At 44.3% G+C, this 57,671-nt stretch carries 52 protein-coding genes (1 of these 52 running past the window's edge); 20 read left to right on the forward strand and 32 right to left on the reverse strand.

Annotated elements, in window-relative coordinates:
- Positions 1–818: 818 nt before the first annotated feature.
- Complete coding sequence (locus tag CBX98_RS22140) at positions 819–1,175, reverse strand: hypothetical protein (RefSeq protein ID WP_048625052.1); 357 nt, start codon at positions 1,173–1,175, stop codon at positions 819–821.
- 81 nt (positions 1,176–1,256) lie between these two features.
- On the opposite strand from CBX98_RS22140, the gene CBX98_RS22145 reads away from it, so the two are divergent.
- Both CBX98_RS22145 and CBX98_RS22150 read left to right on the forward strand, forming a co-directional pair.
- Positions 1,257–2,096: a LysR family transcriptional regulator gene (locus CBX98_RS22145; protein WP_109170283.1), complete on the forward strand. Its 840-nt coding sequence runs from the start codon at positions 1,257–1,259 to the stop codon at positions 2,094–2,096.
- 306 nt (positions 2,097–2,402) lie between these two features.
- Positions 2,403–2,615, forward strand: a complete 213-nt coding sequence (locus tag CBX98_RS22150) for a hypothetical protein (RefSeq protein WP_012842272.1) — start codon at positions 2,403–2,405, stop codon at positions 2,613–2,615.
- Positions 2,616–2,717: 102 nt separating this feature from the next.
- Here the strand turns inward: CBX98_RS22150 and CBX98_RS22155 are convergent, their stop codons facing one another.
- The 10 genes from CBX98_RS22155 to CBX98_RS22200 all read right to left on the reverse strand — a co-directional run bounded on the left by CBX98_RS22155 (position 2,718) and on the right by CBX98_RS22200 (position 12,631).
- Positions 2,718–3,107 carry a universal stress protein gene (locus tag CBX98_RS22155; RefSeq protein WP_046875460.1) on the reverse strand — a complete coding sequence of 130 codons (390 nt, stop codon included), beginning with the start codon at positions 3,105–3,107 and terminating at the stop codon, positions 2,718–2,720.
- A 934-nt stretch (positions 3,108–4,041) separates the two neighbouring features.
- Positions 4,042–4,203, reverse strand: a complete 162-nt coding sequence (locus tag CBX98_RS22160; protein ID WP_109170284.1) for a YoaH family protein — start codon at positions 4,201–4,203, stop codon at positions 4,042–4,044.
- A 42-nt stretch (positions 4,204–4,245) separates the two neighbouring features.
- Positions 4,246–5,367 carry a conjugal transfer protein TraF gene (locus tag CBX98_RS22165; RefSeq protein ID WP_109170285.1) on the reverse strand — a complete coding sequence of 374 codons (1,122 nt, stop codon included), beginning with the start codon at positions 5,365–5,367 and terminating at the stop codon, positions 4,246–4,248.
- Between the two features lie 60 nt (positions 5,368–5,427).
- Complete coding sequence (locus CBX98_RS22170) at positions 5,428–6,309, reverse strand: DUF2861 family protein (RefSeq protein WP_005394478.1); 882 nt, start codon at positions 6,307–6,309, stop codon at positions 5,428–5,430.
- Positions 6,310–6,315: 6 nt separating this feature from the next.
- Positions 6,316–6,978 carry a response regulator transcription factor VxrB gene (vxrB, locus tag CBX98_RS22175; protein ID WP_005394480.1) on the reverse strand — a complete coding sequence of 221 codons (663 nt, stop codon included), beginning with the start codon at positions 6,976–6,978 and terminating at the stop codon, positions 6,316–6,318.
- Complete coding sequence (gene vxrA, locus CBX98_RS22180) at positions 6,953–8,407, reverse strand: sensor histidine kinase VxrA (RefSeq protein ID WP_005394482.1); 1,455 nt, start codon at positions 8,405–8,407, stop codon at positions 6,953–6,955. Before vxrA ends, vxrB begins: the two co-directional genes overlap by 26 nt.
- Positions 8,408–8,562: 155 nt before the next feature.
- Positions 8,563–9,939 (reverse strand): Re/Si-specific NAD(P)(+) transhydrogenase subunit beta, encoded by a 1,377-nt coding sequence (pntB, locus tag CBX98_RS22185; protein ID WP_109170286.1) that lies wholly within the window; start codon positions 9,937–9,939, stop codon positions 8,563–8,565.
- 8 nt (positions 9,940–9,947) lie between these two features.
- Positions 9,948–11,504, reverse strand: coding sequence for a Re/Si-specific NAD(P)(+) transhydrogenase subunit alpha (locus CBX98_RS22190; protein WP_005394487.1), 1,557 nt, complete (start codon positions 11,502–11,504; stop codon positions 9,948–9,950).
- Positions 11,505–11,939: 435 nt separating this feature from the next.
- Complete coding sequence (locus tag CBX98_RS22195) at positions 11,940–12,221, reverse strand: HlyU family transcriptional regulator (RefSeq protein ID WP_005394488.1); 282 nt, start codon at positions 12,219–12,221, stop codon at positions 11,940–11,942.
- A gap of 41 nt (positions 12,222–12,262) precedes the next feature.
- Positions 12,263–12,631, reverse strand: a complete 369-nt coding sequence (locus CBX98_RS22200; protein WP_048625058.1) for a late competence development ComFB family protein — start codon at positions 12,629–12,631, stop codon at positions 12,263–12,265.
- Positions 12,632–12,885: 254 nt separating this feature from the next.
- Here CBX98_RS22200 and CBX98_RS22205 point away from each other — a divergent pair, with 254 nt between their 5' ends.
- Positions 12,886–14,124, forward strand: coding sequence for a GGDEF domain-containing protein (locus tag CBX98_RS22205; protein ID WP_109170287.1), 1,239 nt, complete (start codon positions 12,886–12,888; stop codon positions 14,122–14,124).
- Positions 14,125–14,148: 24 nt separating this feature from the next.
- Here CBX98_RS22205 and CBX98_RS22210 read toward each other — a convergent pair whose 3' ends face one another.
- Both CBX98_RS22210 and CBX98_RS22215 read right to left on the reverse strand, forming a co-directional pair.
- Complete coding sequence (locus CBX98_RS22210; RefSeq protein ID WP_109170288.1) at positions 14,149–15,141, reverse strand: Solitary outer membrane autotransporter beta-barrel domain; 993 nt, start codon at positions 15,139–15,141, stop codon at positions 14,149–14,151.
- Positions 15,138–16,097 carry a diguanylate cyclase gene (locus tag CBX98_RS22215; protein ID WP_012842266.1) on the reverse strand — a complete coding sequence of 320 codons (960 nt, stop codon included), beginning with the start codon at positions 16,095–16,097 and terminating at the stop codon, positions 15,138–15,140. Before CBX98_RS22215 ends, CBX98_RS22210 begins: the two co-directional genes overlap by 4 nt.
- Positions 16,098–16,370: 273 nt before the next feature.
- Between CBX98_RS22215 and CBX98_RS22220 the strand changes: the two genes are divergently transcribed.
- On the forward strand, positions 16,371–16,808 hold the full coding sequence (locus CBX98_RS22220; RefSeq protein WP_005394495.1) for a DUF3069 domain-containing protein: 438 nt from the start codon (positions 16,371–16,373) through the stop codon (positions 16,806–16,808).
- 71 nt (positions 16,809–16,879) lie between these two features.
- Here CBX98_RS22220 and modC read toward each other — a convergent pair whose 3' ends face one another.
- The 4 genes from modC to CBX98_RS22240 all read right to left on the reverse strand — a co-directional run bounded on the left by modC (position 16,880) and on the right by CBX98_RS22240 (position 20,976).
- The gene (gene modC / locus CBX98_RS22225; protein WP_109170289.1) at positions 16,880–17,986 is read right to left on the reverse strand and encodes a molybdenum ABC transporter ATP-binding protein ModC; all 1,107 of its coding nucleotides are present in this window, start codon (positions 17,984–17,986) and stop codon (positions 16,880–16,882) included.
- Positions 17,986–18,672 (reverse strand): molybdate ABC transporter permease subunit, encoded by a 687-nt coding sequence (gene modB / locus CBX98_RS22230; RefSeq protein ID WP_046875453.1) that lies wholly within the window; start codon positions 18,670–18,672, stop codon positions 17,986–17,988. Before modB ends, modC begins: the two co-directional genes overlap by 1 nt.
- Before the next feature lie 27 nt (positions 18,673–18,699).
- Complete coding sequence (modA, locus tag CBX98_RS22235) at positions 18,700–19,455, reverse strand: molybdate ABC transporter substrate-binding protein (protein ID WP_085343792.1); 756 nt, start codon at positions 19,453–19,455, stop codon at positions 18,700–18,702.
- Positions 19,456–19,524: 69 nt separating this feature from the next.
- Positions 19,525–20,976 carry a cobyric acid synthase gene (locus CBX98_RS22240; RefSeq protein WP_046875486.1) on the reverse strand — a complete coding sequence of 484 codons (1,452 nt, stop codon included), beginning with the start codon at positions 20,974–20,976 and terminating at the stop codon, positions 19,525–19,527.
- 155 nt (positions 20,977–21,131) lie between these two features.
- Here CBX98_RS22240 and CBX98_RS22245 point away from each other — a divergent pair, with 155 nt between their 5' ends.
- Positions 21,132–21,506 carry a NirD/YgiW/YdeI family stress tolerance protein gene (locus CBX98_RS22245; RefSeq protein ID WP_005394506.1) on the forward strand — a complete coding sequence of 125 codons (375 nt, stop codon included), beginning with the start codon at positions 21,132–21,134 and terminating at the stop codon, positions 21,504–21,506.
- Between the two features lie 153 nt (positions 21,507–21,659).
- Positions 21,660–22,196: a hypothetical protein gene (locus CBX98_RS22250; RefSeq protein WP_005394515.1), complete on the forward strand. Its 537-nt coding sequence runs from the start codon at positions 21,660–21,662 to the stop codon at positions 22,194–22,196.
- A 113-nt stretch (positions 22,197–22,309) separates the two neighbouring features.
- Here CBX98_RS22250 and CBX98_RS22255 read toward each other — a convergent pair whose 3' ends face one another.
- From CBX98_RS22255 to CBX98_RS22265, 3 genes are all read right to left on the reverse strand, one after another.
- Positions 22,310–22,993 (reverse strand): ATP-dependent zinc protease, encoded by a 684-nt coding sequence (locus CBX98_RS22255; RefSeq protein WP_109170290.1) that lies wholly within the window; start codon positions 22,991–22,993, stop codon positions 22,310–22,312.
- An 11-nt stretch (positions 22,994–23,004) separates the two neighbouring features.
- Positions 23,005–24,192 carry an amino acid aminotransferase gene (locus CBX98_RS22260; protein WP_048625063.1) on the reverse strand — a complete coding sequence of 396 codons (1,188 nt, stop codon included), beginning with the start codon at positions 24,190–24,192 and terminating at the stop codon, positions 23,005–23,007.
- Between the two features lie 155 nt (positions 24,193–24,347).
- Entirely contained in the window at positions 24,348–25,205 is an 858-nt protein-coding gene (locus tag CBX98_RS22265; protein ID WP_109170291.1) for an AraC family transcriptional regulator, read from the reverse strand.
- Positions 25,206–25,325: 120 nt separating this feature from the next.
- On the opposite strand from CBX98_RS22265, the gene CBX98_RS22270 reads away from it, so the two are divergent.
- On the forward strand, positions 25,326–26,711 hold the full coding sequence (locus tag CBX98_RS22270; RefSeq protein ID WP_109170292.1) for an MATE family efflux transporter: 1,386 nt from the start codon (positions 25,326–25,328) through the stop codon (positions 26,709–26,711).
- A gap of 84 nt (positions 26,712–26,795) precedes the next feature.
- Here CBX98_RS22270 and nrdG read toward each other — a convergent pair whose 3' ends face one another.
- Positions 26,796–27,266, reverse strand: a complete 471-nt coding sequence (nrdG, locus tag CBX98_RS22275) for an anaerobic ribonucleoside-triphosphate reductase-activating protein (protein ID WP_005394529.1) — start codon at positions 27,264–27,266, stop codon at positions 26,796–26,798.
- Positions 27,267–27,350: 84 nt separating this feature from the next.
- A complete protein-coding gene (gene nrdD / locus CBX98_RS22280; protein WP_104972616.1) occupies positions 27,351–29,471 on the reverse strand; it encodes an anaerobic ribonucleoside-triphosphate reductase in 2,121 nt (706 codons plus the stop codon).
- Positions 29,472–29,780: 309 nt separating this feature from the next.
- Between nrdD and CBX98_RS22285 the strand changes: the two genes are divergently transcribed.
- Positions 29,781–30,647 (forward strand): endonuclease/exonuclease/phosphatase family protein, encoded by an 867-nt coding sequence (locus CBX98_RS22285; protein ID WP_172606016.1) that lies wholly within the window; start codon positions 29,781–29,783, stop codon positions 30,645–30,647.
- Between the two features lie 88 nt (positions 30,648–30,735).
- Here the strand turns inward: CBX98_RS22285 and CBX98_RS22290 are convergent, their stop codons facing one another.
- Genes CBX98_RS22290 through CBX98_RS22310 form a run of 5 tightly spaced genes read right to left on the reverse strand, consistent with a single transcriptional unit; the run spans position 30,736 to position 36,350 of the window.
- Positions 30,736–31,791 (reverse strand): efflux RND transporter periplasmic adaptor subunit, encoded by a 1,056-nt coding sequence (locus CBX98_RS22290; protein ID WP_005460933.1) that lies wholly within the window; start codon positions 31,789–31,791, stop codon positions 30,736–30,738.
- The gene (locus CBX98_RS22295) at positions 31,788–35,096 is read right to left on the reverse strand and encodes an efflux RND transporter permease subunit (RefSeq protein WP_109170294.1); all 3,309 of its coding nucleotides are present in this window, start codon (positions 35,094–35,096) and stop codon (positions 31,788–31,790) included. Before CBX98_RS22295 ends, CBX98_RS22290 begins: the two co-directional genes overlap by 4 nt.
- Before the next feature lie 28 nt (positions 35,097–35,124).
- Positions 35,125–35,583, reverse strand: coding sequence for a YeeE/YedE family protein (locus CBX98_RS22300; RefSeq protein ID WP_012842252.1), 459 nt, complete (start codon positions 35,581–35,583; stop codon positions 35,125–35,127).
- Positions 35,584–35,593: 10 nt separating this feature from the next.
- On the reverse strand, positions 35,594–36,013 hold the full coding sequence (locus tag CBX98_RS22305; RefSeq protein WP_048625069.1) for a YeeE/YedE family protein: 420 nt from the start codon (positions 36,011–36,013) through the stop codon (positions 35,594–35,596).
- Between the two features lie 28 nt (positions 36,014–36,041).
- Complete coding sequence (locus tag CBX98_RS22310) at positions 36,042–36,350, reverse strand: metalloregulator ArsR/SmtB family transcription factor (protein ID WP_012842251.1); 309 nt, start codon at positions 36,348–36,350, stop codon at positions 36,042–36,044.
- 178 nt (positions 36,351–36,528) lie between these two features.
- Here CBX98_RS22310 and CBX98_RS22315 point away from each other — a divergent pair, with 178 nt between their 5' ends.
- Positions 36,529–36,714 (forward strand): DUF2892 domain-containing protein, encoded by a 186-nt coding sequence (locus CBX98_RS22315; protein WP_012842250.1) that lies wholly within the window; start codon positions 36,529–36,531, stop codon positions 36,712–36,714.
- 71 nt (positions 36,715–36,785) lie between these two features.
- Positions 36,786–38,489, forward strand: a complete 1,704-nt coding sequence (locus tag CBX98_RS22320) for an FAD-dependent oxidoreductase (RefSeq protein WP_109170296.1) — start codon at positions 36,786–36,788, stop codon at positions 38,487–38,489.
- 76 nt (positions 38,490–38,565) lie between these two features.
- Here CBX98_RS22320 and CBX98_RS22325 read toward each other — a convergent pair whose 3' ends face one another.
- From CBX98_RS22325 to CBX98_RS22340, 4 genes are all read right to left on the reverse strand, one after another.
- Positions 38,566–39,261 carry an aspartate/glutamate racemase family protein gene (locus tag CBX98_RS22325; protein ID WP_047009206.1) on the reverse strand — a complete coding sequence of 232 codons (696 nt, stop codon included), beginning with the start codon at positions 39,259–39,261 and terminating at the stop codon, positions 38,566–38,568.
- A gap of 144 nt (positions 39,262–39,405) precedes the next feature.
- A complete protein-coding gene (locus tag CBX98_RS22330) occupies positions 39,406–40,206 on the reverse strand; it encodes a PhzF family phenazine biosynthesis protein (protein ID WP_109170297.1) in 801 nt (266 codons plus the stop codon).
- A 141-nt stretch (positions 40,207–40,347) separates the two neighbouring features.
- Positions 40,348–40,824 carry a DM13 domain-containing protein gene (locus CBX98_RS22335; protein ID WP_109170298.1) on the reverse strand — a complete coding sequence of 159 codons (477 nt, stop codon included), beginning with the start codon at positions 40,822–40,824 and terminating at the stop codon, positions 40,348–40,350.
- Between the two features lie 297 nt (positions 40,825–41,121).
- Complete coding sequence (locus CBX98_RS22340) at positions 41,122–43,446, reverse strand: FdhF/YdeP family oxidoreductase (protein ID WP_109170299.1); 2,325 nt, start codon at positions 43,444–43,446, stop codon at positions 41,122–41,124.
- A 667-nt stretch (positions 43,447–44,113) separates the two neighbouring features.
- Between CBX98_RS22340 and CBX98_RS22350 the strand changes: the two genes are divergently transcribed.
- The 10 genes from CBX98_RS22350 (at position 44,114) to CBX98_RS22395 (ending at position 57,562) form a co-directional block, all read left to right on the forward strand.
- Positions 44,114–44,998 (forward strand): LysR family transcriptional regulator, encoded by an 885-nt coding sequence (locus CBX98_RS22350; RefSeq protein ID WP_046875405.1) that lies wholly within the window; start codon positions 44,114–44,116, stop codon positions 44,996–44,998.
- Positions 44,999–45,051: 53 nt separating this feature from the next.
- A complete protein-coding gene (fdhD, locus tag CBX98_RS22355; RefSeq protein ID WP_109170300.1) occupies positions 45,052–45,882 on the forward strand; it encodes a formate dehydrogenase accessory sulfurtransferase FdhD in 831 nt (276 codons plus the stop codon).
- Between the two features lie 406 nt (positions 45,883–46,288).
- Positions 46,289–47,683 (forward strand): hexose-6-phosphate:phosphate antiporter, encoded by a 1,395-nt coding sequence (uhpT, locus tag CBX98_RS22360; RefSeq protein ID WP_021707729.1) that lies wholly within the window; start codon positions 46,289–46,291, stop codon positions 47,681–47,683.
- Between the two features lie 138 nt (positions 47,684–47,821).
- Complete coding sequence (gene uhpA / locus CBX98_RS22365) at positions 47,822–48,430, forward strand: transcriptional regulator UhpA (protein WP_109170301.1); 609 nt, start codon at positions 47,822–47,824, stop codon at positions 48,428–48,430.
- A complete protein-coding gene (gene uhpB / locus CBX98_RS22370) occupies positions 48,430–49,932 on the forward strand; it encodes a signal transduction histidine-protein kinase/phosphatase UhpB (protein WP_109170302.1) in 1,503 nt (500 codons plus the stop codon). Before uhpA ends, uhpB begins: the two co-directional genes overlap by 1 nt.
- Before the next feature lie 6 nt (positions 49,933–49,938).
- Positions 49,939–51,279, forward strand: coding sequence for an MFS transporter (locus tag CBX98_RS22375; protein ID WP_005480243.1), 1,341 nt, complete (start codon positions 49,939–49,941; stop codon positions 51,277–51,279).
- A gap of 124 nt (positions 51,280–51,403) precedes the next feature.
- On the forward strand, positions 51,404–52,639 hold the full coding sequence (gene manA, locus CBX98_RS22380) for a mannose-6-phosphate isomerase, class I (protein WP_109170303.1): 1,236 nt from the start codon (positions 51,404–51,406) through the stop codon (positions 52,637–52,639).
- 350 nt (positions 52,640–52,989) lie between these two features.
- Positions 52,990–54,252, forward strand: a complete 1,263-nt coding sequence (locus CBX98_RS22385) for a hydroxymethylglutaryl-CoA reductase (protein WP_109170304.1) — start codon at positions 52,990–52,992, stop codon at positions 54,250–54,252.
- A gap of 406 nt (positions 54,253–54,658) precedes the next feature.
- Positions 54,659–56,227 carry a DUF1800 domain-containing protein gene (locus tag CBX98_RS22390; RefSeq protein WP_109170305.1) on the forward strand — a complete coding sequence of 523 codons (1,569 nt, stop codon included), beginning with the start codon at positions 54,659–54,661 and terminating at the stop codon, positions 56,225–56,227.
- Positions 56,228–56,236: 9 nt separating this feature from the next.
- A complete protein-coding gene (locus CBX98_RS22395; protein WP_109170306.1) occupies positions 56,237–57,562 on the forward strand; it encodes a DUF1501 domain-containing protein in 1,326 nt (441 codons plus the stop codon).
- An 86-nt stretch (positions 57,563–57,648) separates the two neighbouring features.
- Here CBX98_RS22395 and CBX98_RS22400 read toward each other — a convergent pair whose 3' ends face one another.
- A protein-coding gene (locus tag CBX98_RS22400) for a ketoacyl-ACP synthase III (protein WP_109170307.1) crosses the window boundary here: on the reverse strand, positions 57,649–57,671 show its end. It continues 1,072 nt past the right edge of the window; only the last 23 of its 1,095 coding nucleotides appear in the window; its start codon lies beyond the right edge, outside the window; its stop codon occupies positions 57,649–57,651.

Consider the following 57,671-nt stretch of genomic DNA (forward strand, 5'->3'; position numbering starts at 1 on the left):
TTCAAAGCGATTCTCTCTCCTAGCCATCACGGCAAGCCGGATTTGGTCAAGTCGCACCGCCCACCCTTTGCGCACTCTAGGCTTTCAGCAAACCCTCAACATAATTCATAACCATAATACGCACTTTAGAGTTAGAAGATTAGCAGTGGCGATGTCAGCTTAGTTACACCGAATTTGGCTTTTGCTGTATGGGCCATGAACTTCGATTTCACCGCAGCGGCCACTTGATAAGAACCAGTCATCAACCCTAAAACCGTGTAGCTGATTAAGTTCCTGCACTGTGTCTTAGGTTACGTTCGACACCATGCACGTTGGCTCTGCATCTTGCTCATTCAAGTAACCGAACAACTGGATCGGATATTCCATTATTTCTCTCCAACTTTCTGAGTTAACAAGATCTTTTGCTGGCGTTCTTGAAGTTCTGATACTAACTCTGCTGGGCATGAGCTAGTGTTTAAGTTATATCAGATAAGCAACCTAACGATTGCTTAAAGCCTTTGTCTTCAAATCTCATTATATCCTTTCGATAACTTATGTTTTAAGTTATCGAAAGGACGAGAAAATTCAATGTTCTCACTTATGGCCACATATTGTTCATCCCAAAAGTGTAAGTATTACATTAGCTTTATAGGAACAAGGCATCCATTAGATGTAAACTCTCTACTTTTCAATCTATACCTAGATCTTTCTTCATATGTTCACTCAACTCGCTAGTGGTTCTTACATTAATTCTATGTTTGCAATGATGGATTCTCAACTCTTCACCAAATAATTTCACTACTGATTTTGTATACAAAGCACTAATATTATTTATTAATCTATACAATGTACCTTTCTGATAAACAGATCTTTTCGAATTTTGTATTGCAGTCTTCATATTTAAATATTCTCACATTTTTAACTTTATAATTTAAAGAATTATTTTCAAGTTCGATCTTTATTATTACTTTTGTCGATATTGAATGAGTCATTATCACTGATGCACAATCGACAATTAAATTACCTGAATCCAACTTAGTAATTTCACGAGAGATAACTTTTATTTTTAATTTTTCCTTTTCATTATTTAAGTCGATTGAGTTAATTTCTTCAGGATATTTGTTTAACTTAATATCCAATATGGTTTTATTAAGATAGTAGTCTGCCATTATTTCATGACGGCTTTTAAATATCATTGTCCCCCTCCGTTGATGCAAGTTATACTTTCCCTCCCGTTAAAAGACAACGTGACTCAGAGTTGCAAAAAGGTAACAATCATGGAATTGATGAACAATGAGCTGGTCTGCTTTGCAGCCATTTGTAAACACCTCTCTCTTACAGAGGCATCAAAAGAACTTGGAAAGTCGAAAGCTCAAGTCAGCAGGCAGTTAGCGGCATTAGAAAAACAACTTGGTGTAACACTCGTCCACAGGACAACAAGAAAACTCGTTTTAACTGATCATGGTGAAAGCATTAGAGAGCTTGCCATCAAAACGTTAGAGAGCTTGCAGGAGTTAAATTACAGAGCTAGCTCGTTGAGTGAATGCATTAATGGAAAGTTTAAAATTACAATGCCCAACTCTATAGCCTTTTCTATTTTTGGCTCTGTTCTTAAAGGCTTACAAGAACGATATCCAGCAGTGAACTTTGAAATATCATCAAGTAACAATGTTGAGAATTTATTAGAAAGCAGTGTAGATTTAGCGATTAGGCTTAATAACATTATTGATGACACTCTGATTGCACATAAAATCGGTGATTATAACGATGTTTTAATATCTACAGTTAACAATACCAATAACAACACGCTATTAATCTACAAGAATCACTCTAATAAGGAATCAATTAAAAAGCAGTATACTGACGTTATCGAAGTTGATAACACCTCTATTTTAATAAACTTTGTCTCTGAGGGGGTTGGGGTTGGCGTCATCCCAAATTATCTTGTAAAAGGTAACCATATAGACAACAATATCCAAATTTCACAAAATTTTGATATAGAACGCTCCATGTATATCGCCTACCCTTATCAAAACCCTTTACCAAGAAAGCTAGCTGAAATATCTACTTTTATTAGGTCTGAGTTATCAAAAATATTGAAAAATGAATCACTTTAGGATGGCTTTTCAGATTTATAATTTTCCTTTGATAACTCATGAGGTCTAGCGAGAAGCTTTGTAACGTATTGTTTCAAAGAGCCTCGTTAGGCATTTATGAAAATCCCCAACTTTATGCTTGTTATCACAACATGAGATGCTATACCGTTTCATTATCAAGGCTTTGCGTGGAATAAATCACGTGGGTTAAACGATAGATTGACTTACATTAAAAATTTAATCGAAAGCATCTTTATATTAAATTGATTTCATACCGTTCTGCGTGTATCTTCTACCCATATCCCCACAATAACCAAGGAGAATGCCATGGATAAGCTACTCGCGTCTGCACTAGAAATTAAGCAGCGAACTATGGTGACTGGCTTTTTTGCTAGAAATGGATTCAAAATCGCTATGACCGATTTTGATGATGTCACTTTTGAGCGAGAAGGTGTGCAAGTTAACGTGCATTTTGATTTGCAGTCAAACGCAGAGTCTGCATCTATTTTATCCCAAGAGGCTTCTGCCATTCCTGGTTAATTATTTTGTCGTCAATCATACGTAAAGCCGAACACAAACGTTCGGCTTTTTAATGTACGAAAAACGGGATTACAGAAGATGTGGCACAAACCTGCGTTACTGTTACTCATCCAAGTAAACAATCAATAAATCCGCTTCAACCTCATTCGCTACCTTTGGTACCGATGAAAAGAAACGGCTCAATAAATTATGATGATGACCGCAGACTACGAGGTCTATTCCCTCTTTTTTTACGATTCCCGACAATTTGATATGCAGGTCGCCGATAACTGCCATCGTCTCGTGTACTGGATATAGGCATTTATCAGCGAGTTCTTGTAGCTCCTTTTGCAACTTTTGTTCTTCTTTCGGCTCCATGATCACACGATCAACATCCACATAAACGAATGAAAGTTTGGCGTTCGAGTTCTTTGCTTGAGTTATTGCTTTTTCGATAACGACTTGGCTAGATTGAGATAAATCAACAGCGACTAAAACGTGCTTGTAACTCATTCTTTCCCTCCTAGTTAGTTTTCATGTGCTTATAGTAAGTCTAGTTCACTAAGAGCGAATGCAATGTCTAAACTCATATTTCATGAAAATATGGGAGTTTGATATAAGAATGTGGAAACAGCCGAGCGGTCAACTATCTAATAGCCATTGAAGGCTCGTGAAGTCAACTAGTGACTTAGGAACTAGTTATTGATATGTGGCCCATTTTGTTCTCCCTCCTTAAGATGTACATAACTATGTAACTAACGCAAACAAACCCACGTTACGCCGTCACGACGCTTCTAAACCCTGCCAATTTCTATTGCAGCTTGTTTTATATTCCTAATTACAACGTCGCCTAGTTTAGTAAAACCACTTGGCAATAAGTAATTTCTTCGTGTAATCCATCGATCAAGATTAAGAATTATTTTCATAGACAACACTGAATTAAAGACAAGATTTAGAGTTAAAACAGAGTCCAACACTCCTATGTTCAACCTAAGACCGACATACGTCTGCGAGCACTTACTGTCTATATAACGTCAACTATATAACTATATTCAGATTTTATTTCTCTGTTACAACGTGTCTTTTTTATCTTTACAGCATAATCCTCTACTTGAAAGTATACCCAATCATCATCTTGTAATTTAATTACACAAAAAGATATTCGAAACATAACCATAAGACAAAAAACCAACACAAGTTACTGAATTTATTAATTTTAATTTAAAAAATAGCATTTCACCCCATATTCGTTCAAGCCAGAACGCATCAGGGTTAACTTAAATAAGTAAAATTTTACCAATTGCTTAGTACAGAATAGAGGAAGTTGAATAAATTGAAAGGTATAGAGATAGCGTTACGACGTAACTACGTAACTACGTTAAGGTGTGAAAATATTTGAGGATAATGAGACTAAAAAAAAAAGGGCCAAAGCCCTGATATGAATTAATTAGTTTTGTTGCTGTTGTTTTTCTGTGTACTCAGATCGAATCTGTTCGGCAACAATTTTGATGGCTTCTGCTGTACTTGTGCCCTTCGCCATCAATTCTTGAATTTTCTCTACAGCTTGTTGTTGCTCTTGGTGAGATAGAGGGGGTAAATCGTCAAACATAAAAAAGCTCCTCATTTTGAGGAGCAGACTATAACGATTCAATTAATAGGTCGCAAGGAAATTAATGGATGCCCCCATTGCGTTCTCGTTCGTGTACTGAGCAGCAATATCTAATTCGATCAACTTAAGTGGAGACAGTCCAATACCTGCAGTAATGGTACCTTCGTCGCTACTTCGAGCTAAGTTTTTCATATAACCCGCTCGCAATGCCAGTTGACGCAAGATATCAAATTCAATACCAGCTCGAATCATTTGCGTATTATCATCGAAGGATGAAAAACGTTTTTCTTCATTAAGATCGTAGTCGACACTCATAGTAAAGTAATCGGCAACAACCCCTGCCCCGACCGTATATACGGGACGCATGCTGTACTCGTATGATTTTATCGTATCACTGCCATACATGAACGATTTTGTTTTAACGTCTCTTCCGATCAAGTTTTTTGCTGAAATACCGACACGATATGGGCCAAAGAACCAAAGCGCGCCCGCATCCAAGTTAAACATCGTTTCCGCTGTCTCATGTTCACGTAAGTCTTTGGTATCGAAATTCTGAAAACTCGTGGCGTAAGAGTACGTATAAATACGCTGAAGTTTAGGCGTAACACCAAATGAAAGGTGTTGATTCATAAAGTTGGTGTATTTAGCAAGTGATACACCTGCTTCAGCAACACCAATAGAAACACCTTGTACGTAGCTATCGTCTAACGGATTAGTACCTGACGTATCTACTTTTGGTTGTACGAATGATTCAGTGTATAACTTACCGTATGCAGTTGCAGATAAAAATTTATTAGGAATACCTATAGCGACAACGCCACCAAGATCAAAGTCAGTTTTTTTTCCATCTATGGCATTCATCGATTTTTTGATTTCATCGACATCGGTCAATTTGCTGATGCGTTCGATTTCATCGACAAGATCATATTGATCATCGTAGTTGCCACCAAAACTTGGCACGATCATTCCTGCATCATCGTTTCGGCGATAAATTGCAGTAAGTGCGGGGTTGAAAAAAGGAGCAGTCAGATAAGTTGCTGATACCGTACCAACGCCACCCATCGCATCGCTACGAGCTTCTATCGCATAAGTGGCAGCCGAAGCAACGTTTGCGAAAAGTGTGGTGGCAACAGAGGTGGCTAGAATTTTATATTTGGTTTTCATACTACACTTGTGATTTTGGTTCTTCCTGAACCTTTATCGGCACAAATGGTATTTCTTTAACTATTCTTCTTGGGAAAGATCATAGGTTCGGCTAATAGTTTGAGCTTGCTCAACAATTATATCGCCCTGCCAACGACGACTGTTGATACTCACTGCTAGCACGTATCTATCATTTGGGACACCCGCAAGCTCTAGTGAATTGGGATAGTTAGACTCGTAAGTCTTTTTCCACATTTGCTCGTATTGACCATCAATGTAGTCATATAAACCAACTTCAAGTTGCGGTAATGGACAATGGGGATTACGAAGTGCGCTCTTTTCTACTTTCCAATTCTCTTTAGATGTCCAACGAACATATTGCGAAGAATTGGAATCTCCTAATATTACCCAAGTTCGATACTCTTGTTTATCTTTAGAAACAATAGTTAAGTGATACAAGCCTGCTTCAAGCTTACCCGTGAGGTTATAGCGTTTCGAATAACTACGCTCATTGGCTAATTCCGTACCGCTCGGCTGTTCTTCATAACTGAATGAACTGTCTGCGGATATAGAATCATCCACCCATCGATTAAATGAAATATTTTCGATGTCAGTTGTAGCTCTTAGCTTGATCACTAACCTAAATGTATCTCGCCCAGGGCTTTGGATGGTCTGACGAATAACGTTCACGCCACTTATCCATTCAGGCAGCGTTACACCAGTGAGAGACTTGCCACAGTTTTTAGATAGTGACTGACCAAGAAGGTCATTGAGATGAGGAGTCAAATCTTTACTTGGTTCCGTTTGCCACAGTTCAACAAGAGAGTTGAACATACCGGCAAGATCATCTTCAAGTAAGTGTTGATGTGCCTGCGTTAAAGGCGTGTTAGTTTGAAACCAGTCCATTGCATGGACTGGTTTCACTAACGCTAATGAGAGAACTACGGGGAGTAGTGTTTTCATTATGACTTATGCTTTCATCTTGTAGCCAACACCGCGAAGTGTTTCAATTTCCAGTCCTGGCAGTTTTTGACGAAGCTGCAATACGTGCGTATCCACAGTACGTGTCGTTGGGAAGTGATTGTAACCCCAAACGTGGTCAAGTAGCTCATCACGAGTAAACACGCGACCTAAGTTCGACGCTAAAAATAGCAGTAGATCAAACTCTGTACGAGTTAACGTAATTAGCTCATCTTTATAGGTAACTTCACGAGTTGAACGATCAATTTCTAAGTCTTTTGTGATCACTTTATCAGCGCTGCTTTGCTCTGCTGAATCCGGTGCTCGTAGCTGTGCACGGATTCTCGCAAAGAGTTCCGCTTCAGCAAAAGGCTTCGTTAAGTAGTCGTTCGCGCCGGAATCAAGGCCTGCAACTTTATCTTTTACGGTAACAAGTGCCGTTAGCAAGATAACTGGTACGTCTTTAATCTGTTTCCATTCTGGGAGACATTGTACAGAGTCACCATCTGGGAGTTGGCGATCGAGAATAACCAAGTCAGCTTTTTTCCATTGTGGTTCTACGTCTGCAATACGTTCCACATGTAAACACTCATATCCTGCTTGTTCCAGGCTTACTAACAGGCCATCAGCCAAGTTTTTATCGTCCTCAACGAGAAGCAGTGTCTGTTTCACAAGGTATCTCCAATATAAAAGTTGTAGGTGGTCCCATCAGGGACATTTTTCCGCCCATGCGGCCTACCATAGATTCAACGATTGTTAACCCAAGTCCTAACCCGCTCTTACTGACGAACGGTTTCTTCAAATTTGCCCAATCTTTAGCCGTTAGGCCACCAGCATCTCGGACTTGGAATACTATTTTTTCTTCACTAGTTGAAACATCCAATTCAACTGGTGCAATACCGTACTTAAGCGCATTACGAAGCAAGTTATCGATACAAGTTCCTAACCAGTACACATTAACTTTAGCAGCCACATCTTCATTGATGTTGAAAAGCACGGCACTATCAAATTCTTCTTCGATCTTAAATTCTAACCAGTCTGCGACAGACGGAACCCAATCTGTTGCAAGCATTTGGTTATCAGATTGCAAATAATCTTTACTCGCTTCTGCCAATTGACGCAAACGACGTGTATCTTCACACAATCTGCGGAACTCGTCATATACGCTTTCAGGTAGATGCTCGAATTCTCGGCGAAAGCCCTCAACCGTCAGTGATAGAGATGCAATCGGTGTTCTGAGCTCATGCGTTAAAATTTGCAACACAAGCATTCTACTACGGAGCTCTTCTCGCTTACTATTCCAGCGGTATACAGCCCAACCAATCACTAGAAGAATATTTGCGATTACCAGTATGATCATACTGATCCGCAAAACTTGTGAGTGATCTTCTACATCCCAACAAATATTGCCTCGTTTAACAAAGCAACTTTTGCTTTGAGACGCTAGAGCGTACGACAGACCCGCATTAGCGACGTTTTCTTCCCAGATATCTTTCTCGAAAACAAAGTAACGGTCACCACGTCGTAACCAAAGTTCGTTACCTTCGATAAACATGCTCGCGCCTGCAATCAAAGCATTAATGGCGTCGTCGTCCATGTTTTTCAAGCTTTCTAGCAACTCATCCCCTTCCTCATTGTCACGCTCTTTAATATGCATGTATTGAGCAAGCTTGGGTTTGAGTTCTGGATACTTATCCACATAGCGTGCAGCATAAGTCCCACCACCAGGGTGAATGAGGCCACTACGCGAAAACCAACGTGGTGTCAGTTGCGTCCCTTTACAGATGGCTCTTGTAAATACTAACGGCTCAGTAATTAAAGGACTTAGTGGCAATTTACCACGACAAGTATTCGCTAAGCTGTAAAGCTGTTGTATATCTTTTAACGGATAGTCAGACGTTTGCGGCAGAAGCGAATCTGGCGCAAGTAACTTGGTAGGATAATTTGATTGCAGAATACGAATATCATACGATTTAAGAGCTACTTCATAATTAAATAGCTCTGTAAACGTATCTATTCTTTCTGGTAGTGAATCGGAAAATGCAGGTGCCGAAAAAAGCGGCAATACAGTTGCAAAACCGAGCAAAAACTTTTTAATCAAACTGTTACCGTCACTTGTTACATTAGCCAAAACTATACATCAATCTACAAGCAATTGACATCTGCTAACAGAAGGATTTGCATTACTATAACATTGAAACGGAACAAAAAAGGGCCAGCGATTGCTGACCCTGTATAGTTTTAAATCAAGAATGGTTAGAGTGCTTTAAAAATAGACTCGACACTTTCCTTCGCATCACCAAATAGCATTGATGTATTTTCTTTGAAGAACAGTGGGTTCTGTACACCTGCGTAACCAGTATTCATTGAACGCTTGAATACCACTACATTTTTCGCGTTCCAAACCTCCAGTACAGGCATACCAGCAATCGGGCTGTTCGGATCTTCCAGAGCTGCTGGGTTTACCGTATCGTTAGCGCCGATAACCAGTACGGTATCGGTTTCAGCGAAGTCATCATTGATTTCATCCATTTCAAGAACGATATCATACGGTACTTTCGCTTCAGCAAGTAACACGTTCATATGTCCCGGAAGACGACCTGCGACTGGGTGAATACCAAAGCGAACCTCAATACCTTTTGAACGAAGTACGTCAGTAATTTCATGCACTGGATACTGCGCTTGCGCTACAGCCATACCATATCCTGGGGTGATGATTACTGATTTTGAGTTCTTCAGCATTTCAGCAACTTCTTCTGCCGTTGTTTCGCGGTGTTCGCCCTGCTCTTCGTCACCTGAAATTACAATCTCTTGACCAAAGCCACCAGCAATAACACTGATAAACGAACGGTTCATGGCTTTACACATGATGTAAGAAAGAATCGCACCTGAAGAACCAACCAACGCACCTGTTACGATTAATAGGTCATTTGCGAGCATGAAACCTGCTGCTGCTGCTGCCCAACCTGAATATGAGTTCAGCATTGAAACGACAACTGGCATATCAGCACCACCAATTGAAGCAACTAAGTGGTAACCGAACGCGAACGCAATCAGTGTCATCACAATCAGAGCGAACATGCTGCCATCTGCTTTTACGAAGTAGATCATAAGAAGCGTAGAAATCACAACCGCTGCAAGGTTCATTTTGTGCTTGTGGGGAAGGTTAAGCGGCGAAGAAGAAATCACACCACGTAACTTACCAAATGCAACAATTGAACCCGTGAAGGTTACGGCACCAATGAAGACACCCAAGAATACTTCTACAAGGTGGATAACATGTTCAGCATGAGTTGCTGCTTCTGGCGCATCAAGGTAACTGTTGTAGCCAACTAAAACCGCAGCTAAACCTACAAAGCTGTGCAGTATCGCAACCAGTTCTGGCATTTCGGTCATTTCTACTTTCTTCGCATAGAAAATACCGATCGCCCCACCTAGCGCCATCGCAATAATGATCCACCCAAAGCCTTGAGCATCAGGGCTGAAGATCGTCGCGATCAGCGCGATCGTCATACCTGCGATACCATAGTAGTTACCATTACGAGCGGACTCTTGCTTTGAAAGCCCCGCCAAACTCATGATGAAAAATAATGCAGCAACAATGTAAGCTGCTTGTACTAATCCTGCAGACATTGTAACTCCTATTTATCTTTGCGGAACATTTCAAGCATACGCTTGGTGACGGTGAAACCACCGAAGATATTGATGCTGGCGATCAATACAGCAATAAAGGATAGGAATGAAACGACCCCATTGCCTTGCCCAATTTGCAGTAATGCACCAACCACAATAATGCCGGAGATAGCATTCGTTACCGACATAAGCGGAGTATGAAGTGCATGGGTAACATTCCAAACCACGTAGTAGCCGACAACACAAGCTAAAACAAATACAGTAAAGTGAGAAAGGAACGCTGCCGGCGCAACCGATGCAATCCAAGCAAAAGCACCTACTGCCGCGGCTACACCAATAATCTTCTTCGTTGGAGAGGTAGGTTCTTCTACTTTAGGCTCTGGTTTCGCAGGTTGCTCTTGTTTCACTTGCGGCTGCGCTGAAACCTGGATTGGTGGCGCAGGCCATGTAATTTCACCTTCTTTAACCACGGTGACACCACGGATAACAACATCTTCGAAATCAATATTGATGTTACCGTCTTTTTCTTTACACAGCAGTTTTAAAAGGTTAACAAGGTTTGTCGCGTAAAGTTGAGAAGATTGCGTTGGCAAACGGCCAACCATGTCAGTATACCCAACAATTTTTACGCCATTATCTGTCATGATAACTTGGTCTTTCACTGTGTATTCACAGTTACCGCCATTAGCAGCTGCCAAGTCAACAATGACACTGCCCGCTTTCATGCTGTCGACCATTTCCTTGGTGATCAGCTTCGGAGCAGGTTTGCCAGGGATTAGTGCCGTTGTAATAATGATATCAACATCTTTAGCTTGCTCTGCATATAACTCTGCCGCTTTTTTGTTGAAGTCATCGGACATTTCTTTTGCGTAGCCGTCACCAGAACCAGAGTCTTCTTGGAAATCCACGGTCAGGAACTCTGCTCCCATGGACTCAACTTGTTCTTTTACTTCTGGGCGAACGTCAAATGCACGAACAATAGCCCCTAGGCTACCCGCAGCACCGATTGCAGCCAAACCAGCCACACCCGCACCAGCGACCAATACTTTCGCTGGTGGTACTTTACCGGCAGCCGTGATTTGACCTGTAAAGAAACGACCAAACTCATGAGCTGCTTCAACAACCGCACGATACCCAGCGATGTTAGCCATCGAAGAGAGCGCGTCTAAGGCTTGTGCACGAGAGATACGAGGAACAGAATCCATGGCAAGAACGTTAATGTTCTTACTTGAAAGTTGTTCCATCAACTCTGCGTTTTGAGCAGGCCAAATAAAGCTAACAAGTGTTGCACCATCTTGTAGTAGTGCGATTTCGTCAATGCCTTGTTCTTCATCTACGATTGGCGCATTAACTTTTAGAATAAGACCAGATGCCCAAACTTCTTCACTAGAAACGATTTTCGCACCAGCAGCTTCATAAGCAGCATCATCGAAACTCGCAAGCACCCCCGCTTGGGATTCAATCGCGATATCGAATCCCAACTTTATTAACTGCTCAACCGACTTCGGCGATGCAGCTACTCGCGATTCACCCGCAAGTATCTCTTTAGGTACACCGATTTGCAAAACGCATACTCCTTGTATACATATCAATAAATTAGTCCCAAAACAGAGCGTCGCTCTACTCTAACTCTTTTTTATTTCTATCTGTTTACCACGCAAGACAATTGCAAACGAAAGATGGTGTTTGGGGCCACCCATTTGCACAATAACACCTTGACTAACAGCCCTGTTATTATTCTGTTTGTATCGAACGCGTCTCATTACTTCAAGTGTTTTGTAATTTAAATACTAAATTTCATTACATATAACGCTAAGTAATGAATGATTGTCGCTCTGAGCACGAAAAATAACAACGCCATGCCTTACTAGACTGAGGTCTAACCAGATCATAATTAAATACTGACTTAACAAACATTTAAGCTCTAAAAAAGAAAGAGCCATCAGCATATACACTAATGGCTCTTTTTAAGATGATTGGAATCAAGTTGCGGTGAATTGTTAGTCGAAGATTTTATCGCCCATTTGATCGATAAACATTTGAGATTTCTTCAACATAAGTTCATTGGCATCTTGTTCCGAGCCGAGCAAATCTGAACGAATAAATCGATGCGTTTTTACCTCATCGTCGTATTGCTTTTCTATTCGACCAGCAATGCGGTATTGCCCACCCTCTGAAAGGCTCTCTTGGTAAATAAGGAAACCTTTGTACTCAACTGGTTCCACAGTTTTTACTTCAGCAGTTTTTTCACTACCACCAAACAAACGCGAAAAAAATCCCACGGTTCCTCCTTGGGTAAGCTCATCGATAGATTAAGCTTGTATCACTTAATATTGACATTGAGGATTGGTTTTTCATACCAGTCCAATTCTTTGTCTTCATCATAACTGGTATGGGTAAAAATTACAGGTACATCATGATCTCGGTTTTTACGCCGGTCTTCTTTCACCATTTCTGCCGCGTTTTTCACCGCGATATCTGCACTTTGCTTAAATTGGGTGAGCTTTTGTTCCGGAAGCGAAGATAGAAAATCAATATCATGACGAATATAGACAGGTTTAAGCTGAATAAGTGCAAGGCACGCAATATCTGCGAGCTGCTCGTTGTTATACTGCTCTACAAACTGAGGCAAACTGAGCACTTGTCCAACAAGTGTTTCCATGTAGTTATGTACATCTGAACTTATCTGCATTGGCAAATCTCCCTTGTTCTATGAAAACAAGTATAGCAACGACTTGTTTATAACAACTTATTGATTGCTCTTAATTTAATCAATCTCTCTCTTTTTGTCGTAATGTCTCCCAAAATACTTGGGAAAATGAGCAAATAGACGTATTCTTGCTAGTTCTCGAAGCATGAAAATCGATAGCAGATTAATATCTATATTGATGAAACGCTTAACCTAACCAATTATATAATCAACTATTTTCAGGCAATTTGTAATAGATGTCCTCATCATCAATGACTTCATCAGGCTTTCGATTCCTTTTCCCATTTATGTTGCTGGGATTAGTGAGTTCGAGCATGAACAACATCATTCAGATGACTCAGTCAAACTGGGGTATTGCCGCAAATTTGCCGTACATACTGTTAGGCTGTGCACTGCTCCTTTGCTATTCATTTAAGCAAGGTAGGGAGTCAATGGTGTGCTTAGCGATGTTACTGGCCTATTTCGTGATACAGCACAGGCTACAAGTCCCACTTCAAAGTGGTACAGCCTTACTTGAGTTGACCATTTTAGCCACGCTACTTCCTGTTTCTTTTCTTGCGGTATTTTTGTTTAGTAAAGACGGTTTCGACTCAAGAGCCATGTTTACTTACCTCTTGATGTTAACGATGTTCGTTCTTTGGTCTTACCTTACGTTAGCGTATTACGTTGAAGGTGGGTTTGAACAATGGACAAGCGGCATTTTATTTATCGTACCTACGGTTTCTAAACTGCCTTTTATTCTAGTTTTATATTGTGTGGGTATTGTCTGCTTCCTCGGAATTCTTGTTTTAAAGAAGAATGAAATCATCCATGCTATGACCTACTCTGCAATGGTGCTGGCGTCCGCGACGTTCATTTTCTTTGATGTGCAATACATATCTAGCACCATGTTTACCCTAACGGGATTGCTTATCATTATTTATGCTGCCTCTGCGAGCCATCAGTTGGCTTTCACAGATAGCTTAACGCGTATCCCGAGTAGACGCGCACTCGACCTTGACTTAAAACACATGGGCAAAAAGTTCACGATCGCAATGCTTGATGTTGACCACTTTAAAAAGTTTAACGATACCTACGGTCACGATACGGGTGATGACGTATTAAAAATGGTCGCTTCGCGTCTAACTAAAACTCCCGGTGGCGCAAAAGTATACCGGTTTGGTGGAGAAGAATTTACCATCGTCTTTAAAGGTAAGTACGCAGATGAGTGTAAAGAATTTTTAGAAGAAGCACGTAAATCCATTGCAGAGTATGAGATGATTTTACGTGATGAAGAATCCCGCCCAGATAACCATAAACAAGGCCAAAAAAAGCGTGGTAACGACAGTTCGAGGAGAAAGTCAGTCTTTGTTACCGCAAGTTTCGGAGCGGCCGACAGCAGAAATGGGCAAGCACCTCAGGACGTGATTAAGTTAGCGGACGAAGCGCTTTACAAAGCGAAAAAAGCTGGACGCAATTGCGTGAGGCTTCATTAATACCCCAGAGCGAAAGTTAGCTGACTAATCTTGATTAAAGAACAAGACTAAGCTTCCTCCTTTTAACGCACTGCCATAATTGATCGTTAATCCGATCCCGATATTATCTATCCAATCGGAGTCAAATGGTGGTGTCATTAACCATCCAACACTGGCTTCGTAGTAGTGCACAGTATTCATGGGTTTTCTTGTATCACCACCAATATCAACTCGATTGAAGCTCGAATACACTGACTGCACAGTATCTCCGATGTGGGTAAAATCATAAAACACCTTTATTCCATTGACCCAATACCAGCCTTCCGGATTGCCAATATCACCATTATTTGCTTTACCCCAGCCAGTGCCATAAAAATAGTGAGGAGCCGACCAGAGGTACCATTTCCCCCACGATTCATGCTCTAGGTATTTAAGCTTTGTGTTGACTTCTCCGACAACGGCCCAAGCACTGGTGTTTAGGTATACACCTTCTAGAAATGGTTTTAGGTCATTCAGTGCATTACTACGATAACTATAATCGTTTTGATAGTACATTAAGTGTGAGCCGATTGCGCCACTAAGCGTTAGCTTATCAGTGAGGTATTTTTCTCCAGCAAACTCAATATATCCGCCCATGACTAACTCTTTACTTTTATCTGGAATCTGTCCTGTTTGGTCTACATACACATCTTGCTCTGTACTTAAGGCATAAACTCGGCCATTTAATAGGTAGTGAGTTTGCATTCCCTCTTGTTCAAACAAATCAAAACTAAATGGTAGCGTTGATACTGCGATCTTCTTTCTGAGATCAACCGAATCTTGAGTACCAATGTCTTCGTTATCTATGTTGAAGTATTCGTTCGGATCGAAATCATGAAATCCTACCGTAAAGACATCGCTATCTGACAGAACGATCCCAATAGCAAAGTTCCTTTCATACTCTTTTTGTATCTGATCTTGAATCGAATTAGCCTTAGAACATAATGAAAAAAGTGACAGTGTAACTAAGGCATAACTATTGATAACAGATTGTTTCAACTTGCATTTACCACCGTATGTGTATTTCTTCCTAAAGACTTTGAGGTATACAGCGCTCTATCCACCGTCGCATACAAATCAGACTGCTGCTCTTTTCCCGTTGGTTGAAAAACAAAAACACCCTGTGACACTGTCACCCTATTGGACACACTAGAATACTCATGTGGGTAATCCAGAAAGTACATGGCCTCTTGTATACGTTCTGCTTCTCTCTCTGCGGTTTGGGCGTCTGTGCAACCCAGTAACACCACAAACTCTTCTCCGCCATAGCGCCCTACGTATTCGCCAGAGCGACAAAATGTTGCTTTAAGTTGGTTCGCAATGGCTTGCAAGCAACGATCTCCTTCTATATGACCGTAATTATCATTAAACGGTTTGAAAAAATCGACGTCCAATAAAATCAAAGCCATTGGCATGTTGTGACGGCCATGCCATGCAACCATCGATTCTAACTTATGATCGATATAACGACGGTTATAGAGTTTGGTTAAGCCATCTTCATTCGCTTGCTGGGTCAAAAGTTGGTTCACTTTCTCCAATTGAGCTGTCGCTTGTTTAAGCTCTCGTCTCATATGGGCAATACGCTGCATTGCGATAAGCTTAGAGTTCAGTACGAGTTTATCTACGGGTTTAATTAAATAATCATCACCGCCGGCCTCTATGGCTTTTGCAATCATTTCTGGCTCTTCGTGACTGCTCAGGAAAATTATTGGGATCCAGTCGGGAAAGGTTTCTCTGATATGAAGAGAGACTTCAAAACCGTTCATATCTGGCATCGATATATCGAGTAATACCAGTTCAGGATCAAAACTCTCGTAGGTGTTTAGTGCTTCTAGCCCACTCCCCACCGCTTTTACAATATGTCCAAGTTGCTTAAGACGAATAGCCAACTGCATCCTGTCTAGCTGAACATCGTCAACCAGGAGGATTCGCATTGATGTCCCTGTCGGTTGCATAACGCGTTCCATTTCTTATTTTGTCTTTATTAAACATATACCATACTCATAGAGTTGTTGCATTCGACTCATAATTAAGTGCTATATTTTTGTTTAAATATCACGGAATCAATTGTCTATAACGATTACACTGAGAATTGCCCTACCAAAACATGACCAACGAACGTTAGTTCAACAAACTCACGTGTTCTGGTCATCTTACGGACACATGGGTATAGCTATTTGATGCATTTGGTATTAATATTCCCGCCTTTTTGTAATGAGAGACACACCATGTCAGAAGCAACTAACAGCGAAAGCAAAAAAATCGATCTAGCAACCATTTCTCCTGAACTACGTAAAGTTATTGAGTTTGACGAAGTTCCAGAGCAAATGTTCGAAATGGTTACCTCTATCCATGAAGTGTCTGAAGAAGCAGTGCGTGAGTCTTGGGACGAAATGCCTGCAAGTGCTCAGAACATTCTAGATAACTTCGAGCAATTTCATGCTCTAGTTTCTGTTGGCCAAGCATTTGCTGGTATCAACGTGATGGAAGAATTCCCTACTCTTAATCTGCCAGAAAACATGACAGATGAAGATAAAGAAGAATACCGCGCTCAATTACTTGATAATGTGCTTCACAACTGCGTGAAAGACATGGTTAAGCAACTTAAGAAAGCACGTCGCGACCCACTTCTTAAACGCGAATTCAAAGAAGTGTTCGCAAAATAACGTTTTTCCGACAAAATAAAGGCCGCGTTTGCGGCCTTTTTTGATCATTAAGCGTGCGTAGCTTTAAATGATTAATGCGGCGCTAATGCCACGTCTTTCTGCGTGACACTGACACCTTTAATTTGTGCGAATACACTATCACCTGCCTTTAAGTCGAGATCATCAAGCGCCCAAGGTGTTATCGTTGCCCACAAATAACATCCCTCATCTAGCTTTAGCGATACATTAATACTCTGTTTATCATCAGCCGCGTTAAACACCTCGATTGAATCGACAGTCGCAGGCAGGATATTTCGAATAGAAGTCGCCTTAGGTTGCTCTAGCGTAATAGAAACGTCGTTGGCACGCACTTGTAAGCGAATTGGCGTCTCTGGCTCACCATCAATCTTTTGCACCCATAGTGATGCATTAGGTGCAAGGCTGACACAAGTCAGCGCATAGCGCTCATGATGCTCAGCAATTCGGCCTTCAAATAAGCTGCTTTGATCCGAGAAAGACTGCCATGGACGCATCGCATGAGAAGCCCACACGTCTTCAAGCTTACCTGAACTCGTAATTCTACCTTGATCGATAATAGCGAGGTGTTGAGCGAGCCTTAAGATCTCCTGCAGGCTATGCGTGACATAGATAATCGGAATATTAACCTTATCCGACAATTCCTCCAGAAATGGCATCACCTCACGTTTTCTCGGCATATCAAGCGACGCAAGTGGTTCATCCATCAAAAGCAAGTTGGGTTTTGATAGTAATGCGCGCGCAATCGCAACACGTTGCTTTTCACCACCAGACAGTGAGATCGGGAAGCGCTTTAGTAACGGTTTGATAGACAAGAGTTCGGTGACTGCATCAAAGTACTCGTCATCTTTTTCTTTAACGCCATACAACAAATTGCCTTGAACCGAATAGTGAGGAAATAAACGCGAATCCTGAAACACGTAACCAATGCCGCGCTTGTGTGTTGGTAAGTTGACCCCCTGTTCACTATCAAACAAAACGTGATCACCAATCGCAACATGTCCCTGCTTTGGTGCAACTAATCCGCTGATGATATTAATTAACGTGGTTTTTCCCGCACCAGATCGCCCAAACAAAGCGCCAATTCCGTTACAAGGTAACTCAAGTTTGATATCGAAATCAGTATCACCAAGCATTTGTTTAAATTGAACTTTAATCGTCATTACTTCGCACCCAATCGACTTGCCGCTTTGCGATTTAGCCATTCAGAGATCATTAATGTAGACAAAGCTAACGCGATAGAAATGATACATAGGCGAGCCGCCTGCATTTCCGCACCTGGCGTTTCAATAAAGTTGTACATTGCCAGTGGAATCGTTTGGGTCTCTCCCGGAATGTTAGAGACGAAACTGATCGTCGCCCCAAATTCACCAAGACTACGAGCAAAGGACAGCATCGTCCCAGTAATAATTCCGGGAATGGTCAGTGGTAACGTAATGGTGAGAAAAACTTTTAAAGGAGAAGCGCCTAACGTTGAAGCGGCATGTTCCAGTTTTGGGTCGACGTTCTCTAAACTTAACCGCACAGACCGAACCATCAAAGGCAAGGCCACCACAATACAAGCGACTACTGCTCCTTTCCAATTAAAGCTAAAGACTAGCCCTACATGTTCATAGAGCCACTTGCCAAGAAATCCTTGCCGCCCAAGAGAAACCAACAACAAATAGCCGATAACCACTGGCGGCAATACCAGTGGTAAATGAATTAAGCTATCTAGAATCGATTTACCGAAGAACGTTTTTCGAGAAAGTAGCCAAGCAAGAAAAACGCCGAGAGGAATGAGCCAAAGTACTGCGTACGCGCCCACTTTGAGGCTTAACATTAAGGCTTGGTATTCCAGTTCTGTCACGCTTCGTTCCTATAATTGAAAGCCGGTTTATTGCTGAAAGCCATATTGAGCAAAAACGCGTGCGGCTTCGTCCGATTTTAGGTACTGGAAGAACTGCTCGGACTCAGTAGAATCATTCACAACCGCAGCCGGATAAACAATAGCCGCATGCGTATCACTCGCGAATTCACCAACAATTTTGACTTTGTCGGTTAACTGCGCATCGGTTTTGTAGACCACGCCTAAAGGAGCTTCCCCACGTTCAACCAACGCCAAAGCTAGGCGCACATTCTTTGCTGGTGCGATTTGAGTTTGAATCTCTTTCCATACACCCAGTGTAGTCAGTGATTCTTTCGCGTACATACCAGCAGGCACTGACGTCGGATTGCCTAACGCAAGGCGATTTCCATGCAATGCCTTTTCCCATGCTGTTGCATCAGAGAAGTTAAATGAGGTTAATTCTGAAGACTGAGGCGCAATCAACACTAAGCTATTGCGCACCAAGCTTGTGACATTGTCACGAGAAATAACGTCTTTATCGACCAAATAATCCATCCATTTAGTATTCGCAGAAATGAATATATCCGCTGGTGCGCCGTTGATAATTTGTCGAGCGATAGAAGAAGAGCCACCATAAACGGGAGTGATAGAAACGTCATACTTTTCTTCAAAGTTTTGTGCGATTTCGTCGATCGCATTCGTCATCGAAGACGCCGCATACACTTTGAGGTTCGTAGCTGCGTTAGCTGAAAATGAAATGCTTAATATTGCCGCGAGGCAAGCATGCGTTTTCCATGCTTTCATAGAGAAACTCCAATACAAGGCAAGCGAAAGAACTGGTTATTTGGGTATAACGTTCAATCTGTAAATGTGCTATTTAAACAAAAAATCAAGGTTCATATGTTGTTCTATCGCATCTGCAATACGATTAATTCCTTGCTCCTTTAACTCTTCAAAGTCTTGTTGTTTGATTTGAGTGCCGTTTACCCACTCTGACACCAGGCTTAAGACATCTGCCTCATCAAAGAGCCCGTGAAGGTAGGTTCCCATGATTTGGCCACACTTGCTGATAGCCCCCTCTGCATCACCGGAACTCAATGTAAGAGGTTGAACGCCCTGCACTTCACTCTGTCCTACGTGGATTTCATAACCCTTTACATTGGCTGTTTTGCCATTAAGAGAAAGCTGTGCTTGCGTATTTGTAAGCTGTTTGCTGTTAGTTAGCGTCGTGGTGATGTCTAGTAAGCCAAGCCCTTCGCTTTGACCCGGCTGGCCTTCGACGCCATTTGGATCATCAATCAAGTTTCCAAGCATCTGGTAGCCACCGCAGATACCAATCACTTTTCCACCAAGACGAATATGACGTAAGATATCTTTATCCCATCCTTGGCTTCTTAGATACTCTAAGTCGTCTCTAACTGATTTGGTCCCAGGCAAAATAACAAGGTCGGCTTTATCTATTTTCTCGCCTTTGCCTACATAACGTAGATTGATGTCGGGATTCAATCGCAACACATCAAAATCAGTATGATTACTAATCCGGGTTAAAACAGGCACAACGACATTCAGTTTTACCTCAGAGTGCAACTCTTGCTGCGCGGTGATCGCGTCTTCTGCTTCTAAATTCAAACCATGAAGAAAAGGAAGCACGCCGAGTACAGGTTTGCCTGTTTTTTCTTCTAGCCAATCGAGGCCCGATTGCAATAAACGAATATCACCTCGAAAACGGTTGATAACAAATCCTTTTACTCGCGCTTGTTCAGATTCAGAAAGTAACGCGAGTGTTCCGTACAAATGTGCAAACACACCACCACGATCAATATCAGCAACAATGATCACCGGAACATCAGCGGCCTCCGCAAAACCCATGTTCGCAATATCGCCTTCTCTTAAATTGATTTCAGCAGGACTCCCTGCGCCCTCGATCATGATCGAATCAAATTCTTGAGTCAGACGGGAGAAGGAATCTAACACCGTGTCCATCGCAACTTTCTTGTAATCATGGAAGCCAGCCGCATCCATATTGGAAATTGCCTTGCCCTGCAAAATGATCTGAGCACCTGTATCACTATTGGGTTTAATCAAAACCGGATTCATGTGCACGGTTGGCTCAATATTACACGCCTGTGCCTGAACTGCCTGAGCTCGACCTATTTCACCGCCATCTTTGGTTACCGCACTATTTAGTGCCATGTTTTGTGGCTTAAATGGGGCAACGTTTATCCCTTTTCTCGCTAATACACGGCATAAACCTGCCACAAGGACACTTTTTCCGGCATCCGAAGTGGTGCCTTGAACCATTAAAGATGGGATCGCTGATTTCATGAACATTTGTAAGGAATAGAGGAAGATGAACAATCATAACGTCATCGTCCCCACTTACTCAAGCAAATGAATAGAATATGAATGTTGAAATCATCATTGGTTCAAACAAGCTCTGTTTTAATGAACCCATCAAAACAAACCGATGAGGATGTAACATGAAAAAGAATACAATTATCGCAACAATCGCCGCCTTAGTTATTGCTCCTTCTATCGCATTCGCGAAAGATCACGCTAAAAACCAATCAAACTTGCAGTTTAATGGTCCTGTCACTGTGGAAAAATTGGACGCCTTGCTAAACGACTCCAATATGTTTACTGAAAAAGATGTAGTCGTTGAAGGTAACTTATTACGTCAAGTTCGCGCGGATAAGTTTGTCTTTAGCGACGGTTCCGGTGAAGTGATGGTGGAATTCGATGACGATATTCAGCTAAACACTCCGATTGATCACACGACTAAAGTCCGTCTGTTTGGTGAATTTGAAGGCGGAAATAAGCCAGAAATTGAAGTCGAGCAACTGGTGATCATGTAAAACAACCCCGATTGCTTTGGATATCAGCATGATGTGGTGAGCACTACAGCTAAATGGTGACGGCAAGCACTTAAAATGATAGCTTTATCAATCTTGGTCTGCTTTTTGCAGACCATTTTTTTGTTCATTTTAATCATCTTGCCCGGAGACACCATGCTAGGTAAAGCTCTAAAGGTTGCAGCCTTTGGTTTGTGCGCTGTTTTGCCACTTTCCGCACATGCAAATAATTTCAACTACAACACGATGGAATTTCGCATGGGCACTAGCCCTGGTACATTTGGTGGCGAGTTCAATACCTACTTTACAGAAAACACCCACTTCATTGCTCGCGCAGACAGTGAGTTTAGCGGAGACTGGGACATTGCTGGTGGTATTGGCTTTAACGGCCCAGCAGGCCAATTTGCAGATATTTATGGCCAAATGTTGGTACACAACATTAAAGAAAACGGCAGTGATAAAGTGGGTGACGAGTGGCGCACTGAGGTGAATATTGGTACTCGTATTTGGTTCATGCAAAATGTTGAGCTACATGCCCGTATCGGTCAAATAATGGATAACGACGATTCCAATACCGTTTATAATTTTGGCGCAAGATTCCACTCTACTCAGCAACTATCACTTGGCGCGGATTTCAAAAATAATGGTGTCTATGGCCAACAAATTGTGATGTCTGCTCGTTTTGCATTTTAATTAAGTAACTAAGCAACTGCATTAACAAGTGTGTGATTCAATAAAAATGGCCTCCGGTTTCGGAGGCCATTTTTGTTAAGTACCGATTGTTAGCCGGAACTAGTAATAAGGCATTAATTTTTGCCGGATTTTTTAGGTTTATCTTGGACATACTTTTTCGATACATCCACAACGGCGATATCTCTAAAAAAGCTTCGACCAAGTAAAATTGGAAACTTCATATGCCCACGTTCAGCTAACGTAAACTCTGTCTTTTCTTTGTGGTCACCGACGGTAATATACGCTTTTACTACCGCTCGTTTATCCACCTCTTCTGACGATGACTGCTTGATTTTAGCCCAGCGCTCTACAGGTACTTTAAACTCTTTAGTTTCTTTATCGCCCAAGCCGATCTTAAACTGAACCCAATCTTTACCATCACGCTCAAACGGAACAATGTCTGTCGCGCTAATTGATGATGTTGTCGCCCCTGTATCGACCCTAGCTTTGAAGGTTTGATCAATTTCAGGAACGTAAACCCACTCTTCAGAACCAAGAATCAACATGCCGTCTGGTGTCTTTGTCACTTTGGCTGGTTTTGTCGGTTTTGGCTCTGGCTTTTTCTCAGGTTTTACTTCAGGCTTAGGCTCAACCTCAGGCGTTGGATCGACCTCTGGTTTCACTTCTGGCTCTACTTTGACAGGTTCTTCGACCTTCGGCGACTCAGGCTCAGCAGGTTCCGGCGTCGTTTGAGTTGACGTACAAGCAATTAAACTGCCGCTCATCATAAGCGGCAGAATCAGTTTCCAGTTTTTCATCCACACTCCAATTAAGCTTGAGATACTTTCTTAATTGCGTCCGCTACGTATGGAATATGAGTTTCGGTAAGTCCAGCGATGTTAATTCGACCATCGCCGACACCATAAATGCCATAATCTTCACGCAGTTGCGCCATTTGGTTTTCACTAAAGCCTAGCACAGTAAACATGCCTTTGTGACCCTCAATGAAGTCAAATTGATCGGTATTATGGTTGTTTCTCAATTCGTTACACAAACTTTGACGAAGACTAACCAAGCGATGTTGCATTTCACTCAACTCTTGCTTCCAAACGGAAGTCAGGTTGTCATCTTGAAGAATCGTCTTAACCAAAGCCGCTCCATGATCGGGTGGCATCGTGTAAGTAGAACGCGCTAACGTAAGTAGCTTGCCTTTTGCGTTGGCCACGTCTTGCATGTTCTTACCAACGACAATCGCCGCACCTGTGCGCTCGCGATATAGGCCAAAGTTCTTCGAACATGACGTCGTTATTAACATCTCTTCAACGTTATCTGCCATGAAGCGAAGCCCTTTTGCGTCTTCCTCTAGGCCATCACCAAAGCCTTGGTAGGCAATATCAACAAATGGGGTGAAACCGTTCTTCTGTGACAATTCCGTAATGGCTTGCCAAGCAGAAAAATCGATATCTGCGCCTGTTGGGTTGTGACAGCAACCATGCAGCAATACAACATCGGAAGGCCCTGCTTTCGCAAGATCATCCATCATTTTTGCTGTGTCTACTTGTTTCGTTTCTGGAGAAAAGTAATGGTAGAACTTAACTTTAAGACCTGCCGCTTCCATCACTGGTTTATGGTTTACGTAGCTAGGGTTTGAAATCCAAACCGTCGTATCTGGCTGTGCGACCTTCATTAGGTCACCTAACATACGCAGCGCACCACTTGCACCTGGTGTTTGAATGGCAGCAACACGATCCATTGCTGACGTTCCCGTCAGTAGCAAATCGATCATGCTTTTATTAAATTCTTCGCAACCCGCAAGACCAACGTAAGATTTGGTTTTTTGAGTTTCAACAACGACATCCTGCGCCATTTGAATGGCTTTCATGATCGGCGTTTCGCCTGCGCTGTTCTTATAGACGCCAATACCAAGGTCAACCTTGTTTGGACGGTCATCGTTACGGTATGCAACGGATAGAGATAAAATAGGATCTAATACGGGAGTTGGGAGATTAGAAAACATGAAAGTCATAACCCTTTGAAATTCAAGTACCGAACCTCACGTTAACACCATCGCAAAAAATGGCGAAATGATTTTTCACTTATTTCATCAATTAGAGAACAAAATTCTGGGTTACGATAAGTTTTGTGCGCTCTATCGGTTATAAAAAGAACGATTCACTCCTCAATATACCAATCCACTCTTCCGTTTTTCCTAAATTCTCTTGGCGTCATGCTCGACCACGCTTTAAAACGTGTACTAAAGTTGGCACTAGTTGGATATCCGACTATCTCTCCAATATGTTGAATCGGCCATTCTGTTGAACGAAGTAACCTAGCAGCGTATTCCATGCGCATACGTGTTAAATGTGCCATCGGGCTTCGACCAAACTGCTTTTGAGTCAGACGGTGCAAATGTGGCTCCGAACATGGATATAAAGCTGCCACTTGCTCGACACTCCAATCCTTATGCAGCTGACGCTGGACAAGATCGAATACGCGCCGAAGCCTCAATTGGCTGCGTGATATCGACTCTGAGGGCGGCATGTTTAACATCAGCTCTAACTGAGCCACGCTATGTGCACCAACCGCACCACCATAATCAATAGGAAGATTAATACTGCGTAACAACGTTTGGATACACGCATACATCACCTCAGGTGCAGATGTGAGCTGGTAACTAATATTACTCTCTATCATTGGCCATGCTCTATCAGGAGTAAGAAAAAGCCATGCGATCTGCCAGAGTTCCTCTTCCATACCAAAACCATTTTCCACACCTGCAGGCACCGTGATCAACGAGCCAGGCTCCAAATCATATCGACACGCCCCACTTTCTAACCAACCTTTACCGCGCACGGTGTAAAGCAGCATGTGTTTTTTTTGGTTTTTACGATAAACAGAGAAGAAGTCACGACAGGTTGCAATTCCGCACTGCACAATGCCTCTCTCCTCCAATGCCAGTACTCGACTGTGATCAATAAACTCTTGATAGGTTTTTTCTGAAATCGCGTAGCGTTCTTGTTTATCTTCCATGATTTATTGGCTCACATATACACTAGTGGAGAGTTTTACAAAGGTTTTGGATGCCTTTGAAAAATACACCGCCAAATCATAGGGATAAACTACTCGCATTAATCTTTAAGGAGAAATGCGATGCTCTTAACACGCGAATACATCGATAAAGCATTTTGGCAAAAGCTGATTGCGATTGGCCTTCCTGTTTCACTTCAATCCATGCTTTTTGCGTTACTCGGCGTCGTGGATATTTTCATGGTGAGCCAACTCGGCGAATCCGCAACGGCTGCAGTCGGTGTCGGAAACCGCATCTTTTTCTTTAACCTTGCAGTCATTTTCGGTCTTTGCGGTGCAGTAACGGTGCTGGCTTCTCAATATTACGGCTCAGGGAACCTGGCAGGAATCCGCAGAACACTGGCGCAATCTTGGTTTATTTCCATTTTAGTGACGCTGCCGTTTATTGTTCTTTATGCGATTTTTGATAAAGAGATCGTCTCTTTCATGTCAGACGATCCTGAATACGTCACTTATGCGCGTGATTATCTTGTGATTACGGGCTTTAGCCTCATTGCAACCGCGATAGTGGTGCCGATAGAAGCGGTATTGCGCTCCGTAGGCCAAACCAAAATGGCAACCAACGTTAGTGTCTCCGCGATTGTCGTGAACGTCGTGCTTAATTATGTTTTGATTTTCGGTTTATTCGGCTTCCCTCAATGGGGCGTATTTGGTGCAGCCGTTGGCAGCTTTGTTTCTCGATTTTTCCAAACGGCAGTGTTGATTTACTTTTTCTGTAAACGCTACGCATATCTTATTCCGACCAAGTTCGATTGGGCGCAAGGCCGTTTAAAGCAGTATCGTCAAAAATACTTTAAGGTTTCTCTACCCATGCTGGTCCACGATGCGCTCTGGACTGGTGGACTGATCGTTTACAGCATCATCTATGGTCAATTGGGCGTTTCAGAACTTGCGATCATCTCATTCTTATCACCAATTGAAGGTGTACTGATTTCAACCTTTATGGGGTTTGCGGTCGCAGCATCCGTTCTTCTTGGTAATGATATTGGCGCAAAACATTATGACCGGGTCGAGAAAACGGCATGGTGGTATGTGTTAACCAGCGCAATCTTAGCCACCTTACTGTTTTTCCTAGTGTGGTTGAGCTCGCCTTTAATTCATCATCTATTGGTACTAAGCCCATTAACCGATGCAGAAATGGCACTTAACGTATGCTTAGTCATGGCGCTGGGTATGATTTTGAGAGTGTTTAACATGGTAGGGATTGGCGGCGTACTAAAGAGTGGCGCAGATATTCGCTACAGCATTTTTATTGATACGTTCGGTCAGTGGGCTATTGGTATTCCCCTTACCTATTACACTGGTATGGTACTCGGGTTGCCTTTGCATTTTGTCTTGATGTCTTTGCTAGCTGAAGAATTTGTGAAAGGCGTACTGACGACTTATCGTATCCAATCTAAACGTTGGATAAACAATATGGTCGAAGATGACCAAACAGTGACAGCGTAACTGAAAATACACTGACGAACTCACACCAAAAGGGCTCACACGTTATGCACGTGTGAGCCCTTTTTATGTTTGGAGAATGCTTGATTAAATATCCGTAAAGCGATGAATGATTTGGTTTGAACTGCCACGCCATTCGAGATTGAGATCTTTCTTGTCTTGTTCAAACTTACCATCAATCAAAACGTCGATGTATTGCACCACTTCTCTTTGCGCGTCATCCAGTTCAGCCAGCGTATAGCCTGTCCAAACCCAGATGTCTTTACCGGGACACTCTTCTCTCACCCTTTTCACGATCTTTAAAATATGAGGCACATTAGCAGGATGAAGCGGATCTCCGCCCGACAACGACAAACCGCGACGTTTAATGCGCGTGTCATTCAAGTCATTGATGATTTTGTCTTCCGCTTCTTGCGTGAACAACACTCCCGAATCCAATCGTTGCGTCGACTGGTTATAACAGCCACGACACTGATGTACGCACCCCGACACAAACAATGTGCAGCGCGTACCCGGTCCGTTAACAACGTCAATTGGATAATATTGGTGGTAGTTCATAATGCGTCTCTTTGTTATCGCGAAAAAGAAAATCAACCTAAAGCAGGTTGATTTTCAAAGTGTTGAATCGAGTGGTAATTAACCTTATAGGTGTTTCACTCGACGTTTAACTTCTTCTTGTTTGCCGAAGTTAAACGGACGTGCGTCTGGGCTGCCCAAGTAGCCACATACGCGACGTGTCACCGATACTTTGGTTGAATCGTGGTTGCCACAACTCGGGCAAGTAAAGCCTTTGCTTGTACATTCAAACTCGCCGGTGTAACCACATTCGTAACACTCATCAATCGGAGTGTTGGTTCCGTAGTAAGGAACGCGGGTGTAACTGTAGTCCCACACGTTTTCTAGCGCTTCTACGTTACGTTGCATGTTCGGGAATTCACCGTAACAGATGAAGCCACCGCTTGAGATTTCTGGGTAAGGCATCTCGAAGTCGATCTTGTCGTAAGGGTTAACCTTCTTCTCAACATCCAAGTGGAAGCTGTTGGTGTAGTAACCTTTGTCTGTTACGCCTTCAATCAAACCAAACTCTTTGGTGTCGATGCGGCAGAAACGACTACATAGGTTTTCACTTGGTGTTGCGTACAAGCTAAAGCCATAGCCAGTTTCGTCAGCCCATTGATTCACCGCATCTTTTAGATGTTTGATGATCGCGACCGCTTTTTCACGCAATACGACATCATCGTAAACGTGCGCTTCAGTACCAAACAACGCGTTGATAGTTTCATGCACGCCAATGTAACCTAGAGAAATTGATGCACGGCCGTTTTTGAAGATTTCTGCAATCGAATCGTCCGCTTTCAAGCGCACACCACATGCACCTTCCATATATAGAATTGGGGCAACGCGCGCTTTTACGTTCTCTAGACGAGAAATACGCGTTTCTAGTGCTTTACGAGCAAGACGTAGACGATCATCAAGCAGTTCATAGAACTTCGCTTCGCTGCCTTTTGCGCGAAGCGCGATACGTGGCAAGTTCAAGCTAACTACACCAAGGTTGTTACGACCTTCATGGATAAGTTCGCCATCCTCTTCGTAGGTGCCTAGGAAGCTACGACAACCCATAGGTGTTTTGAATGACCCCGTGACTTCCACGACTTTGTCGTAGTTAAGAATGTCTGGGTACATACGTTTTGAAGCACACTCAAGTGCAAGCTTCTTAATGTCGTAGTTTGGATCTTCTGATTTGTGGTTTAAGCCATCTTTGATGCCGAATACAAGTTTAGGGAATACCGCTGTTTTACGGTTCTTACCTAGACCTGCAATACGGTTTTTCAAAATCGATTGCTGAATAAGACGAGACGCCCAGCTTGTACCAAGACCAAAACCAAACGTAACGAATGGCGTTTGACCATTTGCCGTGTGTAGTGTGTTTACTTCGTACTCTAGCGATTGGAATGCGTCGTAACACTCTTTCTCAGTGCGAGCTTTAGCGAACTCTTCTGGCTCAGCAATGTTCCACTCTTTCGCGATTTCTAAATGCTTTTCATAGCTCGTGATGACGTAAGGTTCTAACACTTCGTCGATACGGTTGATGGTTGTACCGCCATAAATATGGCTAGCCACTTGAGCAATAATTTGCGCTGTTACTGCGGTCGCAGTTGAAATCGATTTAGGCGTATCGATTTCTGCATTACCCATTTTGAAGCCGTGCGTTAGCATGCCTTTCAAATCGATAAGCATACAGTTAAACATCGGGAAGAATGGTGCGTAATCCAGATCGTGGTAGTGAATGTCACCCACTTCGTGTGCTTGAACCACATCGCGAGGAAGGATGTGCGTTTTCGCGTAGTGCTTCGCCACGATACCCGCTAGAAGGTCACGCTGAGTTGGGATAACTTTGCCGTCTTTGTTCGCGTTTTCGTTGATCAAATCAAGGTTACTTTCTTCAATCAAACCCTCGATTTCACGAGTTAGTGCACTTTGCTTTTCACGCGCGATGTCGCGGTCATGGCGATATTCAATGTAAGAACGTGCTAGGGCTTTGTAAGGACCTTGCATGAGTTCATTCTCGACTAAGTCTTGAATCTCATGGATGTGAACTTCATCGTGATCTTTTAGCTGTAACTCGACAGCAAGAGCGACATTAAGAGCATAAATGGCGACATCTTTATCTTTGTTTTCCGCTGCCGCTTCAACTGCTGCTTGGATACGATCCCTGTTGAACGGAGCTCTTGAGCCGTCACGCTTGATTACGATTGGTTTCACTTTCTTCTCCTTACCCCAGCATACTCACAGAGTTATCCACAAACACACTATATGGGGTTATTTTTTATTCTGCTAACACAATATATTGTGGCGTATTTAACGAAAAGCACCACTTGAAAACATTGATTTTGATCAATAAAGATCGGCTAGCGGACAAGAACAAATCGATCTTATTGGTACTGATCTCAGTTGAGAAGAAAACCATGAAAATTGCAAAATTGGTACGAAATCTACTTGCTTTTTTTAGAGCGCTTATAGGATAAAGGTTGGAAAGGAATACGCTAAAATCCAGGAGTGAAACAAGCCAATATGCGATCACTATTTGTTACTGCCTTATTAATTTTTAGTTCAACGTCACTTGCTCAAAACTCCATCAACTTAACCAGTTGGAATATAGAATGGCTGTCTATAAATGGAGGTAAGGTTTCGAGAACCAGTGACGATTTCGTCAAACTCAATCAATATGTGGATAAAACTCAAGCCGACATCATCGCCTTTCAAGAGGTCGACTCCAAAGCCGCCGTTCAAAAAGCCGTAGGCGATGGCTACGCGATTTACCTCTCTGATCGAGCTCAATCAAACAATAAGCACCTTCAGTTTTCTGATACCAATCAGTACACCGGTTTTGCTGTGCGCAAAGACATTGAAGTGTCTGACCCAGCAGACTTCTCAATCACGCGTGGTAATAGCAAGTTGCGCTTTGCCAGCTACATCGTCGTTAACCAAAACCAAAAGGACGAGCTTCACCTGCTCTCTGTGCATTTAAAAGCAGGATGCAGCGGAGTATACAAAAACAACCGCAATTGCCAAACACTGAGCCAACAAGGAGAAGCACTTGCGAAATGGATGAGCGAGAGAGAAAAGAAAAAGCAGCAGTACGCCGTAATGGGCGATTTCAATCACAACTTGTCGTATCAACGTGATTGGCTGTGGGCGATCATGACTCTCGGTAACGATGCACAATTGGTAACGCGAGATACCAAAGCCGATTGCAAGGTTCGCTCAAATAAGAACCCAAGAAAAACCCACCAATTCCGCTCTTTGATTGATCACATTATTGTTAGCCCGCAAATAAAAGCGAAAAACGCACACCAAACGCTGTTCAGCTCACAAGATGTTTTGGATTACAAACTGAGTGACCATTGCCCTGTAAACGCAACGGTAACGCTTAACTGAACGAACAAAATAGCCCAGCATGATGCTGGGCTATTTTATGTTGTTTGCCAGATAGACGTTTAACTAGTTAACAAGAGAAACCGTTCTATCAAAGCGCTCTTGGATTCAGCAGCACTACGTCACCCTGCTTCAACCCCGTTCGCACTCTCCCCAACTCTCCAAGCTGAATAAGCCGAGTTTCTACCTCACCGCTGTCTTGCACCACTTTTACATAGTCCAATTGGCCAACTTGGTAAACCGCCTCTTTTGGCACGCGAAGTACAACATCGTCGGTCAAGGTCAACGCGACTTTGGCGTATGTACCTGGATAGATAGCCGTTGGCGGCTCAAATTGAAGCTTTACGGTATAACTGCGCGAGTTGGCATCTGCCGACGGCGTAACTTCTTTTACTGCCGCTTGCGCGTTGAGGTTGTAAGACGGAAAAACAACGTCCACTTCTTTATCATAAGTCACATAAGGCATGACAGACTCAGCAAAGTTCACCTCTATTTCCAACGAGTTTGGATTGTACATTGATAAAAGCAAAGCCCCCGGCGTCGCAGTATCACCCTTGTTGATGGGCTTTTGCGTGATCAAACCATCAAACGGTGCAGTAATGATGCTGTAGCCAAAGGTCGTTTCCGCCTCGGAGACCGCCGCTTGCGCTTTATTGAAGTTGGCTTGTGCGGTTTGCAAGGCACTTTCCGCTTGGTCAAATTGCGATTGAGGGATCAGCTTTTTGTTTAAAAGCGCTCTGACACGAGAAAACTCCTTTCTCGCCGCGTTGAGCTGCGCTTGTGCAGAGGATAAAGCCTGCTCACTTTGACGAACTCGCGCGTCGAGATCATCGCTTTCTAGCCGCGCCAACACGTCTCCTTGCTTCACTCTATCGCCAACCTTCACCAATACCTCCATCACCGATGCCGTTAACCGTGCCGCGATATCGGCGTGCTGCTCTGCAACGACGACGCCCGGAAATTCTCGAACAACCGGTTCGCTGGTTAACATCAGTTGATGTGTCTCTGCGTTATTTACATCAATCTGGTTGGTTTTCGCGTCATGTTCTGTCGGCAACTTTTCTGTAAAAAATCCAGCCATATAGAGAAAAAGAAGCGCGAGTATGGCAAACAGAATCACGCCTAACCATTTGGTATCTAATTTCATTGCTCTTCCTCCATCTGAGGTAATCCATGTCCTTTGGTGTTTTGGTATGCAAGGTTGTAAACCACCGGAACCACAAGCAGCGTAAAGATGGTCGAGGCGGTAATACCGAATATGATTGCCCAAGCCAAACCGTTAAAAATTGGGTCTAACGTAATCACGACGTTACCCAGTAACGTTGTACCCGCAGTCAGCAAGATTGGCCGCATACGAACAACGCCAGATTCAATCAACGCATCATGTAAGCTACGACCTTCAGCCAGCGATTGCTGAACAAATTCAATCAAAACGAGTGAGTTACGCACCACAATCCCAGCTAGCGCAATCATGCCGATCATCGCGGTCGCCGTGAACAGAGCTGGGTTGGGGTAATTACCGATGTCACTGCTTAACACATTCAAAATCCAGAACCCCGGCATAATCCCAATCACGGTCAGTGGTATCGCCAGCATGATGATGCCCGATACCGCAGGTAAACCTGTTTGAATCAACATCACCACAAATACGCCAAGCAGCGCAGCGCCATAAGCAATGCCTAAATCGCGGAATACGTCTACTGTGATTTTCCATTCCCCCTCACCACTCCAAACTACTTCGATGTTGTCTGGCACGCTCCAAGTGACACCAGCTCCATTGCTCAAGTACGTGCGATCTTGCCAGTGACGATGCACATCTTCCGCGTGAGTTGTATCTTGGTCAGCCATCACATCGGCAATCACTTCACCCGGAACACGCCCAACTACCTCGGCGTAGACATACACAACAGGCTTGAGGTTTTTATGGAAAATCGGTTTGTCCGCTGCGCGTTTCACAAAATGACCGACTTCAGACAACTGCACGATAGGCTGAGGAGCATCCACAACAGCCCCATTGGATTCTACTTTTGCAATCCCTGGACGGCCTCGCACATAAAGCTGCTCTAGTTGATTCAGGTTATCTCTGTCTTCGCGTCGGAGCTGCACTTCGATAGGTAGTGGATCCACTTCTCTTGGATCGGCTATATAACCGAGCACTTTGGCGTTCGCGGCGGTAATCAGCGTGTTATTGATATCAGCAACAGAAACACCGGACAGCGCCGCTTTTTCTTGATCAACGATGAATTGCCACGTTTCTAAATCACCTTGGATGCTGGTATCCACCTCAGAAACCAACTGTTCTTTGCGAAGCCTATCCGCGACTTTCTCTGCTTGGCTCATCAGATCTTCATAAGATGTCGCTTCATCACCGTAAACTTCTGCCGTAATGGTGGCGATAACAGGCGGGCCTGGCGGCACTTCGACTAGCTGCACGTCAGCGTCAAACTTATCTGCAATCTGCTCTAAATCCGCCCTGAGTCGTGTCACCAGTTCGTGTGATTGCATTGCGCGGCGATTCTTCTCTGCAAGAACGACTCGAAGCTCGCCTTGGTATGGTTCGCTACGCATAAAGTAGTGGCGCACCATGCCGTTGAAATCCATTGGGGAAGCGGTGCCTGCAAAGCCCGACACACTTGTCACTTCCGGCACCGTCATTAAATAGTCCGTAAAGCTCGACAGAGCGTTGGAGGTATCCACAAAGCTTGAAGACTCTGGCATGTTTAATACCAATTGGAACTCATTTTTATTGTCATAAGGCAGCAACTTGAGTGGAACTAAGCGAAGTGCTGGCAACAATGCTGCCAAGACGAACAACAAGGCAACCAAACCAAGGAAAAGCCACGCTTTCTTGCGACTTTCAAGTAGCGGAATCAACACACCACGATACAAACGATACATCGGCGAAGATTGGATGTCATAGTGGCCGTTTTCCTCAGCACCTTTGAGTAGCTTCTTGGCAAGCCAAGGCGTGATCATAAACGCGACAACGGTACTAAAGATAACGCTGATCGGAACGTTGAACGCAAGTGGCGCCATGTAAGGCCCCATCATCCCAGTGATAAAAAACATCGGCGTAAACACGATAACAATCGCGACCGTCGACATTAACAAGGCGCTACGAATTTCTGCCATGGCGAGAACAATCGCGTTGGTTCGTGTTAGATTTTTGCGTTTGAGGTAGCGTTCAATGTTGTCGATACTGGCGATCGGATCGTCCACGATCAAACCTAGCGCCAAAATCAATGCAAAGAGTGTGACTCGATTGATGGAATAGCCAAATGCCAAGTCCATCCCGAGCGCGGCACCATAGCTAATCGGAATCGCGATACCAACCACCAATGCGCTTCGCCAGTTCAAGAACAAACCGACAAACACCACGACCGTTAGAATAGAGATGCCAAGGCTTGATACCAAGTTGTTCACTTTCGCATTCGCCGTTTCGCCATAGTCACGAATGACTGCAACTTGAACTTGCGGAGGAAATTGCTCGGATTGAAGCTCCGCCAGTTTATCCCGAACAGACTGAGCGACGTTAACCGCGTTCGAGCCTTTTTGTTTAGCGACAGAAATGAACACCGCTGGGTATGCTTCATCGTAGTTTTTATCGCGATACCAAGTATCGGATGTTGCCTCACCTTCACCGTCGTAAATACGCGCGACATCTTTCAAGTAAACGGGTTTGCCATTGAGCACCGCGATAACAAGATCGCCAACTTCTTCGGCGTTGGTCAGAAACCGTCCCGACTCCAATGTGTAATTTTGCCCGTTTACGCGAACGTTCTTGCCTTGGGTTTTGCTATTACTGAGCTGAATGGCCTGTTCGAGGTCATCGATGGTTACTTTGAAGTTTGCCATCGCAACGGAATCAAGCTCTATCTGGATTTTTCTCGGCTCACCGCCAATCACTTCCACCTTGTTGGTGGCATCCAATGATTTAATGCCTAACGTGGCTTGGTCTGCAATACGTCTCAGTTGATGGCGATCGAGAATGTCTGGAGCGGTGGAGTAAATTGCAGCAACAACAATGGGTACATCGTCGATTTCAACAGGCTTCACAAGCCAGTTAGTGACAGAAGGAGGAACTTTGTCTTGGTTGGAGTAGAGTTTGTTGTAAAGCTTAACCAGAGCATCTTCGCGGTTTTCGCCGACATAGAAACGGACGATGACTTGCGCAGCACCTTCCATTGACGAAGAATAAACGTATTCCACACCGTCAATTTGGCTAACAAGCTTTTCTAATGGTTCAGTGATTTGATTTTCGACTTGAGAAGCGCTTAGTCCGGGAGCCGAAACCAATACATCTGCCATTGGCACAACGATTTGCGGGTCTTCCTCTTTCGGGGTCAACCACAAGGCCGCGGCACCGACCACAAGCGCGAGTATGATCATGATCGGAGGGAAAAAGCTGTTCATCACAGACTGAACAAAACTTCGCTTTAGTTTGTCGGGCATCCTTTCCCCTCCATATCAGATTGATTGTTTACGCGTTCGCGGTTTTCACCTTCTTCGCGTTACGGTGAGTAATGATCGCCTTCGCGAACAGAGATCCAAGTAACATCGCAAGGAAGAACACCACAATGCTCACGTTGCCTAATGCCAGACTCGCAACCGCAGGGCCAGGGCAAATACCTGCCAACCCCCAACCTAAACCAAAGATCGCCGCACCAGATAACAAACGTCCGTCGATGTTCTTATTGGTTGGTGTGCAAAACGCTTCACCGCTAACTGATTGTTTTCTCGGCTTGATGATTAAAAAATAGCTTGGCATGAATACCGCGAGTGCGCCGCCCATCACAAAAGCCAAACTTGGATCCCAACTGCCAGAAATATCTAAAAATCCAATGACTTTAGCTGGGTCGATCATGCCAGACACCGCCATGCCCATACCGAATAACACACCGCTCAAAAGAGCAGAAAAACGAAAAATAGTCTTGTTCATGGAATCTCTCTTAAACTAGGTGAAGTCGAACGAATACCGTTAGACCAGCGACAGCCATAAATACACAGGTCGCCACAATAGAGCGCTTAGACAAACGGCCCATGCCACAAATGCCGTGTCCGCTAGTACATCCGTTACCCAGTCTGGTTCCGATTCCTACCAATAAACCAGCGGCAATCACCATCCCTAAAGAAAGGTTCGCGGTACTAGGAACCGCAACGCCCAACATTAGGACGCTAATCAAGCCACCAGCTATCATTCCAACCGCAAAAAGCAATCGCCACGAATAATCGCCTTTTTTCGGTGACATAATGCCATTCATAATTCCACTGATTCCGGCAATTTTCCCGTTAACCAACAACAATATAGTGGCGGAGATCCCTAACAAAAGGCCACCAAACAACGATTCCCATGGAATAACGTTTAACATTATTTACCTCTAAAATCTTAGCTACGAATTAGTTACAGAAAACGCTATGAAGCGCCTTTATTAATGACTCAACTCTCGGTTCTGACAACGAATAAAACACTTGCTGTGATGCCTTACGAGCCTTGATCAATTTGTGTTTGCGAAGCACCGTCAAGTGCTGTGAAAAGGCGGATTGGCTAAGGAACGAGTTCTTTTGTAGCTCCCCAACACCAACCTCACCTTGGGTCAGTTGGCACAACACCATTAGCCTTTCCGGATGTGCCATTACTTTTAGGAGATCAGCAGCTTCATTGGCATTGCCTTTCATTGCTGCTACATCCATATCTGTATAGCTCATGACTCACCTCTATATTAAAAACTAAATTAGATACTACTAAAGTAACATATTTAGTCAACACTAAATTAGCAATGATGAATTTAGATAAATTAACATTAGACATTTCTAATTTAGATAATTATAGTGATGAATATCAAAGGATGGCGTTCTCAGTTTGAGAGTACGAAGGAGAGGAGTTATGACGTTAGAAAATGCAGTACGAATTTTTGCAGGCACGATGGTATTGATCTCGGTCATACTAACCGTGTTCGTTCACAGTAACTTCATTTGGTTCACCGTGTTTATCGGCGTTAATCTTATTCAAAGTGCTTACACGGGAATCTGCCCTGCTGCTTATTTTTTAAAGAAATTTGGTTTTAGATAATCTAGAGCGTAGTGACCTTTCACACTGGCTATTCGTGAAAGGTCAGTTCGCCCTAAAACTTGGAGTTAAAAATGACTAAGATCTTAATCGTCGGTGGTGTTGCAGGTGGTGCATCTGCGGCGGCGCGTGCTCGTCGTCTAAGCGAAGATGCCGAAATCATCATGTTTGAACGTGGCCCATTCGTTTCATTTGCCAACTGTGGCTTGCCTTATCACATCGGCGGCGATATCCAAGAACGCAGTAAGTTACTACTACAAACGCCAGAAAGCTTTTTAGCACGCTTTAACGTTGATGTTCGCGTGATGAATGAAGTGGTTTCTATAAACCGACAGGACAAGACCGTTACGATCAAAAACCTGTTGGATGAGTCTGAATACGTAGAATCGTACGATTTTCTACTGCTTAGCCCAGGTGCCGGCCCTATTGTTCCGCCAATTCCAGGTCTCGATAACCCGCTCACCCACTCGCTACGTAACATTCCAGATATGGATCGCATCATCGAAACGATCCAAATGAACAAGCCAGAGCATGCGACGGTTGTTGGCGGCGGTTTCATCGGTTTAGAAATGATGGAAGCCTTCCACCAACTTGGCATTAAAACCTCTCTGATCGAAATGGCAGACCAAGTCATGACGCCAGTAGACCGTGAAATGGCAGGCTTTGCTCATGCAGAAATTCGTGACAAAGGTATCGACCTAAAACTTGGCGTCGCGCTTGAATCTGTGAAATTCGTACCTAACGAGCACGTTGCAAGTTTCGACTCTGGTGAGAGTGAGAAACACCAACACCTAGAAGGTGAATTGGAGTTAACACTGAACAACGGTGAAAAACTCACTACCGATATTCTGATCATGGCAATCGGTGTACGTCCTGAGACAAAACTGGCGCAAGAAGCCGGCCTTCAAATTGGCGCGCTAGGCGGTATTTACACGAACGAATACATGCAAACCAGCGATCCATCTATCTACGCTGTCGGTGACGCGGTAGAAGAGAAAGACTTCGTGACTGGCGAGCAAACTCTAGTGCCACTTGCAGGCCCGGCAAACCGTCAAGGTCGTATGGCAGCAGACAATATGCTCGGCCGCAAAGAAACTTACCAAGGCACACAAGGGACAGCGATTTGTAAAATCTTTGACCTTGCTGTGGCTTCTACCGGTAAAAACGAGAAGCAACTAAAACGCGCTGGCGTTGAATACGAAAAAGTGTACGTCCATACCGCAAGCCACGCGAGCTACTACCCTGGTGCAGAAGTGGTGTCGTTCAAAATGTTGTTCGATCCAAAATCAGGCAAGATTTTAGGTGCTCAAGCAGTTGGTAAAGACGGTATCGACAAACGTATTGACGTTATGGCTGTTGCACAACGTGCTGGCATGACGGTTGAACAACTACAGCATCTTGAACTGACTTACGCGCCACCTTACGGCAGTGCAAAAGATGTGATCAACCAAGCGGCGTTTGTGGCAAATAACATCATCAAAGGTGACGCAGCGGCGATTCATTACGATGAAATCGACAACCTGACTGAAGATCAAATTCTCCTCGACGTCCGTAACCCGGGTGAATTGGAGTCTGTTGGTTATCTTGAAGGGGCAATCAACATTCCGGTTGACCAGTTACGCCATCGTATGGGTGAACTACCAAAAGACAAAGAGATTGTGATTTACTGTCAAGTAGGCTTGCGCGGTAACGTGGCATACCGTCAACTGGTCAACAATGGTTACAAAGCTCGTAACTTGATTGGTGGATACAGAACACTCAAATTCTCGCGCTTATAACGGGATAATAAAAACAGAGAAAACCGAGGAATTGGTTTTCTCTTTTGTTTATTTACATGGACTCAAATCTAACTCATTAACCTTCTATCGCCAAACGGACTGCTGCTTGAGCATGGATAGAAGTGGTATCAAGTAGCGTAACATCGGTGTGACTTTGGTTTACAAGTAAGGCAATTTCAGTGCACCCGAGAATCACGGCTTCAGCTCCCTGCTCTTTTAGTTTTTCAATAATTTGCAGGTATATCGTTCTCGATTCTTCTTTGATTTCACCTTGGCATAACTCTTTATAAATAATGTTATGCACTATAGAGCGATCATCTTGAGCGGGAATTATGACATCCAGCCCATAGAGGTCGGAAAGCCGTCCTTTGTAAAAGTCTTGCTCCATTGTGAATTGAGTACCAAGGAGTCCGACCTTTTGAACCCCTTTCTCACGAAGTAACTCAGCAGTCGCGTCTGCGATATGTAGTATGGGGATATTAATGCTGGCTTCAATTTGAGGAGCAACTTTGTGCATTGTGTTCGTACAAATAAGAATAAAATCAGCGCCCCCTTTTTCTATTGAAGATGCAGCATCAGATAGAATACTTGCCGTTTCCTCCCATTTACCTTGGTGTTGAAGTTTCTCTATCTCTGAAAAATTCACGCTATACATACAAATTTTTGCGGAATTTAGGCCACCTAACGCCTCTTTGACCCCTTCGTTGATCAATTTGTAATAACTAAGCGTCGACTCCCAACTCATGCCGCCTAGAAGACCGATAGTTTTCATATAACTCTCCAATCGTTATACACCACCATGGCAGGGGTGTTTTTACAAACAAAATCAACCACGTGAATAGACAGCCTTCTAGCTTTGTCACTAGTGAGAACTGGATAAACCTGCAATCAGAAAAACGAGAACCAAAAAGGACGACTACGCAATTCTCATATCTCCTCGCAACATTGTTACCGCACTTCCAGAAAGCTTAACGCATTCCGGATTCAATAATTCTGTATAAACAACTCCACTTCTCTTGGATGCTTGAAAGCCTTTTAATTGCGCTTTACCGAGCTCTTTAGCCCAGTAAACACATAAAGCGCAATGAGCAGAACCTGTCACTGGATCCTCATCAACACCCACCCAAGGGGCAAAGTAACGAGAGACAAAATCAGCGTCAGTGCTTGATTGAGCAGTGATAACAACTCCACGACCTTTTTGTTTAAGTAACGCACTAAAATCAGGTTCGAGTTGCTCTATCAAAGACTCATCATTGATGACGATCAACTGCTTATTATCAAACTGACCATAAGCGTTTACATCAGCCACATCGAGCCCTAAGCCGTAAAGCAAGTCTGTGTTAATACTTGCTCGCATATCTAAAATAGGAGCAGGAAACACCAAATGAATGTCGTCATGATCAAGTTGTGCAGTTAAAACGCCGGATAGCGTGCCAAACTCAATGGTATCACCAGTACTATATAACCCTTGCTCTCTCAGCACGTGCGCCGTGGCCAATGTGCCATGTCCACACAAAGCGACTTCCGTCCTCGGTGTAAACCAACGAAGTTGCATTGTGTTTAATGACAGAAACGCGGTTTCAGATAGTGACATCTCTGCCGCTATGGCCAACATCATTTCCTCATCAAGGCTTGATTCTGTGATACACACACCTGCAGGATTGCCTTTGAACACATCTGATGTAAACGAGTCGACCTGAAAAATTTTAACTTCCACAAAATATCCTTAAGTTCTATCAACCACTGTAGAACCATTAGCAGCACTTAGTGCATTTGTACCACGTAATGTATTGCACCAGTTATTTGAGCAGTAAGCCTTTCTTAACTAAGAAGAAACCACTTTTTCTCCTGATGGGATTTATTGGTATTTTGCCGAAGTAATGAACTCACCGAATGTTTCACACCAAACAACAACAGTATTGTATTCAGAAATGGAAATCCCTTGAGGAACCTCAACAACGAAGTTATTGAATGTTTTGACATCACCAACCAAGCTCATCTCAGATTTAAGGTCATTAAACGCTTGTTCAGTCTCGACAAATTTAGGAGATAAATAGAGTTTATAGTCAGGCCCGGGAGCGAGTTTTCCTACCAGCGTAATAGCTTGGGAACTCAAATGAATTTCACCTTCTCCCCAATGAAAAGCGTCGCTATCTTTGAGGTCCCTCGTGACAACTGCACTGTATTCTGCACCTTGCATGCGCTCAGAAACTTGCTCATCGGTCGGCGCAGGCGGTGCAATAAGAATCGGTAAAGTATAGATACCTATCGCAATACCAATCGCAACAGCCACTAAGTGGCTTAACGTTAATTTAATTATACTTTTCAAGCTCATCTATCTTCTTGTTAGTTTCATCAGCTTAGATTTAGGCTCAAATACAGACATCCGTCAGGTTATACGTCTAATAGCCTAATTTCATTAATATTATACACAAGCTGGACCAATGCGCCTTAATTGCTGCCTTTTAGAGTGCTATCCAATAACCCCGTTATTAACGAAAATAACTATTTTAATTCAGCCCCCTACACGCCTTCAGCGAAATGTTCTAAAGGCAAAGTGAGCAATTAAAAACGGCTGATAATTGATATCAGCCGTTTGGTTATCTGGAATGTCGTTGTGCTGGTTTGGGAACTATTCTGATTCCACCAAAGCGATCTTATCGGATGTCGATTTTTCCAATTTGATCGCAATAAACTTAGAGGTTGGCGTAAACGTTCTATCCCCATAACTATCTAAAGGAACCAATGGGTTCGTTTCTGGATAGTAAGCCGCCGCCTGACCTGCTGGCACGTCATAGGCAACAAGCGTAAATCCGCTCACGCGACGCTCAACGCCATCTTCCCATAATGACACCATGTCCACTTTGTCGCCCGGTTCAAAACCGAGTTTACGAATATCCACTTCATTGATGAACAGCACTTCGCGCATGCCAAATACACCACGATAACGGTCATTCAAACCGTAAAGTGTCGTATTGTATTGGTCGTGTGAGCGCATGGTTTGCAAAATCAAATCTGGCTTTTGGCCTTTTTCGAGTATCGCTTCGCTGATCAACTGCTTCGGCAACTCGCTAGAGCTGAACTGTGCTTTGCCGCTTGGTGTATTCCATCGACGCTCGGCAGCTGGGTTTACCAAGTGGAATCCACCCGGGTGTTTAAGCTTATGGTTAAAGTCGGTAAAGCCCGGAATCGTGTCGGCAATCAAATCGCGAATTCGGTCGTAATCTTCAATCGCCCACAACCAATCAATTGGTTTTGCCCCGAGTGTAGCATTGGCAATACCGGCAATAATCGCTGGTTCTGAACGCAAATGCTCCGAACGCGGTTTTAGCTGACCAAATGAGATATGCACCATGCTGAAGGTATCTTCAACCGTCACGCCTTGTGGGCCAGTCGCTTGCTGATCAATCTCAGTACGGCCTAAGCATGGAAGAATAAGCGCATCTTTACCTGTGACAAGGTGAGAACGATTTAACTTCGTCGAAATGTGTACGGTTAAATTACAGTTTCGCATCGCGTTGTGCGTACGTTCTGTGTCTGGCGTTGCTTGTGCAAAGTTACCGCCCAAACCGATAAATACTTTCGCTTGCCCTTCTTCCATCGCTTTAATGGCTTGCACAGTGTTGTGGCCTTCACCACGCGGGACGGCAAAGTTAAATCGACTTTCAATGCGATCCAACAACAGATCTGAAGGTTTTTCATCAATGCCCATCGTACGGTCGCCCTGAACGTTACTATGACCACGCACTGGTGAAAGACCCGCGCCCGGCTTACCAACGTTACCTCGTAACATTTGTACGTTTGCGACTTCTTTAATGGTTGGTACAGAGTGACGATGCTGAGTCAACCCCATCGCCCAACACATGATCACACGTTCTGCACGTCGATACATGCTCGCCACCATCTCGATTTCACTTAAATCAAGACCCGATTGTTCCGCGATGTGTTCCCAAGAGGTTGCGTCCACTTCAGCCAAATACTCATCAATACCTATCGTGTGTTGCTTGATGAATTCACGGTCAAATACCGCTTTGCCACCGTTTTGCAATGCCTCGCGTTCCCATTGCAACAAGAATTTCGCGATGCCACGAAACACTGCCATGTCTCCGCCTAAAGCAGGACGCAGGTACGCCGTGTTGGTAGGCTCTGAGCCGTTACTCAACATCTCAATCGGCATTTGTGGGTTTTGGAAACGCTCTAATCCGCGCTCTTTGAGCGGGTTTAGACAGATAACCTGTGCACCACGTTTTACCGCTTCGCGCAGAGGTTCAAGCATTCGTGGGTGGTTCGTGCCCGGGTTTTGACCTATCACGAAAATCGCGTCGGCTTCTTCAAAATCATCAAAGATCACTGTGCCTTTACCAACACCAATGGTGTCTTTCATCCCTATTGCACTGGCTTCGTGACACATATTGGAACAATCTGGGAAGTTGTTGGTACCGAATGCGCGGACAAATAGCTGATACAAAAACGCCGCTTCGTTGCTTGCACGACCAGAGGTATAAAACTCCGCTTGGTGCGGTGAATCCAATTGATTGAGATGTTTCGCGACAAGAGCAAAAGCCTCATCCCAAGAGACTGGCACGTAGTGATCGGACTCGGCATCGTATCGCATTGGGTGCGTGATACGGCCTTGGTATTCCAACCAGTAATCGGTTTGCGTTGAGAGAGAAGAAACGCTGTGATTGGCAAAAAAATCAGGATCAACCAGACGATTGGTCGCCTCCCAGTTTACCGCTTTCGCGCCATTCTCACAGAAATTGACTTTACCACTATCTGGCGACTCACCCCATGCACATCCCGGGCAGTCGAAACCGCCATTTTGGTTGGTTTTGAGCATAGTGCGAATGTTTTTAACTGCATTTTCACTGCCCCACCAACTTCTGGTTACGGCTTTCAGTGCACCCCAACCACCAGCTGGACCTTTGTATGCTTTTATTTGTTCTTTTTGGCTCACGACTTTACTCCTCGCAGATATACCAGCAAGCAGGGTGCCCGTGAAAACAAGCGCGTTATTTATTGAGATAATGCGGAAGTATTGAAGGGCTTAGTTTCTAATCCATGTATTTTTTAATCCAAATAAGTAACTACTCAACATGCTCTCGCTTGTCCGAGCGTTTACTTATCTAGATTCTTGATATCGGATACCCGCCTACTGTTTCTAAGACTGTTAGATTCAATTCGCATTGTTGCGCCTTGATCTAAATCAAAGATTAAGTCGTTATTCAATATGCGTCCAATTGATAATCCTGACCGAGTGATAAACAAAATCTATGACGAATTTTTCCACTGACGCTCATCACATTTTTAATCAATACAGTTTATGAGGTTAATCGTTTTCCCATTCGATTCCACCTAGTTAGCTTAACGAACTCAATAAAATCGGCATTCTTGATAATAGATAGTATCTATCACACTATAGATACTTTAAATTTGACCCTAATTAATATCAGGAATAGCCTTGATTCAGATCAATTTTGAGCGTGGTTTTATTCTTGACTTGGTTTTGGTTTTCCATTTCCCAGTTAAAACGCTCCAGCGCTTAAAAAGTACGGTAGTGCTGTGCCCTTATTTAGGGAGGTCCCCCGTACATGTGACTCACAACGCAAGGTTAACAAGCCATTATGGATATCAAACAACTGAAATATCTCATCGCACTTGAACAGACCAAACACTTTGGTCAAGCCGCCGCATTGTGCCACATTACGCAGCCTACCTTGTCCATGAGAATCCGAAGCTTAGAGGAAGAACTCGACCTCGAATTAATCCAGAGAAGTCAACGATTTGAAGGATTTACTGAAGCCGGAGAACGCATTTTAGCTTGGGCAAAAACCGTCTTAGCCGCTCATGATGGATTGCAAGCCGAAGCCGCCAACTGCCGTGGTCAGTTGGTCGGTTCACTTCGGCTTGGAATGGTGCCACTCGCCAGCCAAAACCCGATGCAATTGCTCAAACCATTAGCTCAACAGTTCCCTGAGTTACGCTTTCAAATACTCTCCATGACGACCGAACAGATCATAGACCAACTCAATCGCAATCAGCTTGATTTGGGCATGTGTTATGTCGATCAAGTCAACACCGCTTACTTCGATGTTATCGAGCTAGATTCGACCAAACTTGGCGTTTTATTCGATGAGCGTCATTTTGACTTTGCCGAATCTGAAGTGTTGTGGGAGTCACTCAATAACATTCCTCTAGGGCTGCTTTCGAAAGGCATGCACTATCGCCACTCGATTGATCTTAGCTTTGTGAGTAAAGGGCTAGTTCCACAAACCGTCATTGAAAGTAACTCCACCTTTCACTTGATCCAAGCAGTAACCAGTGGCCTTTGTTGCGCCATTATGCCGCTGAATTGTGGATTGGAAGAGTTGAACGATACGCTTCGCATTATTCCTATCGAAGAAGCCGCCGTTCACGCCCCGCTAGGTTTGTTAAAGCGAAAACAAGAACCCTTCTCCGCGCTAACCGATCAGTGTTTCGCAGAAGCAAAAAGCATATTCAATCGATAACAACAATCCACACGTCAATTTTTGGCATACACAACGGCTTATGAGGTGATTTCATGAGATGTACTACTCAATCTTATTTTGAACTGTCCGATTTCAATCAAGCACCACCTCAACCAAGTGCATTCAATTACCGAGAATTGATTGATGGCCGCCCAGTGCAACAAATGTCGTTGGCGAGCGAGTCCGCTTTAGCTATCAGCTACAACGGCATTAGCCAAGCGGTCATGATGGTGACGCCAGGCCATCTGGAAGACTTCGTGAAAGGGTTTAGCTTAAGCACAGGCATCGTCCACGACTTCAAAGAGATCAAAGACATTGAAATTGGTGGCGATCACGAATCTCACTATGCGGAAGTGGAAATCAGCAACCGCGCTTTCTGGGCGTTAAAAACACAACGCCGAAATCTTGCTGGCACAACCGGATGCGGCATTTGTGGCGTCGAGGCTCTTGAACAAGCTTTACCTGATTTGGTGCCACTGACACCGTCTCTTCCTCCGCGCTCCGATGTATTCGAAGGGCTGAGAAACAAAGTCGCACAGCATCAAGAAGCCGCACGTGAATCTGGCGCGTTACACGCCGCTTTATTTGCAGATTTACAAGGCAACATCAAGTTGTGCCGAGAGGACATCGGCCGCCACAACGCGCTGGATAAGTTGATTGGCGCATTGGCCAACAATCACATCGAACCTCAAAGTGGCTTCGCAATAATGACAAGCCGTTGCAGCTTAGAGTTGATCCACAAAGCCGTTCGCGCGCGCATCCCCACATTGGTTTGCTTATCTGCACCTACAGCGTTAACCGTCGAATGGGCAAGAAGAAACCATTTGAACCTAATTCACTTGCCAAAATACGGCTCGCCGCGTCTATACAGCCCTGCGCCTTAACACGTCAACCTAGCCGAATTCCTAATATTTCTAACAGAGACCTCCGGGTCTCTGTTGTTTGCTTCTCGTTCCCAATTGATACTTAGTGACAAGACACTATTCTCTCCAACCAAACGTGCTCACCCCTTGTCAGCTCTAAGCTTGCGTATATTAACCTGCTTGCATTTGAACGCTTTCCAGTCCGGTAAGAACCCTGTCAAAAACCCATAAATTAGTAAGGATTTTGTGTGACTCTTTTCACGCTTTTCTACCTTCCTAGGCATTTCTAGGAATTTTTCCTAGCCGATCTAGGCAACCATCTCATGTGCCTCACAAAACCACTCCCTAGAATTCCGCTCAGTCAAAGGTAACAAGAGTGCACAACGGTCTCCGTTGTGTTTCTAAAACAATTACAAGAGAGTTCATCATGTTAAAATTCCTCGAACAGGTGCGGAAGCCGACCCTCGATCTTCCTGTCGAAGTTAGAAGAAAGATGTGGTTTAAACCGTTCATCCAATCTTACTTGGTCGTATTCATCGGCTACCTAACCATGTACTTGATTCGTAAGAACTTCAATGTCGCGCAAAACGACATGATCTCAACTTACGGTTTGAGCATGACAGACCTAGGTCTTATTGGCCTTGGCTTCTCCATCACATACGGTATCGGTAAAACCGTTGTGTCTTACTACGCTGACGGTAAGAACACCAAGCAATTCCTACCTTTTATGCTGATCCTTTCTGGTCTTGCAATGCTTGGTTTCAGCTTCAGCATGGGCGGCGGTAGTGCAAGCCTGTTCTTGATGGTGGCTTTCTACGCTCTGAGTGGTTTCTTCCAAAGTACTGGTGGCCCTTCTAGTTATTCAACCATTACAAAATGGACACCTCGTAACAAACGCGGCTCTTACCTAGGCTTGTGGAACATGTCTCACAACGTTGGCGGTGCTGGCGCAGCGGGTGTTGCTCTTTTCGGTGCTAACTACCTATTCGACGGCCACGTAATCGGTATGTTCGTGTTCCCTTCTATCATCGCGATCATCGTCGGCTTTATCGGTATGCGCTTTGGTAGCGACTCTCCAGAAGCTTACGGTCTAGGTAAAGTAGAAGAACTTTTCGATGAAGCAGTGAGTGAAGAAGACACCGCCGCAGAAGAAAACCAGATGACCAAAAAAGAAATCTTTGTTGAATACGTTCTTAAAAACAAAGTTATCTGGCTACTTTGCTTTGCCAACATCTTCCTTTACATCGTTCGCATCGGTATCGACCAATGGTCAACGGTATACGCGTACCAAGAGCTTGGTCTGTCAAAAGAAACGGCAATCTCTGGCTTTACTCTGTTCGAAGTCGGTGCACTTGTGGGTACGTTGATGTGGGGTTACCTGTCTGACCTAGCAAACGGTCGCCGCGCATTGGTTGCTTGTGTGTCTCTTGGTTTGATCATCGTATCGCTTGAGTTCTACCAACACGCCACTAGCGAGTTCATGTACTTAGCCTCTCTATTTGTATTGGGCTTCTTGGTGTTTGGTCCGCAGCTTCTTATCGGTGTTGCCGCGGTTGGTTTTGTCCCTAAAAAAGCAATCAGTGTGGCTGACGGCGTAAAAGGTACATTCGCTTACCTAATCGGTGACAGCTTTGCAAAACTAGGCTTGGGTATGATTGCCGACGGTACACCTATCTTCGGCTTAACAGGTTGGAAAGGTACCTTCGCAGCCCTAGATACCTCCGCCATGATTTGTATTGTTTTGCTTGCTTTCGTCGCTATCGCGGAAGAGAAGAAGATTCGACACGCGAAGAAGCTTCAACTTGCACAAAACCAAGCCTAACTTCTCTGCGCGCTTTACTTCGGTAAAGCGCGCAAGATCATTAAAAAGCATGGTTCAATTCAGTATCATTAAAGATTTTTCTATTGGCTCCTGTTGGAGCTTCTTGTTGTTAGTCGTCTGCTCTATTTGGTTGTAATAATGATTCATGTTGCTCTAGTTGATGATCACGTCATCGTGCGTTCGGGTTTCGCACAATTATTAAATTTAGAAAGTGATATTACCGTTGTTGGTGAATTCGGCTCTGTCGCAGAAGCACGCACAGGCTTGCCTGCGGTACACCCACACGTCGTCATCCTAGATATTTCCATGCCAGATGAAAGCGGCTTAAACTTTCTCAGCGAAATACCAACTGGCATTGCCTGCGTGATGCTTAGCGTACATGACTCCCCTGCGATGGTGGAAAAATCACTAAAGCTAGGTGCAAAGGGCTATCTTAGTAAACGCTGTAGCCCAGACGAACTTATTCAAGCCGTGAGAACCAGTGCTTCTGGTGGCTGTTACCTCACATCAGATATTGCACTTAAACTTGCAACGCCTAGCGACAACACCACCTCTCTATGCCAACTGACAAAACGTGAAAACGAGGTATGTCAGCTACTTGCGACCGGGTTGGATGTAAAGTCTGTCGCGACAGAGCTTGGCTTGAGCCACAAGACCGTGCATGTTCATCGTGCAAATGCCATCGACAAACTCGGCGTGAAAAACAACGTTGAGCTCGCCAAACTATTTTCTCAAGAGTCCTTTTAATGCGAGCTTATGCTGTTACCACCATTTGCGGACTTTTCGTTATGGCCTGTGCTTGGTTCTGTTTGTGGGTGATCGCCTACTACTTTGTCAACGATCCAGAGCTGGCGATCTTATTGTTTCCTTTCGCTTTACGATTAGGTGTCGCCCTACACACTCGCACCGCTTATTGGCCAACGATTTATCTTTCAGAGTGGGGGCTTTCCATCGCACTTGCGATGTTACTGGGTCAACCGCAGTGGCTTACCGTGCTGATTGCGAGCATTGCCAGTATCCCGGTCACTCTGATTGCGAAAAAATATTACTACGGAGACCAAAACCGCCATTTAGCCGTGATGAGCGTTGTCATTATCATTAGCGCGTTTATTAATGTGATGGCCGTTGGTTTTCACGTTCCTTCGGTTTACATGGTGTGGTTGGCTAGCATTTCTGGAGGCTTGCTCGTGGTGCCTATGTGCTACTTGTTATGGAGTTATTTGTTCCAAAGTCGTTGGTCTCCGCTTAGCTCTCTCCTACTTAGTAATGCCGTTGTATTTCAGGTGCGTCATATCGTGCTTTATGCGCTGCTTTTGATCGGCAGTATTTTGGTGCAAACCAGTTTGCCTGAAGAGCTAAAACGATTTGCGCCATTTTGTATGGCGATTCCAATCATCGTGCTTGCTCTGCGTTACGGCTGGCAAGGTGCCCTACTCGCCACCATGCTCAACAGCATTGCGCTGATTGCGGCTCGTAGCGGCGTATCGAATCTAGAAATCACCGATTTGTTATTATCTCTCTCGGCGCAAACCATCACCGGCATTATGCTCGGTTTAGGGGTTCAGAAACAAAAAGACCTCAATCACAAACTGCGCGGCGAACTTGCACGCAATCAGAATTTGTCTCGCCAGCTTATCAAAGCGGAAGAATCGGTAAGACGCGATATTGCGCGCGAGCTACATGACGAAATCGGCCAGAACATCACGGCGATCCGCACACAAGCCAACATCATTAAGCGGGTAAATAACGCAGAAACAAGCGTGGGTTGCGCCGACATGATCGAAGGGCTTTCCCTCAACGTGTACGACACCACTAAGCGACTGTTGAGCAAACTAAGACCAAAAATGCTGGATGATTTGGACTTAAAAGAATCCGTCGAGCAACTGACGCGAGAGATGGAATTCGCCAATCACGGAACGACTGTTCAACTGAACTGGCAAGGCGATTACACCAGCTTGAGTGATACGCTCAAAGTAACCCTATTCCGTTTATGCCAAGAGTCATTAAATAACGCAGCCAAGTACGCAGAAGCGCAGTTGATCAATATTGAGCTGACGATCGGAGAAGCTGCGGTGTCACTGATGATTCACGATGATGGTGTCGGCTTCAAAGTTCAGGACAGCATGAAAGGCATGGGCGTTCGCGGCATGCAAGAGCGTGTGCACGCGTTAGGTGGAAAAATGGTTATCTACTCCACCAGCGATCAAGTGATCGGCACACAAATCAGCATTACTTTACCTAAGGTGTAACTCAAGATGTTTGGATTTTTACGTTCACCTAAATTTACTCAACCGAGTCTGAGCAACGAGCAAATCGACCAGCGTTACCGCCATTGGCGTTTGCACATTATGTTGGGGATGTACATCGGCTACGCAGGTTTCTACTTTACCCGTAAGACCTTTAACTACGCCGCACCAGCGATGATTACCGACCTTGGCTTAGATAAGGGCGATTTGGGTCTAATCGGTACGCTTTTCTACATCACCTACGGCTGCTCGAAGTTTATTTCTGGCACGATTTCAGATCGCTCTAACCCTCGTTATTTCATGGGGCTAGGCTTGATTGCGACAGGTCTGGTCAACATCGCGTTCGGCTTTTCTAGCTCACTCGCGGCTTTCATTACTCTGTGGATCTTAAACGCGTGGTTCCAAGGCTGGGGCTGGCCTTCATGCTCCAAGCTGTTAACCACTTGGTATTCACGCTCCGAGCGTGGCTTCTTATGGGCGATTTGGAACACCGCACACAACGTTGGTGGCGCGCTGATCCCTATTTTGGTGGGCTATTTAACGTTGCACTACAGCTGGCGTGAAGGCTTTATTCTACCCGGCATCATCGGGGTATTACTCGGTCTATTCGTTTGTTGGCGATTGCGCGACAAACCAACAACAATGGGTTTACCAAGTGTCGGCCAATGGCGCAACGACGCGCTAGAACTTGCGCAAGAAAATTACGGACGTGGCCTCACCTACCGCGAAATTCTGAAATCGTACGTATTTAACAACAAATACATCTGGCTGCTCGCGTTCAGTTATGTGTTGGTTTATATCGTCCGAACCGCAATCAATGACTGGGGAAACCTGTACTTAACCGAGCAGCATCACTATAGCCTGATTAACGCCAATGCTGCCCTTTCTATGTTTGAAATCGGCGGTTTTGTTGGTTCATTGGTTGCGGGTTGGGGCTCAGACAAACTCTTTGGCGGTAACCGTGGGCCAATGAACTTGCTGTTCGCGATTGGGATTTTCTTATCTGTCTCTGCGCTTTGGCTTATGCCCCTGACCAACTTTGCATTCCAAGCGGCGGGATTGTTCTCCATCGGCTTCTTTGTCTTTGGACCACAAATGCTGATCGGTATGGCGGCGGCGGAGTGCTCTCACAAAGATTCTGCCGGCGCGGCAACAGGATTCGTAGGCTTGTTCGCCTACATGGGCGCAGCATTGTCTGGCTATCCACTGGCACTAATTCTTGAAGAATATCATTGGACGGGTTTCTTCATCACCATTTCAGTTTGTGCAGCCGTCATTGGCCTTTTATTGCTGCCATTTTTGCAAGCGCAACCATCACGAAAACCACTCGAACCAAAACCTCGGTTGTAAATCGACTTATCGCCCTTCGGGCAAATTGGCGAGTGACCTAACCGCACTCGCCATCCTTATTTAACGTATCTCTGCTCAATTTTTCTTCCGATTCAGTTCGGAGGGTTAACTATGGGAAAAATTCATGAATTTGAACACTATTTCATCGCATAGCTTCTTTCAAATGAACAACAAAATCCAAAACTACGCTTGGGGAAGCACCTCGTCTATTCACGATTTGTTTGGCTTTTCTAACGAAACAAATGAACCTCAAGCAGAAGTATGGATGGGTACTCACCCAAACGGCTGCTCTGAAGTTCAGGTTGAGCAAAACACGCTGCCTTTGTCTGAACTGATTAAACAAAACCAACCCGCTTACTTATCAGCAGAAACCGCAGCGAAATTTGGCGACCTGCCCTTTCTGTTTAAGATCTTAGCGGCCGAACACGCACTGTCGATTCAAGTTCACCCAAGCAAACAAGATGCCGAAATAGGTTTCGAAAAAGAGCAAAGTGCTGGCATTCCACTAAACGCGAGCCATCGTAACTACAAGGATCCTAACCACAAACCTGAGTTGGTGTACGCGTTGACAAGTTACCAAGCCATGAACGGTTTTCGCTCGTATTCCGAGATTATTGAGGCATTTAGCCTTTGCGATATCGATGAGCTACGCGCGCCACTAGATGCATTCAAACACGAAGCCAACTCACAAGGTTTACGCGATTTCTTTGTGCACATTCTGACCATGGAAGGAGAAACAAAAGAGCGAGCACTGAAACAGCTTCTTGCCCACGCTTCACATCAATCGGAACAAAGCACTGACTCGGAGCAAGGCACTGACAGCGACGCTTTCCAGCTCATCTTGGAACTATCCACTCAATACCCCGGCGATGTCGGCTTGTTTGCGCCACTACTGTTGAATGTCATCACGCTGCAACCTGGCGAAGCGATGTTCCTAAGCGCAAGAACGCCACACGCTTACATTAAAGGAACGGGATTAGAGATCATGGCGAACTCAGATAACGTTTTGCGTGCAGGACTCACGCCGAAACATATGGATGTTGAAGAACTGGTTAAATGCACAGACTTTGTGCCTAAGCCTTTTGACAGCCTTGTTCTAGAACCCAATGCCAATGGTTGCCAGAGCCTTTACCCCGTTCCAGTGGCAGACTTTAGTTTCAGCATTCTTAACCAACCGAATCACGACGTGGTTGAGGCAAACAGCGCAGAGATTTTGATGGCGATTGATGCCGATCTGACACTCATCAGTGAGAACGGTGAAACGTTAACCGCCGCGAAAGGACAATCTGTATTTGTTCCTGCTTACGTTGGCCATTATCGCATTCAAAGTGCGGGACGCGTGGCTCGCGCATTCAACTAGTTTGTTAACAACTGATTCAAACTAGCGTCTGACCCAAGGGACTGGGTTAGACAGTTGATTCCTTTCATAGATTGAGCCAGTCCGCTTTTAAGGTACTCATGCTTACACTTTTTCGACTCAAATCCGCAGCGGCCTAAGCCATCTAAGTTCTCTACCCCCGATTCTTCTTTTCACTACAGCACTCATTGTCAAAACCCATTTATTTCCGGTAAATTCGCCGCTCCAATATCAAATTACTTGGATAACAAAGGCGCTCACACAGTGGTATTTGTTGCAAAACGTATAATCAACGTTGTAATCAAAGCCTCAATCACTACAATCTCTGGTTCGATTTTTCAGTTAACGTTTGTATGCCGAAGTTAAACCAAGATAACCCTGTTCAAAGCTCCGCCCTTTCCGATATCGAAACCAGCAGTAAGATTCAATCGGCATTAGAACCGAAGTTTCACAAGCCAGAGAAACGTCTCTGCTTAAGCCCTGGCCTATCGGATAAGCATTTGGCGCGCCGTTGGCAAGTATTGGAACACGTGACTAATAAAGATCATCTTCTTGATCCTTTCACACAGTCACATTGCGACGCTTACTCCAACAACATCGAGCACTTCATTGGTACTGTCAATGTGCCGGTCGGCATCGCAGGTCCTTTACGCGTCAACGGTTTGTATGCGAACGATGACTTTTTGGTTCCGCTCGCAACGACAGAAGCCGCGTTAGTCGCTTCCTACAACCGTGGCGCAAATCTTATTACCGCCTCTGGTGGCGCAAGCGCATTGTTACTGAGTGAAGGGGTGAGCCGAACACCAGTGTTCGCCTTTAATAACCTTGCAAGCGCTGGCCAGTTCGTCAGTTGGGTTGTTACCCAGTTTGAAGTATTTCGTCAAATTGCGGAATCCACCACCTCACATGGCAAACTCAAAGATATCAATGTAAATATCGAAGGAAACCACGTTTATTTGGTCTTTGAATACGTGACCGGTGACGCTTCCGGACAAAACATGGTGACCATCGCAACAAACGAAGTGTTCCATCATATTTTGGCAACCAGCCCAATCAAACCAACTCAAGCATTCTTGGATGGCAACTTATCAGGCGACAAAAAACCAAACGCGCACACGCTGCGCTCGGTACGCGGTAAGAAAGTATCCGCCGAAGTGACCATTCCAGCAGAGTTGGTGGAAAAATATCTACATACAACGCCGGAGTCTATGGTTCAATTTGGCAAAATGACCACGGTGGGCGGTTTACTCAGCGGGACAATTGGCGTCAACGCGCATTACGCGAATGCCCTTGCCGCGCTGTACATTGCTTGTGGTCAAGATGCCGCTTGCGTTGCAGAGTCTGCCATTGGTATCACTCGTATGAATGTGGACGCTCAAGGCAACTTGTACGCGTGCGTGACCTTGCCAAACATCATGGTTGGCACGGTTGGCGGGGGCACTGGCCTTCCAACGCAAAAGGCATGTTTGGATATTTTGGGGTTGCACGGCAACGGCAATGCGAAAGCCTTAGCCGAAGTCGCGGCCGCGCTTTGTCTGGCTGGCGAACTCTCGATTGTGGGCGCATTTTGTGCCGATCACTTCTCCCGGGCTCACCATAAACTTGCTAGAAAATAATCCTTTTACTTTGTACAAGAGAACACCCATGCGGTTTTCTCTTGTGCCAATAAAGCAACTTTATTTATTAGCTCATAAATTAGTATAAGTTATATTGCAGACTTAATAATTGCATCACTCTCACGTTGACCGCATTATTGCAGTATCACCACACATTCCTCGCTATATCACTGTTTGACCCTATTCTCACGCGATATTAAATATCAGTACGTTACCTAAATAAATATCAAAAACATCTAGCACTAAAGTACCAAATTCATAGATTGAGTTTTTTGTTAGTCACTTATAGAGACTATACTCGTTCCTGCAGCTGCTTGATTTTTCTAAATTTATTATTTAGCTCAAATGAGCTTAATCACTCCCGTTAAATGGATTTAAGTCGTTCCCTCGGGTAAGCGAGTTAACTATGAGACGTCAGAAACAAAATGAAATCTCTTGTTGGGTACTAGGGTTGATTATCTTATTACTAAGTTACGTCCCTTCAGTACCAGCAGAAATGGAACTAACGCCCTCCGATCAAACCGTTGCGCGTTTCCTCTATCAGAGCACTTTTGGGCCAACATCAACATTAATTGATGAGGTAGAAGAAGTCGGGATGGAAAGTTGGATATCTCAACAAATCCACCTTCCTGCCACCTATCATCAACCGCTCTATCGGACACCTTTTTCCAAAGGCGCACAATCCAATCGAGAAAACGCTTGGTATCAAATTGTTATTACTGCTGATGATCAACTCAGACAACGCATGGCGTATGCATTAAGCCAGATCTTAGTGGTCTCTCGCTATGGCGGTGTTCTTTCCAGTAAGCCCACAGGTCTAGTCGACTACTATGATGTATTGATTGCTAACGCTTTTGGCAACTACCGAGATTTATTATATGACGTTTCCATTCATCCTGTTATGGGCAGCTATTTGTCCATGCTCGGTAGCGCAAAAGAGAACAACACGACGGGTGCATTACCTGATGAGAACTTCGCTCGAGAGTTGATGCAGCTGTTCACCCTAGGCTTGTATGAACTGAATATCGATGGCAGTAAAAAGCTTGATCGTAAAACGGGTAAGCCTATCCCCACATATACCCAAACGGATATTCAAGAGCTCGCTCGAGCATTAACTGGGTGGAAAAATGCCGATTTAGCGTTTGTTGAACCGATGCGAGTCATCAGCCACCGACACGATGGTGGCGAGAAACGATTGCTTGGTAACACAATTCCTGCTGGTTTAACTGCGCAAGAAGAGCTTTCAAAAGTGATCGATATTTTGATGTCTCATCCAAACATGGCGCCGTTTGTTTCTAAGCTACTTATCCAACGTTTTGTAACTTCGAATCCAAGTCCGGAGTACATCGCACGTGTTGCTTCGGTATTCAATAACAATGGCAAAGGAGAAAAAGGAGATTTAAACGCGGTCATTCATGCCATCTTGCTCGATTCTGAGGCTCTAGGCATGACAGATACCCCGCCAATAAAAGTGAAAGAGCCTATACTGGTCCTAACTAATTTTCATCGAGCAGCGGGTTTTACAATCAAATCTACACGTTACGAAGACGCTACTACGATGATGAATATCGCCAATCAAGGACCTCTTCGTTCTCCTTCCGTATTTAATTTTTACTCTCCTGATTACCAACCATCTAACGAGTTTACGGAGTCTGGTATTAGCTCTCCGGAGTATGAGCTACTGAACTGGTCTGTTTATACCGATTTGGTCAACTATATGTTGACCAGCACTCGCAGAGGCGGCGGTGATTCCTACACTCTCGATCTCGGCGAGTTTTATCTTCTTTTGGATGATCACGATGCCTTAGTCGAGCTGGTTAACGCACGCTTCTTTGCTGGAACGGCCTCGGCGGAATTAAAAAAACTCATGCTCACCGTGTTAGATGAATATCGTGAGGACTATGTGCCAACAACAAAGCTCGCCTTGGTGATTTTTACCGCCATTTCCGGCGATGAATTCTATATTCAGGATTAGGAGTGGATTATGGATATTTCACGACGACATTTTATAAAAAGCACTGCATCGATGGGCGCTTTAGCTTCGCTTGGTCTACCGGGTTATTCTCTCGCGGCGCCATCCAATGACTTTCGAGCATTGATATGTGTTTATTTAGCAGGTGGAAACGATGCGTTCAACACTGTACTGCCGTTGTCTGACGCGCACTATAACCAATATGCCAAAGTCAGAGGTGCTCTTTCTGTCGCCAAAGACGACATACTCCCTATCAATTTGCGTACCGCCGATAGCTCGGATAATCTGGTAGAACTTGGCTTACACCCCAAACTAAAGGCGCTGTCTTCAATTTTCGAACAAGGCGATGCCAATATCGTGCTCAATAGCGGCATTCTCAACCATCCCGTTACAAAACAAGCGATTGAGCTAGGTGAAGCGTCACTTCCCGAGCAACTGTTTTCCCACAATTCACAAACTGACGCTTGGTTACTTGGTGGTATGCAAGAATCTAGCAACTTGGGTTGGGCAGGAAGAATGTTGGACGTATTAACTTCTGAATCAGAAATAACCCCACTATACAGTGTGCACGGGAACTCGCTTTGGTTACGCGCGATGGAACACCGCCAAACCGTGCTGAAAAAAGACCGTGCGGTTCAGCTTACCGCGATTGATAACCCGCTATACAAGGGGATCTATGACCAACTTCTTTCTCATCAAACAGAGAATCCGTTTAGTGGTCACTTTAATTTGATGGTTGATGAGTCGATGATGATGAGCCGTGTGCTAAGCGAGCAACTCAATCATATTGATGACGCGCCGCTGTTCACCTCATCAACACTCGGCAAGCAGATGCAAACCGTCTATAAACTGATCGCAAGCCAAGATGTGTTAAAGCAACAACGACAAGTCTTCTTCGTTAAACACTCTGGCTACGACCTACACGATTCTCAATTAGTTCGACACCCCGTACTACTCGAAGATCTAGCGACTAACCTCTTAGCAATGTATCGTGCGATTACGCGGTTGGGGCTAAACAAACAAGTCACCTCTTTTACAATGTCTGACTTTGGTCGACGGATGACAAGCAACGGTAACGGCACCGATCACGGTTGGGGTGGTCATCAACTATTGATTGGGAGCGCGGTGAATGGTCAGCGACCTATCGGCACATGGCCTGAACTAGTATTGGGCGGAAACGATGACTATTCTCAAGGTCGACTCATACCCAAAATTGCCGCTGATCAAGTTGGTTCAACCCTCGCGCAATGGATGGGCGTGAGTGATAACGCGGCACTGGAATACGTGTTCCCGAATATCCGCAACTTCGCTAATTCAAACCTTGGCTTTATGGCTTAAGCTGCTTTAATGAGCTCTTAATTAACTTGTCATGAAAAAGGGAGCATTTACGCTCCCTTTTCAATATCATTTCCGCTGAGTGTCCGTTACGCTTCGTCGCGACGGCGCT

This window comes from Vibrio sp. T9 (genome assembly GCF_003123985.1).
Lineage (GTDB): Bacteria > Pseudomonadota > Gammaproteobacteria > Enterobacterales > Vibrionaceae > Vibrio > Vibrio diabolicus.

Bases quoted from the DNA above. Each gene is read 5' to 3' on its own strand.
- CBX98_RS22200 (WP_048625058.1), bottom strand. From the start codon at position 12,631: ATGCAGATAAGTTCAGATGTACATAACTACATGGAAACACTTGTTGGA.
- CBX98_RS22290 (WP_005460933.1), bottom strand. From the start codon at position 31,791: ATGAAATTAGATACCAAATGGTTAGGCGTGATTCTGTTTGCCATACTC.
- CBX98_RS22350 (WP_046875405.1), top strand. From the start codon at position 44,114: ATGGATATCAAACAACTGAAATATCTCATCGCACTTGAACAGACCAAA.
- CBX98_RS22320 (WP_109170296.1), top strand. From the start codon at position 36,786: ATGACTAAGATCTTAATCGTCGGTGGTGTTGCAGGTGGTGCATCTGCG.
- CBX98_RS22310 (WP_012842251.1), bottom strand. From the start codon at position 36,350: ATGAGCTATACAGATATGGATGTAGCAGCAATGAAAGGCAATGCCAAT.
- modC (WP_109170289.1), bottom strand. From the start codon at position 17,986: ATGACGATTAAAGTTCAATTTAAACAAATGCTTGGTGATACTGATTTC.
- CBX98_RS22305 (WP_048625069.1), bottom strand. From the start codon at position 36,013: ATGTTAAACGTTATTCCATGGGAATCGTTGTTTGGTGGCCTTTTGTTA.
- CBX98_RS22220 (WP_005394495.1), top strand. From the start codon at position 16,371: ATGTCAGAAGCAACTAACAGCGAAAGCAAAAAAATCGATCTAGCAACC.
- CBX98_RS22240 (WP_046875486.1), bottom strand. From the start codon at position 20,976: ATGAAATCAGCGATCCCATCTTTAATGGTTCAAGGCACCACTTCGGAT.
- CBX98_RS22165 (WP_109170285.1), bottom strand. From the start codon at position 5,367: ATGAAAACCAAATATAAAATTCTAGCCACCTCTGTTGCCACCACACTT.
- pntB (WP_109170286.1), bottom strand. From the start codon at position 9,939: ATGTCTGCAGGATTAGTACAAGCAGCTTACATTGTTGCTGCATTATTT.
- uhpA (WP_109170301.1), top strand. From the start codon at position 47,822: ATGATTCATGTTGCTCTAGTTGATGATCACGTCATCGTGCGTTCGGGT.
- CBX98_RS22145 (WP_109170283.1), top strand. From the start codon at position 1,257: ATGGAATTGATGAACAATGAGCTGGTCTGCTTTGCAGCCATTTGTAAA.
- uhpT (WP_021707729.1), top strand. From the start codon at position 46,289: ATGTTAAAATTCCTCGAACAGGTGCGGAAGCCGACCCTCGATCTTCCT.
- CBX98_RS22390 (WP_109170305.1), top strand. From the start codon at position 54,659: ATGAGACGTCAGAAACAAAATGAAATCTCTTGTTGGGTACTAGGGTTG.
- CBX98_RS22155 (WP_046875460.1), bottom strand. From the start codon at position 3,107: ATGAGTTACAAGCACGTTTTAGTCGCTGTTGATTTATCTCAATCTAGC.
- manA (WP_109170303.1), top strand. From the start codon at position 51,404: ATGAATTTGAACACTATTTCATCGCATAGCTTCTTTCAAATGAACAAC.
- CBX98_RS22205 (WP_109170287.1), top strand. From the start codon at position 12,886: ATGTCCTCATCATCAATGACTTCATCAGGCTTTCGATTCCTTTTCCCA.
- uhpB (WP_109170302.1), top strand. From the start codon at position 48,430: ATGCGAGCTTATGCTGTTACCACCATTTGCGGACTTTTCGTTATGGCC.
- CBX98_RS22295 (WP_109170294.1), bottom strand. From the start codon at position 35,096: ATGCCCGACAAACTAAAGCGAAGTTTTGTTCAGTCTGTGATGAACAGC.
- CBX98_RS22375 (WP_005480243.1), top strand. From the start codon at position 49,939: ATGTTTGGATTTTTACGTTCACCTAAATTTACTCAACCGAGTCTGAGC.
- CBX98_RS22250 (WP_005394515.1), top strand. From the start codon at position 21,660: ATGCTAGGTAAAGCTCTAAAGGTTGCAGCCTTTGGTTTGTGCGCTGTT.
- CBX98_RS22150 (WP_012842272.1), top strand. From the start codon at position 2,403: ATGGATAAGCTACTCGCGTCTGCACTAGAAATTAAGCAGCGAACTATG.
- CBX98_RS22215 (WP_012842266.1), bottom strand. From the start codon at position 16,097: ATGCAACCGACAGGGACATCAATGCGAATCCTCCTGGTTGACGATGTT.
- CBX98_RS22300 (WP_012842252.1), bottom strand. From the start codon at position 35,583: ATGAACAAGACTATTTTTCGTTTTTCTGCTCTTTTGAGCGGTGTGTTA.
- CBX98_RS22245 (WP_005394506.1), top strand. From the start codon at position 21,132: ATGAAAAAGAATACAATTATCGCAACAATCGCCGCCTTAGTTATTGCT.
- modA (WP_085343792.1), bottom strand. From the start codon at position 19,455: ATGAAAGCATGGAAAACGCATGCTTGCCTCGCGGCAATATTAAGCATT.
- CBX98_RS22270 (WP_109170292.1), top strand. From the start codon at position 25,326: ATGCTCTTAACACGCGAATACATCGATAAAGCATTTTGGCAAAAGCTG.
- CBX98_RS22170 (WP_005394478.1), bottom strand. From the start codon at position 6,309: ATGAAAACACTACTCCCCGTAGTTCTCTCATTAGCGTTAGTGAAACCA.
- CBX98_RS22260 (WP_048625063.1), bottom strand. From the start codon at position 24,192: ATGTTTTCTAATCTCCCAACTCCCGTATTAGATCCTATTTTATCTCTA.
- CBX98_RS22160 (WP_109170284.1), bottom strand. From the start codon at position 4,203: ATGTTTGACGATTTACCCCCTCTATCTCACCAAGAGCAACAACAAGCT.
- nrdG (WP_005394529.1), bottom strand. From the start codon at position 27,266: ATGAACTACCACCAATATTATCCAATTGACGTTGTTAACGGACCGGGT.
- CBX98_RS22255 (WP_109170290.1), bottom strand. From the start codon at position 22,993: ATGAAAAACTGGAAACTGATTCTGCCGCTTATGATGAGCGGCAGTTTA.
- CBX98_RS22335 (WP_109170298.1), bottom strand. From the start codon at position 40,824: ATGAGCTTGAAAAGTATAATTAAATTAACGTTAAGCCACTTAGTGGCT.
- CBX98_RS22140 (WP_048625052.1), bottom strand. From the start codon at position 1,175: ATGATATTTAAAAGCCGTCATGAAATAATGGCAGACTACTATCTTAAT.
- CBX98_RS22315 (WP_012842250.1), top strand. From the start codon at position 36,529: ATGACGTTAGAAAATGCAGTACGAATTTTTGCAGGCACGATGGTATTG.
- CBX98_RS22325 (WP_047009206.1), bottom strand. From the start codon at position 39,261: ATGAAAACTATCGGTCTTCTAGGCGGCATGAGTTGGGAGTCGACGCTT.
- CBX98_RS22285 (WP_172606016.1), top strand. From the start codon at position 29,781: ATGCGATCACTATTTGTTACTGCCTTATTAATTTTTAGTTCAACGTCA.
- CBX98_RS22265 (WP_109170291.1), bottom strand. From the start codon at position 25,205: ATGGAAGATAAACAAGAACGCTACGCGATTTCAGAAAAAACCTATCAA.
- CBX98_RS22395 (WP_109170306.1), top strand. From the start codon at position 56,237: ATGGATATTTCACGACGACATTTTATAAAAAGCACTGCATCGATGGGC.
- CBX98_RS22385 (WP_109170304.1), top strand. From the start codon at position 52,990: ATGCCGAAGTTAAACCAAGATAACCCTGTTCAAAGCTCCGCCCTTTCC.
- fdhD (WP_109170300.1), top strand. From the start codon at position 45,052: ATGAGATGTACTACTCAATCTTATTTTGAACTGTCCGATTTCAATCAA.